At 49.8% G+C, this 56,810-nt stretch carries 62 protein-coding genes and 1 pseudogene (2 of these 63 running past the window's edge); 43 read left to right on the top strand and 20 right to left on the bottom strand.

Annotation, left to right across the window (positions count from 1 at the left end; all coding sequences use genetic code 11):
- The 6 genes from KJS63_RS12050 to KJS63_RS12025 all read left to right on the top strand — a co-directional run.
- On the top strand, positions 1 to 112 hold the final stretch of the coding sequence (locus tag KJS63_RS12050) for an SIS domain-containing protein (protein ID WP_213619349.1). It extends 902 nt beyond the left edge of the window; only the last 112 of its 1,014 coding nucleotides appear in the window; the start codon falls outside the window, past its left edge; its stop codon occupies positions 110 to 112.
- A gap of 60 nt (positions 113 to 172) precedes the next feature.
- The gene (frlD, locus tag KJS63_RS12045; protein WP_213619348.1) at positions 173 to 955 is read left to right on the top strand and encodes a fructoselysine 6-kinase; all 783 of its coding nucleotides are present in this window, start codon (positions 173 to 175) and stop codon (positions 953 to 955) included.
- A 65-nt stretch (positions 956 to 1,020) separates the two neighbouring features.
- Positions 1,021 to 1,749, top strand: coding sequence for a GntR family transcriptional regulator (locus tag KJS63_RS12040; protein WP_068621228.1), 729 nt, complete (start codon positions 1,021 to 1,023; stop codon positions 1,747 to 1,749).
- 273 nt (positions 1,750 to 2,022) lie between these two features.
- The gene (locus KJS63_RS12035; protein WP_213619347.1) at positions 2,023 to 2,481 is read left to right on the top strand and encodes an EVE domain-containing protein; all 459 of its coding nucleotides are present in this window, start codon (positions 2,023 to 2,025) and stop codon (positions 2,479 to 2,481) included.
- Positions 2,482 to 2,675: 194 nt separating this feature from the next.
- Positions 2,676 to 3,506, top strand: a complete 831-nt coding sequence (locus KJS63_RS12030) for a helix-turn-helix domain-containing protein (RefSeq protein ID WP_213619346.1) — start codon at positions 2,676 to 2,678, stop codon at positions 3,504 to 3,506.
- Between the two features lie 29 nt (positions 3,507 to 3,535).
- Positions 3,536 to 3,916 (top strand): VOC family protein, encoded by a 381-nt coding sequence (locus KJS63_RS12025; protein ID WP_213619345.1) that lies wholly within the window; start codon positions 3,536 to 3,538, stop codon positions 3,914 to 3,916.
- A gap of 76 nt (positions 3,917 to 3,992) precedes the next feature.
- Here the strand turns inward: KJS63_RS12025 and KJS63_RS12020 are convergent, their stop codons facing one another.
- Together KJS63_RS12020 and mle are read right to left on the bottom strand one after the other, a co-directional pair.
- The gene (locus KJS63_RS12020; protein WP_213619344.1) at positions 3,993 to 4,838 is read right to left on the bottom strand and encodes a M23 family metallopeptidase; all 846 of its coding nucleotides are present in this window, start codon (positions 4,836 to 4,838) and stop codon (positions 3,993 to 3,995) included.
- A 455-nt stretch (positions 4,839 to 5,293) separates the two neighbouring features.
- Positions 5,294 to 6,139: an alpha/beta fold macrolide esterase gene (gene mle, locus KJS63_RS12015; protein WP_213619343.1), complete on the bottom strand. Its 846-nt coding sequence runs from the start codon at positions 6,137 to 6,139 to the stop codon at positions 5,294 to 5,296.
- 597 nt (positions 6,140 to 6,736) lie between these two features.
- Here mle and KJS63_RS12010 point away from each other — a divergent pair.
- Entirely contained in the window at positions 6,737 to 7,057 is a 321-nt protein-coding gene (locus KJS63_RS12010; protein WP_213619589.1) for an ArsR/SmtB family transcription factor, read from the top strand.
- A gap of 24 nt (positions 7,058 to 7,081) precedes the next feature.
- The gene (locus KJS63_RS12005) at positions 7,082 to 7,591 is read left to right on the top strand and encodes an SRPBCC domain-containing protein (protein WP_213619342.1); all 510 of its coding nucleotides are present in this window, start codon (positions 7,082 to 7,084) and stop codon (positions 7,589 to 7,591) included.
- Between the two features lie 126 nt (positions 7,592 to 7,717).
- Here the strand turns inward: KJS63_RS12005 and KJS63_RS12000 are convergent, their stop codons facing one another.
- The 3 genes from KJS63_RS12000 to KJS63_RS11990 form a co-directional block, all read right to left on the bottom strand.
- A complete protein-coding gene (locus KJS63_RS12000; protein WP_213619341.1) occupies positions 7,718 to 8,977 on the bottom strand; it encodes an MFS transporter in 1,260 nt (419 codons plus the stop codon).
- Between the two features lie 105 nt (positions 8,978 to 9,082).
- The gene (locus KJS63_RS11995; protein ID WP_213619340.1) at positions 9,083 to 9,793 is read right to left on the bottom strand and encodes a glycerophosphodiester phosphodiesterase; all 711 of its coding nucleotides are present in this window, start codon (positions 9,791 to 9,793) and stop codon (positions 9,083 to 9,085) included.
- A gap of 288 nt (positions 9,794 to 10,081) precedes the next feature.
- Positions 10,082 to 10,975: a putative RNA methyltransferase gene (locus tag KJS63_RS11990; protein WP_213619339.1), complete on the bottom strand. Its 894-nt coding sequence runs from the start codon at positions 10,973 to 10,975 to the stop codon at positions 10,082 to 10,084.
- A 318-nt stretch (positions 10,976 to 11,293) separates the two neighbouring features.
- Between KJS63_RS11990 and KJS63_RS11985 the strand changes: the two genes are divergently transcribed.
- The 9 genes from KJS63_RS11985 (at position 11,294) to KJS63_RS11945 (ending at position 20,884) form a co-directional block, all read left to right on the top strand.
- Positions 11,294 to 12,475: an acyl-CoA dehydrogenase family protein gene (locus KJS63_RS11985; protein WP_374706286.1), complete on the top strand. Its 1,182-nt coding sequence runs from the start codon at positions 11,294 to 11,296 to the stop codon at positions 12,473 to 12,475.
- Between the two features lie 294 nt (positions 12,476 to 12,769).
- Positions 12,770 to 13,246 carry a GyrI-like domain-containing protein gene (locus KJS63_RS11980; protein WP_306432902.1) on the top strand — a complete coding sequence of 159 codons (477 nt, stop codon included), beginning with the start codon at positions 12,770 to 12,772 and terminating at the stop codon, positions 13,244 to 13,246.
- 185 nt (positions 13,247 to 13,431) lie between these two features.
- Positions 13,432 to 14,631, top strand: a complete 1,200-nt coding sequence (locus KJS63_RS11975; RefSeq protein ID WP_213619337.1) for a helix-turn-helix domain-containing protein — start codon at positions 13,432 to 13,434, stop codon at positions 14,629 to 14,631.
- 80 nt (positions 14,632 to 14,711) lie between these two features.
- A complete protein-coding gene (locus KJS63_RS11970; RefSeq protein ID WP_213619587.1) occupies positions 14,712 to 15,713 on the top strand; it encodes an ABC transporter substrate-binding protein in 1,002 nt (333 codons plus the stop codon).
- Positions 15,710 to 16,525, top strand: coding sequence for an alpha/beta hydrolase (locus tag KJS63_RS11965; RefSeq protein ID WP_213619336.1), 816 nt, complete (start codon positions 15,710 to 15,712; stop codon positions 16,523 to 16,525). Before KJS63_RS11970 ends, KJS63_RS11965 begins: the two co-directional genes overlap by 4 nt.
- A 68-nt stretch (positions 16,526 to 16,593) precedes the next feature.
- Complete coding sequence (locus tag KJS63_RS11960; RefSeq protein ID WP_213619335.1) at positions 16,594 to 17,334, top strand: GntR family transcriptional regulator; 741 nt, start codon at positions 16,594 to 16,596, stop codon at positions 17,332 to 17,334.
- A gap of 223 nt (positions 17,335 to 17,557) precedes the next feature.
- Complete coding sequence (gene deoD, locus KJS63_RS11955) at positions 17,558 to 18,265, top strand: purine-nucleoside phosphorylase (protein WP_213619586.1); 708 nt, start codon at positions 17,558 to 17,560, stop codon at positions 18,263 to 18,265.
- A 38-nt stretch (positions 18,266 to 18,303) separates the two neighbouring features.
- Positions 18,304 to 19,653, top strand: a complete 1,350-nt coding sequence (locus KJS63_RS11950) for an MFS transporter (RefSeq protein ID WP_213619334.1) — start codon at positions 18,304 to 18,306, stop codon at positions 19,651 to 19,653.
- A 169-nt stretch (positions 19,654 to 19,822) separates the two neighbouring features.
- Positions 19,823 to 20,884: an LLM class flavin-dependent oxidoreductase gene (locus KJS63_RS11945; RefSeq protein ID WP_213619333.1), complete on the top strand. Its 1,062-nt coding sequence runs from the start codon at positions 19,823 to 19,825 to the stop codon at positions 20,882 to 20,884.
- Positions 20,885 to 20,983: 99 nt separating this feature from the next.
- On the opposite strand, the gene KJS63_RS11940 is transcribed toward KJS63_RS11945, so the two are convergent.
- Both KJS63_RS11940 and KJS63_RS11935 read right to left on the bottom strand, forming a co-directional pair.
- Positions 20,984 to 21,481, bottom strand: a complete 498-nt coding sequence (locus KJS63_RS11940; protein ID WP_213619332.1) for a DinB family protein — start codon at positions 21,479 to 21,481, stop codon at positions 20,984 to 20,986.
- 115 nt (positions 21,482 to 21,596) lie between these two features.
- The gene (locus tag KJS63_RS11935; RefSeq protein WP_213619331.1) at positions 21,597 to 22,334 is read right to left on the bottom strand and encodes an SDR family NAD(P)-dependent oxidoreductase; all 738 of its coding nucleotides are present in this window, start codon (positions 22,332 to 22,334) and stop codon (positions 21,597 to 21,599) included.
- A gap of 131 nt (positions 22,335 to 22,465) precedes the next feature.
- On the opposite strand from KJS63_RS11935, the gene KJS63_RS11930 reads away from it, so the two are divergent.
- The gene (locus KJS63_RS11930; RefSeq protein WP_213619330.1) at positions 22,466 to 23,374 is read left to right on the top strand and encodes a LysR family transcriptional regulator; all 909 of its coding nucleotides are present in this window, start codon (positions 22,466 to 22,468) and stop codon (positions 23,372 to 23,374) included.
- 89 nt (positions 23,375 to 23,463) lie between these two features.
- Here KJS63_RS11930 and KJS63_RS11925 read toward each other — a convergent pair whose 3' ends face one another.
- From KJS63_RS11925 to KJS63_RS11910, 4 genes are all read right to left on the bottom strand, one after another.
- Positions 23,464 to 24,234: an ANT(4')-I family aminoglycoside nucleotidyltransferase gene (locus KJS63_RS11925; protein WP_213619329.1), complete on the bottom strand. Its 771-nt coding sequence runs from the start codon at positions 24,232 to 24,234 to the stop codon at positions 23,464 to 23,466.
- A 378-nt stretch (positions 24,235 to 24,612) separates the two neighbouring features.
- Complete coding sequence (locus tag KJS63_RS11920) at positions 24,613 to 26,259, bottom strand: DHA2 family efflux MFS transporter permease subunit (protein ID WP_213619328.1); 1,647 nt, start codon at positions 26,257 to 26,259, stop codon at positions 24,613 to 24,615.
- 23 nt (positions 26,260 to 26,282) lie between these two features.
- The gene (locus KJS63_RS11915; RefSeq protein WP_244862581.1) at positions 26,283 to 26,711 is read right to left on the bottom strand and encodes a MarR family winged helix-turn-helix transcriptional regulator; all 429 of its coding nucleotides are present in this window, start codon (positions 26,709 to 26,711) and stop codon (positions 26,283 to 26,285) included.
- 230 nt (positions 26,712 to 26,941) lie between these two features.
- Positions 26,942 to 28,135: an MFS transporter gene (locus KJS63_RS11910; RefSeq protein WP_213619327.1), complete on the bottom strand. Its 1,194-nt coding sequence runs from the start codon at positions 28,133 to 28,135 to the stop codon at positions 26,942 to 26,944.
- 175 nt (positions 28,136 to 28,310) lie between these two features.
- Between KJS63_RS11910 and KJS63_RS11905 the strand changes: the two genes are divergently transcribed.
- Both KJS63_RS11905 and KJS63_RS11900 read left to right on the top strand, forming a co-directional pair.
- Positions 28,311 to 28,937, top strand: coding sequence for a TetR/AcrR family transcriptional regulator (locus KJS63_RS11905; protein ID WP_213619326.1), 627 nt, complete (start codon positions 28,311 to 28,313; stop codon positions 28,935 to 28,937).
- A 101-nt stretch (positions 28,938 to 29,038) separates the two neighbouring features.
- Complete coding sequence (locus KJS63_RS11900) at positions 29,039 to 29,320, top strand: hypothetical protein (protein ID WP_213619325.1); 282 nt, start codon at positions 29,039 to 29,041, stop codon at positions 29,318 to 29,320.
- A gap of 182 nt (positions 29,321 to 29,502) precedes the next feature.
- Here the strand turns inward: KJS63_RS11900 and KJS63_RS11895 are convergent, their stop codons facing one another.
- The 3 genes from KJS63_RS11895 to KJS63_RS11885 form a co-directional block, all read right to left on the bottom strand.
- Positions 29,503 to 30,699, bottom strand: a complete 1,197-nt coding sequence (locus tag KJS63_RS11895; protein ID WP_244862580.1) for an NAD(P)/FAD-dependent oxidoreductase — start codon at positions 30,697 to 30,699, stop codon at positions 29,503 to 29,505.
- Between the two features lie 168 nt (positions 30,700 to 30,867).
- Entirely contained in the window at positions 30,868 to 31,581 is a 714-nt protein-coding gene (locus KJS63_RS11890) for an SDR family oxidoreductase (RefSeq protein WP_213619324.1), read from the bottom strand.
- Positions 31,582 to 31,796: 215 nt separating this feature from the next.
- Complete coding sequence (locus KJS63_RS11885) at positions 31,797 to 32,144, bottom strand: winged helix-turn-helix transcriptional regulator (RefSeq protein WP_213619323.1); 348 nt, start codon at positions 32,142 to 32,144, stop codon at positions 31,797 to 31,799.
- A 235-nt stretch (positions 32,145 to 32,379) separates the two neighbouring features.
- Here KJS63_RS11885 and KJS63_RS11880 point away from each other — a divergent pair, with 235 nt between their 5' ends.
- From KJS63_RS11880 to KJS63_RS11825, 12 genes are all read left to right on the top strand, one after another.
- Positions 32,380 to 33,051, top strand: a complete 672-nt coding sequence (locus KJS63_RS11880) for a hypothetical protein (protein ID WP_213619322.1) — start codon at positions 32,380 to 32,382, stop codon at positions 33,049 to 33,051.
- 98 nt (positions 33,052 to 33,149) lie between these two features.
- The gene (locus tag KJS63_RS11875; protein ID WP_213619321.1) at positions 33,150 to 34,055 is read left to right on the top strand and encodes an HD domain-containing phosphohydrolase; all 906 of its coding nucleotides are present in this window, start codon (positions 33,150 to 33,152) and stop codon (positions 34,053 to 34,055) included.
- A gap of 127 nt (positions 34,056 to 34,182) precedes the next feature.
- A complete protein-coding gene (locus KJS63_RS11870) occupies positions 34,183 to 35,280 on the top strand; it encodes an NADH:flavin oxidoreductase (RefSeq protein ID WP_244862579.1) in 1,098 nt (365 codons plus the stop codon).
- Positions 35,281 to 35,455: 175 nt separating this feature from the next.
- Entirely contained in the window at positions 35,456 to 35,683 is a 228-nt protein-coding gene (locus KJS63_RS11865; RefSeq protein WP_068621168.1) for a FeoA family protein, read from the top strand.
- Entirely contained in the window at positions 35,680 to 37,689 is a 2,010-nt protein-coding gene (feoB, locus tag KJS63_RS11860; RefSeq protein ID WP_213619319.1) for a ferrous iron transport protein B, read from the top strand. Before KJS63_RS11865 ends, feoB begins: the two co-directional genes overlap by 4 nt.
- A gap of 21 nt (positions 37,690 to 37,710) precedes the next feature.
- The gene (locus KJS63_RS11855) at positions 37,711 to 37,869 is read left to right on the top strand and encodes a FeoB-associated Cys-rich membrane protein (RefSeq protein ID WP_068621164.1); all 159 of its coding nucleotides are present in this window, start codon (positions 37,711 to 37,713) and stop codon (positions 37,867 to 37,869) included.
- 232 nt (positions 37,870 to 38,101) lie between these two features.
- Positions 38,102 to 38,836, top strand: coding sequence for a Bax inhibitor-1/YccA family protein (locus KJS63_RS11850; protein WP_068621162.1), 735 nt, complete (start codon positions 38,102 to 38,104; stop codon positions 38,834 to 38,836).
- A 117-nt stretch (positions 38,837 to 38,953) separates the two neighbouring features.
- Entirely contained in the window at positions 38,954 to 39,301 is a 348-nt protein-coding gene (locus KJS63_RS11845) for an ASCH domain-containing protein (RefSeq protein WP_213619318.1), read from the top strand.
- Positions 39,302 to 39,307: 6 nt separating this feature from the next.
- The gene (locus KJS63_RS11840; protein ID WP_213619317.1) at positions 39,308 to 39,748 is read left to right on the top strand and encodes a DUF2269 family protein; all 441 of its coding nucleotides are present in this window, start codon (positions 39,308 to 39,310) and stop codon (positions 39,746 to 39,748) included.
- 309 nt (positions 39,749 to 40,057) lie between these two features.
- Entirely contained in the window at positions 40,058 to 40,933 is an 876-nt protein-coding gene (locus KJS63_RS11835) for a hypothetical protein (RefSeq protein ID WP_213619316.1), read from the top strand.
- An 82-nt stretch (positions 40,934 to 41,015) separates the two neighbouring features.
- Positions 41,016 to 42,122 (top strand): YncE family protein, encoded by a 1,107-nt coding sequence (locus tag KJS63_RS11830; protein WP_213619315.1) that lies wholly within the window; start codon positions 41,016 to 41,018, stop codon positions 42,120 to 42,122.
- 297 nt (positions 42,123 to 42,419) lie between these two features.
- Positions 42,420 to 43,526, top strand: a complete 1,107-nt coding sequence (locus KJS63_RS11825) for a YncE family protein (protein ID WP_213619314.1) — start codon at positions 42,420 to 42,422, stop codon at positions 43,524 to 43,526.
- A gap of 193 nt (positions 43,527 to 43,719) precedes the next feature.
- Here KJS63_RS11825 and KJS63_RS11820 read toward each other — a convergent pair whose 3' ends face one another.
- Complete coding sequence (locus tag KJS63_RS11820) at positions 43,720 to 44,610, bottom strand: TIGR01777 family oxidoreductase (RefSeq protein ID WP_213619313.1); 891 nt, start codon at positions 44,608 to 44,610, stop codon at positions 43,720 to 43,722.
- A gap of 364 nt (positions 44,611 to 44,974) precedes the next feature.
- On the opposite strand from KJS63_RS11820, the gene KJS63_RS11815 reads away from it, so the two are divergent.
- Positions 44,975 to 45,343, top strand: coding sequence for a DUF423 domain-containing protein (locus KJS63_RS11815; RefSeq protein ID WP_068622598.1), 369 nt, complete (start codon positions 44,975 to 44,977; stop codon positions 45,341 to 45,343).
- Between the two features lie 92 nt (positions 45,344 to 45,435).
- Here KJS63_RS11815 and KJS63_RS11810 read toward each other — a convergent pair whose 3' ends face one another.
- Positions 45,436 to 45,882, bottom strand: coding sequence for a DUF4362 domain-containing protein (locus KJS63_RS11810; protein ID WP_213619312.1), 447 nt, complete (start codon positions 45,880 to 45,882; stop codon positions 45,436 to 45,438).
- Between the two features lie 275 nt (positions 45,883 to 46,157).
- Between KJS63_RS11810 and KJS63_RS11805 the strand changes: the two genes are divergently transcribed.
- The 6 genes and pseudogenes from KJS63_RS11805 (at position 46,158) to KJS63_RS11785 (ending at position 51,060) form a co-directional block, all read left to right on the top strand.
- A complete protein-coding gene (locus KJS63_RS11805; protein WP_213619311.1) occupies positions 46,158 to 47,096 on the top strand; it encodes a ketopantoate reductase family protein in 939 nt (312 codons plus the stop codon).
- Between the two features lie 454 nt (positions 47,097 to 47,550).
- Positions 47,551 to 48,630, top strand: a complete 1,080-nt coding sequence (gene rlmN, locus KJS63_RS11800; RefSeq protein WP_213619310.1) for a dual-specificity RNA methyltransferase RlmN — start codon at positions 47,551 to 47,553, stop codon at positions 48,628 to 48,630.
- 184 nt (positions 48,631 to 48,814) lie between these two features.
- Positions 48,815 to 49,819: a helix-turn-helix transcriptional regulator gene (locus KJS63_RS11795; protein ID WP_244862578.1), complete on the top strand. Its 1,005-nt coding sequence runs from the start codon at positions 48,815 to 48,817 to the stop codon at positions 49,817 to 49,819.
- A 29-nt stretch (positions 49,820 to 49,848) separates the two neighbouring features.
- Entirely contained in the window at positions 49,849 to 50,340 is a 492-nt protein-coding gene (locus tag KJS63_RS11790) for a GyrI-like domain-containing protein (RefSeq protein WP_213619309.1), read from the top strand.
- A 151-nt stretch (positions 50,341 to 50,491) separates the two neighbouring features.
- Positions 50,492 to 50,584, top strand: a pseudogene (locus KJS63_RS26205) (oxidoreductase); the annotation flags it as partial.
- A 44-nt stretch (positions 50,585 to 50,628) separates the two neighbouring features.
- Entirely contained in the window at positions 50,629 to 51,060 is a 432-nt protein-coding gene (locus KJS63_RS11785) for a MarR family winged helix-turn-helix transcriptional regulator (protein ID WP_068621145.1), read from the top strand.
- Between the two features lie 203 nt (positions 51,061 to 51,263).
- Here KJS63_RS11785 and KJS63_RS11780 read toward each other — a convergent pair whose 3' ends face one another.
- On the bottom strand, positions 51,264 to 52,490 hold the full coding sequence (locus KJS63_RS11780; RefSeq protein ID WP_213619308.1) for an MFS transporter: 1,227 nt from the start codon (positions 52,488 to 52,490) through the stop codon (positions 51,264 to 51,266).
- 126 nt (positions 52,491 to 52,616) lie between these two features.
- On the opposite strand from KJS63_RS11780, the gene KJS63_RS11775 reads away from it, so the two are divergent.
- A complete protein-coding gene (locus KJS63_RS11775) occupies positions 52,617 to 52,982 on the top strand; it encodes a winged helix-turn-helix transcriptional regulator (protein ID WP_068621140.1) in 366 nt (121 codons plus the stop codon).
- Positions 52,983 to 53,060: 78 nt separating this feature from the next.
- On the opposite strand, the gene KJS63_RS11770 is transcribed toward KJS63_RS11775, so the two are convergent.
- From KJS63_RS11770 to KJS63_RS11760, 3 genes are all read right to left on the bottom strand, one after another.
- Positions 53,061 to 53,552, bottom strand: a complete 492-nt coding sequence (locus KJS63_RS11770; RefSeq protein WP_213619307.1) for a ferritin-like domain-containing protein — start codon at positions 53,550 to 53,552, stop codon at positions 53,061 to 53,063.
- A 215-nt stretch (positions 53,553 to 53,767) separates the two neighbouring features.
- Positions 53,768 to 53,950 carry a DUF2524 domain-containing protein gene (locus KJS63_RS11765; protein WP_068621136.1) on the bottom strand — a complete coding sequence of 61 codons (183 nt, stop codon included), beginning with the start codon at positions 53,948 to 53,950 and terminating at the stop codon, positions 53,768 to 53,770.
- Between the two features lie 72 nt (positions 53,951 to 54,022).
- Positions 54,023 to 54,463, bottom strand: a complete 441-nt coding sequence (locus tag KJS63_RS11760) for a hypothetical protein (protein ID WP_213619306.1) — start codon at positions 54,461 to 54,463, stop codon at positions 54,023 to 54,025.
- A 294-nt stretch (positions 54,464 to 54,757) separates the two neighbouring features.
- Here KJS63_RS11760 and KJS63_RS11755 point away from each other — a divergent pair, with 294 nt between their 5' ends.
- The 3 genes from KJS63_RS11755 to KJS63_RS11745 all read left to right on the top strand — a co-directional run.
- Positions 54,758 to 55,480 (top strand): response regulator transcription factor, encoded by a 723-nt coding sequence (locus KJS63_RS11755; RefSeq protein WP_213619305.1) that lies wholly within the window; start codon positions 54,758 to 54,760, stop codon positions 55,478 to 55,480.
- Positions 55,477 to 56,511: a sensor histidine kinase gene (locus KJS63_RS11750; RefSeq protein WP_213619304.1), complete on the top strand. Its 1,035-nt coding sequence runs from the start codon at positions 55,477 to 55,479 to the stop codon at positions 56,509 to 56,511. The genes KJS63_RS11755 and KJS63_RS11750 overlap by 4 nt, the downstream gene beginning before the upstream one ends.
- 111 nt (positions 56,512 to 56,622) lie before the next feature.
- Positions 56,623 to 56,810, top strand: the 5' end (the start) of a protein-coding gene (locus KJS63_RS11745) for an ABC transporter ATP-binding protein (protein ID WP_213619303.1). It continues 733 nt past the right edge of the window; the window shows 188 of its 921 coding nt (coding positions 1-188); its start codon is at positions 56,623 to 56,625; its stop codon lies off the right edge, out of view.

Genomic DNA, 56,810 nt, shown 5'->3' with positions numbered 1-56,810 from the left:
TTTCTCCGTAAATATCAACTGGTCCGTGCTCAGCCGCATCAGCGCCTACCTGGAGCGCGAGAGAAACCATCCGTTAACGCTTAGAAGATACTATCGTCAAATGGAATATTAAGATGTCGTGAGCACTACTTCGTAGTGCTCCTCTTTTAACCGCAAGGAAGGTGGGAGCAAGATGAGAATTGTTACAGTCGGAGATAATTGCATGGATGTCTATCAGGCCAGCGGCAAGGCTTATCCGGGAGGCAACCCGGTGAATGTGGCCGTTTATTTGACTGAACTAGGTGCAGAGGCCGCTTATATAGGTTGGGTAGGTACTGACATATATGGGGATATCATGATCCAGGCAATTCAGGAAAAAGGCGTGAATACTTCCCGAGTATCCAAAAAAACGGGAAAAACAGCGGTCACCCAAGTCGAGATGGTGGATAATGACCGCAAGTTTGGCGATTATGATGAAGGGGTTATGGCGCACTTCTCCCTTACCCCGGAGGAAATCAACTTTGCGGGAAACTATCAGCTTGTACATTCGGGCATATGGGGGCATGCCGATAAGTATTTTCCTGAATTTAAGCAAAAGGGTCTCATCACCTCCTTTGATTTCTCGGACCAGTTAAATGATGATTTGGTGCAGACCTTACCGCCTCATGTGGATTATCCATTCTTCTCGTATACCCAGGACGATGACTATATCCGGGGACTTCTGATGGAGGTGAAGCAGAGAGGAGCTCAAATTGCTGTTGCCACCTTGGGTGAGAACGGTTCACTTGCCTATGACGGGGAGCGGTTCTATACGTACGGCGTGGGTGAGGTTGATGTTGTGGATACGATGGGCGCTGGGGATTCATTTATTGCTGGATTCATCTATGGCAGATTAAAAGGGCTTTCCATTGAGGCGTGCCTGGAGCTTGGTGCGGCCACAGCTGCCAAGACCATTGGATATTTCGGGGCATGGTGACTGATGTAAGCCATCAATGTATAATACGTAGTATATAATCATTGATGGATAAGGATGAATTAACGATGAATTTAAATCCTTCAACCCCCCAGCCGCTGTATATGCAGATTCGGCAAATGTTGAAGAATGATATCCAGCACGGAAGATATAAACCCGATGAACAGATCCCGACCGAGGCGGAGCTCTGTGATACTTATAATGTAAGCCGGATCACGATCAGAAAGGCGATCGAGGAATTGGTGCGGGACGGCACGCTGACACGGATTCCCCGCAGAGGCACCTTTGTGGCCTCGAACAAATTCCACAATGAGCTGTTATCTGTAAGCGGATTCTCGGAGTTCAGCCATCAGCTCGGCATGATCCCGAACTCCCGGATTCTCCGGAGTGAGGTTATTCAGGCCTCGGAGGAGGTGGCTGGACATCTTCAGATTGAAGAAGGCAGCCCTGTGCTTGAGTTAGAGCGGCTGATGTATGTGGATGACCGCCCTCTCTTCTACGATATTGCCCATTATTCGCTCACCCGGTTCCCTGATCTGGAGAAGAAGATAGCGATGAACGAATCGACCTACAAGATCCTATCGGAGGAATATCATACGGAGATTGTAAGCAACGACAAGATCATCGACGTCATTGGGGCGACCAAGGATTATGCCAAGCTGCTCGAATGTGATATCGGGGCTAATTTGTTCCGGATTTTAAAAATAGCTTTTGACGCGAACGACGAGCCGGTTCATCTCTCCACCTTTATGTGTGAGACCAACCGGGTTAACTTGACGGTCCACCGGGCCAAATAAGGTCATGCCTAGCGGCATGGCCTGTTTTTTTGTATATCCTTGTTTGGATGCACTTTATTCCAATCCCAGCTTCATGAATCCAACTTTTTGAAAGCCTAAGCACTTTGGTGCCGTCGATCAAACGGCAGGGCTTAAATGTTCACCCAGACGCAAAACACTACTGACACAAGGTTGTCAGTAGTGTTTTGTTATATTCAGAGCAAATCGGGAAGCCTCGTGGATGGTTCTAATTCAGTGAGCTGCCCTATTCTATAAGAATGAGGGGGATTTAATATGATAACAGAAACAAATGAACAGACCCGTTATTGGATTGGGGTCGTATCTGCGAGCCACGTGGAACGGGGAGTACAGGGCGGATTCGCCCAGCTTTGTCACGGCAAGCAGGGGCCGCTGCGCCGAATGCGTCCCGGTGATTGGTTAATCTACTACTCCCCACGGACCGATATGGCGAAAGGCGAAGCACTTCAGGCGTTCACTGCAATTGGGCAGGTTGTGGATGACAGAGTGTACGAATTTCAAATGTCGGAGACCTTTATTCCTTTCCGCCGGGATATCCACTATGTTCCATGCAGCCCGGTTAAGATTTCCAGTCTGCTGCATGAATTAAGCTTTACACGCGGGAACCGCAATTGGGGTTATAAGTTCCGTTTCGGACATTTCGAGATCGGGCGGGAAGACTTCTTAACGATAGCAGCCGCTATGACAGGGGATGCTATTATAGTGAACTTTTGAGGAATATAACTCCGGGGTAGGACCAAGAAGAATAGAGGGCTTTTCACGTAGGATGGAGAAATTACTTGAAAGGGACTGCAATCGTTTCTGGTTACTGTGAGGTTAGCTTGGACCGACTAGCTGTCATTTGTGTTTGACATATACATGGTTATGGAGGCAGAGCCCAATATGTTTACCCGATGGAGATGAATGCAATGTATGTTCCTATCCAGTTTATTGATTCCCGGTTGCTCCATCCCCAGCTCTCCTATAGAGAGATCACTCCTTCTGTCCCGCTGCAGGCTTTTGTGGCATGTTATTGGTTCCTGGATTCGGTCTCTCCCTTACAGGAGACAGTTCCTCACAGGGTCCTGCCAGATGGATGCGTGGATATTCTGCTTGACTTATCAGCAGGAGAAACCCACTTTGTTGGTGTGATGAGTGAAGCGGATATGGTGCCGATGATCGGCGAGGTTCACCTCATGGGAATCCGGTTTCTACCCCATAGTCTTCCTGTTCTGCTGAAAGGGGAGGCAGGATTTGTGGCTAACGGTATGGTGCAGCTAGGAGAAATATGGGGCCAGAGAGCTGCATTTCTGGGGGAGGTATCTATCCCGGGATTGTCTGCCGAACAAAAGGTTAAAGCCACAGAGAGGGCATTGCTCACCTGGTTCACACAGGACACGGCTGATTCGAGGTGGAGCGCCCTGCTGAACTTGATCACGGAGAAAAAGGGCATCGTGTCGATCGCTGAGCTTGCGGATTACTATACCGTATCCGAGAGGCATATCTCCAGGACGTTTAAGTCTCTAATGGGCATTACCGCCAAAGAGTATACGAACATTATCCGGTTTCAAAGTGTGCTTCGCTATCTGAAGATCAGCCGAGGCCATATCAATTGGTCTGATTTATCGGTGGATACCGGATATTATGATCAGTCGCATCTCATTAATGAGTTCAAGAAGCGCTACGGGATAACCCCGGGCCGATTGATTGCAGGGGAATGTCCTCTTTTTCCAATACAATCGCCCCCGGCTCCTTTATGATAAGTACAATTATGAAGGAGGTAGGGTTTATGCAAAGTATAACTGCAAATTTAAAAGTAAATAATGTCAAAGAGACGTTAGCATTTTACAGGGACGTGCTTGGGTTTGAAGTGGTTGTAACAGTGCCTGAGTATGACCAGCCCGTACTGAATTGGGGTATGGTGAAGAACGGCGGAGCAGAGCTAATGTTCCAGGAGAAAACCAATCTTGAAGAGGAATATCCTGTATTACGGGATCAAGGCGGTACGGGCGGCTTGTCCCTGTTCATCAAAGTGGATGACGTGGAACGTATCTTCGAGAATATCCAGGATCAAGTTCGGGTGATCACACCGATACATAAAACGTTCTATGACACGAAGGAATTTGCCATCTTGGACAACAACGGGTTTGTGTTGACGATAGCGGAGTAGGTTGGTTTAACGGTACAATAAAAATTAAAGAGGTTGCCCCAAAATCGAAATGACCGGGGACAGCCTCTTTTATCATTTATTCAGTAGCCTCGCCAAAGTATTTTAATTCGGCTTCTCTAACCTTGTCTACAGTTAGCTCATTGATTTTGCTGTCTGTAAGATTGAATTCCTTTTTCAAATTTTCGAGAGTACGGTCTTCTACTTTGGTGGCATTGAACCACTTGTAGAACTTGTCCTTGCCGATGGCATGGATGACATTATTATCAAAGAAGTCGCCTAAGTTATCATGAGAATGAGCCTCTTGCTTTTGGGCAGACTCATTCGACTTAGCTGTGAAGTGGGGGACTGTAGGGTAGAACGGCATAGGATCAATCGTTTGGTTGTCCGCAGGATAAGTAAGATCTAGATTATTCACATCAAAATGCAGATGGTATCCCACATTTCCGGTGTTGCCCGAAGTGGCAATTTGAACATACTGGCCAATGTGGGTACCGGTAGCGTAAACCTGGCTGCTTGCCTTCAGGTGAAGGTATCGGGTAACGAGCTTCTTATTTGTTGCCGGATCAGTGGTGTTATGACGAATGGTTACCGCCTGGGTTCCGTCAGAGTAGGCACCTGATTGAATAATGACACCGGCAGCGGCAGAACGGACAGGGACCAGCTTCACCCCGATGTCCACGCCTTTATGGAAGCGCGAGCCTGTGTATCCGAATCCATCGGTAATTGTTGTGCTGTCCGTCGGCCACGACCAGTTCAAGCCGGCATAGAAGCTATTGGGGGAGACTGCCTGGGCAGTCACAGACGCTGCGGTGAATTCCCCAGCCTGGCTGGAATTATCGACCGCTAGGGCGGTACCGCTTCCAACAATGCAAAGACTAAGGGACAGCGAAGCTAGCAGCATTTTACCTTTTGAGAGTTTCATAATCTATCAACCTCCTTATTTGGGATATATCCATAGATTACCATGCGCCCAACATATAATACAATATATGTAAGATATACTTAATGATTGTAATATTTTGTTAATGTTTGGGATGTGGTTTTAACTCCACTGCGTTCAGGCGGTTTGGTTGCCTAGCCCTATGAGAGAATGGCAGCATTCAAATAGAGTCTACTATTAGAGGCAGAGGGGACATTGAGAGAAAAGGGTGCTCGGCTACCGCAGTGGACCCCATGCGGATCGCCTGAAGAAGGCTCTTTAAATGGAAATGTCTACAGATCAGTTTCCCCCCGCCATCTCAGACCGCAGATCTCACGCCCGAGTATAGTCCGGCTAAGTAGATGTTCGCAAACAAGCTAAAGACCACTCCATGGTGGCGGAGTGGTCTTGGTCGTTGTATGGTCTTATGTCGTATTGAAGTACATTGAACAATCTACTTAGGAAGACCGGCTTGATGTGTGGGCGGCGATGGCCTCTATAATCACAGGCCAGTCATCGGCATGAAGTTCATGTCCTGCACCTTCCAGTGTCAGCAGGGCAGCGCCAGGAATAGTACTGGCAAGGGCCTTTCCATGCTCGTAGGGAATAATCGGATCTTCTGTACCATGGATCACGAGGGTAGGTATGGCGATCTCCGCTGTCCTGGTGAGATAGGTTTCTCCGCCGGTCACAAGACCGTGATTATGAATGCTGGCCATATTGCGGCTTCGTCTAATTTCTCTTTTGGCGAGATTGTATATTTTGGCCTCATCCGTCTTGCGCTTAGTGCCCGTAAGGATACTCCACTTCTCAACCGCAAAGCGTGCGGCCTCCTCCTCATTCGTCAAATCAACTTCTCCCGATCTAGAGAAGAAGTCTATCACCTTCTGTTCCATTGGAGGAAGATCTGGAGCAAAATTGGAGGTGGAGACTAAGGTGATACTGAGCAGGCGTTCGGGATGACGAAGAGCCGAAATTTGGGTCAGCAGCCCACCCATGGACATGCCCACGATATGGGCCTTATCAATATTGTAGGCATCCATCACCGCAATGGTGTCGTCGGCCATATCCTCAAATGTATATCCGGGGCTCCCGGGTTCATACGTGGTGGACTGTCCGACATCCCGGTTATCATACCGGATCACATACCGCCCCACGTCGGCCAGACGCTGGCAAAACTCATCCTCCCACCAGACCATGGAGGCTTGAGCCCCCATAATGAGGATCACAGCCGGATTCAAAGGGTCTCCGAAGGTCTCCGTACACAGTTCAATGCCATTCACTTGGATTTGTTGTTCTCTCATAGTTAAACTCTCCCCTTATTAGAAAAAATAAAAAAACACAGGCTGCTGCCTGTGCTTCCGTAATCGAGGAAAGAAGAAGGGAATGAGAATAGACTGATCTCCGGGATGTTCATCACGGACCATCTATTCCTTTAAATCCTTCTTTACAGAACATAAGTGTCCCCACATTAAAGCCGCCCAACGGGGCTTAGGATCACCTATGACTGACTGGTTACCATATGGCAAACCATTCTTCGATTACGATGCACACCACATAGCCTACAAGTGCTACTATTCTCCATGGCTGCAAATGAAATCGAAAAATTAATTTACCACACGTAACCCTCCGTTCGTTATAAATGTAGGATCAGCCTAACATTACAGGCTAGGTTATGTCAAGTTATGGAAAGTAATTTAAGCCTATAGTTAGAGTGCGAAACGATTACTGACCTTAAACAAAAATATTTATAATATTCACTTGAAGGAATATTCCTATTATGGTATATTGAAGTTGTTAGAGCACAACCTGTCATGAATAGCAAGGTGGCATGCATGATTGCGAAGACTGCTGGCGGCCACGTATGCAGCATGATCAGGACAAAGAAGGAATTAAGGCCTATGGATATTACAACGTTTAGTGCGCTTGCGGAGCCGAACCGGTTCCGAATTGTGGAGCTGCTGCTCACCGGGCCCCTAACGGTAGGCGAAATTGCCAGCCGGCTTGAATTGCGGCAGCCCCAGGCCTCGAAGCATCTTAAGGTCCTGCTTGAAGCAGGACTGGTAGAGGCTGAAGTGGATGCTAACCGGCGGAATTACAGGCTGCGTATGGAGCCTCTCCAAGCTATCGACGCTTGGCTGGACAGCTATCGTGCCGTATGGACCGAACGATTCGACAACCTAGAGAATTATTTGCAGAAGCTTCAATCTGAGGATAACTAATAAAATCAATCAGGAGGAATTTTCATGTCGAACACGTCGATGACCCGGGTAGAAGAAACGGAATTTATTATCGAGCGCATCTTTAATGCACCGCGGGAGCTGGTATTTAAGGCTTTTTCCGAGGCTGAGCATTTGAAGAACTGGTGGGGGCCGCGAGGCTGGACAGTGCCGGTATGTCATGTTGATTTTCGCCCGGGTGGTGTGTGGCACTACTGTATGAAATGTGAAGATAAGAACCAGGGCGATTTCTATGGAATGGAATCCTGGGGCAAGGGAGTCTATCACGAAATCGTGAACGGGGAGAAAATTGTCTACACGGATTACTTCTCGGATGCGGATGGCAATGAGGCTCCGGGTGCGCCCTCCTCAACGACTACTGTGATCTTCGAAGATGCTGATGGAAAGACCAAGGTAACCAGCCGTTCCAAATACGATTCTATTGAAGCTGTGAAAGCAGTTATGGATATGGGTATGGAAGAAGGAATTACTCAGACTTGGGACCGTCTCGAAGAGCATCTGCAAGAGATCCGCTAAGCGGTCATCTTATCCTCTTGAATTACAACATAAATCCCCTTCCTGATCAAAGCCGTGCTTTGCACGCTTGCCTCGGGAAGGGGGTTTATATTATGGGGAAAGGAACTACTTTAATGAGCTGCTTGATTAGCTGGCTAAAGAATCAATCCGAGCTGGAGCTTGAGTCTTCTGCTTCTTAAGCCGCTTGTACAGTAGGAATGAGGCTAAGAAGCCGATTACCGCAAGAACGATCAGGGACAAAAAGATGTATTTATAGCCCGGCGTTCCAGGGTTCTTATCGAGCAGATTGCCGAAATAAGTGTAGATGAACGTATCCGGCAGATAACCTACCAGGCTTATGGCCCCATATGCGGCTCCCGCCAGTGAGTTAGGAACTTTAATTTCATCCAACGGGGCGAAGTATACCCCTTTAATTGTGAATACCAGAAGGGAGACCACCAGCATATTCACCAGCATGATGACCAGGTAGCTTGGATTCCCAGGGATGATGGTGAACAAGGCCATTAATAGGATGACCGCCACAAAGCCTATACGGATATACCGCGTTGCTGAGCCCATCCGGTCTGCAATAATTCCTCCAAGCGGGCCACCGCCAAGCCGCAAGCCGTACGTTCTGATAATCCCGATAAAAGCACCCACCGATACGGACATGTGGAACACATCGGTCAAGTAAGGAGTTACATAGGTCAGCCCAGCGTTAATGCTGTAGCCTGTAAAGATGATAATGGCTGCCAGCCAGATGGATGGCATCTTCAGGACATCCACAATGCCTTCGAACAATTTGCCGCTGGATTCTTCCTCGGATTTCTTGTTGTCCAGCAGGAAGTAGGCGGCGATTCCAAGCACAATCAGAGCTACGGAGTAGAATAGAATAGCCCCGCGCAGCCCCAGACTGGTTGCCCCGAAGGCTTTAAATATCCATAAAGCCGCAAAGGCGCTTAAGGTTGCGGACAAGCCTCGTCCTCCATCCAGGAAGCCGAACAGCCTGCCTTGCTCCGAGCTTTCCCCGAGCATTTTGACTGCCTTCAGCATCGTTGGCCAGAACGTGAATACGGTGGTGAATGCCCAGATAACATGAACGGTCAAAGCCATATGGTAAGCTGGGAAGGTGGAGTAATAGAATCCAGTAATCCCTGTAAGGATCAAGGAGAACGGAACCAGCAGCTTATAGGAGAATTTGTCCGCGAGCAGGCCGCCCGGCAGGTACAGGAAGAAGTTAATAATCCCGTAAATGGTCATCAGATTCCCAAGCTGCGTGTTGTTAATATGGAACGCATTTTGCATTGGAATATAGAACTGCTCTCTTAAATAAGGTAGCTGATAGATTAATCCGCCGGAGAAAGCCAGCACGAAGAGCGTTACCCATTTGCGTGTGCTAGATGTCATAGTGTCCCTCTTTCGTCATGAAGTAAAGTGATATAAATAACAGGTAACGAACTGGTTTTTTAGCAAATCAAGATGTAGTTGACTTCATAGAAGAAGCGGATTTATTTACTCAAAGAAGCGGTCCGGATAATCGGTGATGATTCCGTCAACGCCGAAGTCCTCCAGAGTCTGTCCGGTCACGGCATCGTTAACCGTATAGCAGTATATTTTATAACCGTGCTGATGAATTTCAGTTACATACTCCCGGGTGAGAAATTCATAGGCGGGATGAATGCTGTACACATTCAGACCGTTATCCTGAATATACTTCCAGGGATTCAGCATATGGGTGTAGGTGAGCAGTCCAGTTTGGAGAGTTGGATCAATCTCATGAATGCGCTTAAGACTGTAATGATCGAAGGATGAGATAATCGTATGATCGGCCAGGTTGTACTTGGCAATGGCTTCGGCTACCTTCTCTTCCAGATTTCTGCGTTCATAAGCAATCTGCTTCAGTTCCACATTTAAGAGCACATCACTTGGAATCAGTTCAAGGATTTCCTCCAGCGTGGGAACAAGCTCGCCCCCAAATTCCGGACGGAACGCACTTCCGGCATCCAGACTTCGAATTTCCTCAAGGGTCAGTTCATGAATCTTCCCTCTCCCATTGGTCGTTCTGTCTACAGTGAAGTCATGGATGATGACCACGTGATTGTCTTTGGTTAGTTGAGCATCAATTTCAATGCCCTGTACGCCTTGATTTAAAGCGGTTACAATTGATTTCAGTGTGTTTTCGGGAGCATGTCCCGCTGCGCCTCTATGACCTATGATCTTCAAGACTTTACCCCCAATCTATTATGTTTACGGAATCTTGTTACTGCAGTCTTTGAACGAACCCCTCCCATTTCTTCAGGAACCTGTCTGCTATGAGCAAGTCTAACTCCTGAAATTCAATTCCTTGACGAAAGTGGCTGCACAAAAAAAGAGACCCGACAAATTGTCCCCGTACTGCAGGATAAATTTGTGAGTCTCCATGATCTCCGCCACCAAGTATTAACTTGAGGTTATATTAATTTAAAATAAAAGCGCTGTCAACAGAAACATATTATTCTCCGCAGAGGGAATTTATTCCTTTTCTTTGCCGATAAGAACGTCTAGATCGACCGTAATCTCCAAGGAATCGACTTGAAGTGCGTCATGAAGACGCTCGGCATCTGCCCCCCAGGATAGTGGAGTCATGTGTACCAAATGCCGGGTAAGCTCACGGTCCAGCCTTCTCTTATAGTACAGACGCTCGGAGTCTACCAGTTGAAAGTGCTCAAGGAAGCGGTCCTGGATATCCTGGCTGGAATGGGGAGATTCGTTCGGCTCCCCGTAGAGAAGGGTGCGCAGCTCTCTCAGATAATCCGGTCCTGGAACCACTTTAATGATTCTTCCATCCTCTTTCAGCAGTCTGCCGAATTCAGCATAGTTGCTGGGCGAGAGAAAGTTCAGAATATAATCAAACTGGTCATCGGATAGGGGGCTGCGGGCGAGATCGGCAACGAGCCATACGAGGCTGGAACCCCTCTTCGAGGCCATCTGCACCCCTTCCTTAGCAATATCCAGGCCTACTCCAACTATGCCGGTATGTTCGTAAATACTGGTCAGACTCTCATGAATGTACGATAAATGAGAGCCTTCACCACAGCCCGCATCGAGCAGGGCCACAGGTCGGCAGCAGGATTGGCTGGACCCCTGGATATACTGGGAAATCCAATGGTCCACCGGTTCGAATAGACCATGCTCGCTGATCACGCGGCGTGATTCAAACAATGGCTTGCCGTACTTGGTACTGGCAGGTCGGGATAGCAGGTTCACATAGCCGTATTTGGATATATCATAGCTGTGCTTGTTGGCACAGGTTAAATTGGTGTTGTTAACTACACTCATAGGCCGGGTACATACCGGACATCTGAGCAGGTCTGTACAGGCAGTCAGCAGATTCGCGGCAGCCGTTCTTCTATGGATATGAGACAATGTATAGCACCCCATTCATTCGTATTGGTTGAATGAAAAAAGGCGCAGATAAATAAACCTAGCCCTGTTGGTTCAAAAAAAGGCAGGTCAGTTATCCGCACCTCTCATTAACGCAAACGAATGAATTTGATGATCATAACAGAGGATCACTCCGAATCTGATAAGGTAACAAGGGGGAATCCCCTTTCTATCATAACATAAAGTTGGGTTAGGGCGTGTCTCAGCAGGATCTGATTTGTATCCAGGCAATCGGAGAACTTATAATTAGAGGCATATCTTTATATGTTATAAAATATGGACCCGGGGGTGAGCACGGTGCTGGATTTATTTATACATACACCATTGCAGCAGGAATGGCTCGGGCGGCTCAGCGGGAAGGGAGACTCCTTCAGAAACCGGGCAGATGGGATCGACAAGAGCGGTACCTTCCCTAGCGAGAATGTGACCGAGCTGATTGACATGGGATACACCAAGATAACGCTGCCTTCTTCTTATGGAGGCGAAGGGCTTCGCATATATGATATGGTGCTGCTCCAAGAGATGCTGGCCTCATATGATGCGTCTACCGCATTATCCATCGGCTGGCATTTGTCTGTGGTAGGTGAGCTGTTTGAGAAGAGCCTGTGGGAGCAGGGAAGCATGAGCTTCATTGCAGAAGAAATCGCTAAAGGTGCACTGATCAACCGGGCAGCCAGTGAGGCTCAGACCGGAAGCCCGACACGTGGGGGGCGCCCGGGAACGACCGCGGTGAAGCAGGGCAACAAGTGGGTGATCACGGGACGCAAGATCTATACCACGCTGTCTCCAATGCTTACTTATTTTGTAGTATCAGCGTGGATTGAAGAGAAGATGACCATCGGGCAGTTCCTACTCCACCGCAATTTGGAAGGCCTTCGTATCGAGGAAACCTGGGATACGATGTCGCTGCGCGGAACGGGCAGCCATGATCTTGTTCTTGATCATGTGGAGGTGGACGAAGACCAGCTGGTGGAGCTCGGCACCCACCCCCGCAAAGTGGAGTCTCCGCTAAATGCATGGCTGCTTCATATTCCGGCATGTTATCTCGGCATCGCCCAGGCAGCCCGTGACTATGCCCTGCGGTTTGCATGTGAGTATACGCCGAACAGCATCAGCGGTCCGATCAGCCAATTGGCGAACATCCGGCAGTTGATCGGAGAGATGGATCTTGAGTTAATGCAGGCCCGGCATTTCCTGTACAGTGTGGCTGGAGCCTATGACGACGAGCTGCGCCGGGGCCGGCTGGAGACAGAGCTTGGCGCCGCGAAACATGCGGTGACTAATTCGGCTATTTCAATTGTAGACAAGGCCATGAGGATTGCCGGAATCCGCAGTCTGCAGCTGGATAACCCTCTGCAGCGCTACTATCGGGATGTAAGAGCAGGCCTTCATAATCCGCCTATGGATGATGCCGTGCTGAACAAAATCGCGTTGTCTGCGATCGAGCGTACAACCGGTCCAGTTCAAGGTCATATAAAATGAACTTTAGACTTAACCGATCTTAGCTTCGATCCCGAGTGATTCTGAAGAAGCGGAGCGTCCGCTTTTGTCTCCGAAATGCCCCTACTTGGATATCCAGTTCGAGGATTCCGGAGACAACAGGGTCATACGAACACTCGGCATCGCAGCGCCTGAATAGGGTAACTTTCATAAGTTCAATTTATAAAGTAGAGAGTTTGAACATCATTGCGGCTGTAGTACAGTTATTTCACTTTGGGGCAGCTGATATGGTAAATTATAGGATATACCATATTGTAAAATCTGGGGGGGATTTCATTGGAACTGAAAAATGCGTATTCCATCATCATTAAAGAAGGTTTTCAGGTGGTGGGATTAAAGTGGACAGGGACATTCGCTGAGGCAGCAGCAGGAGAAATCCGGAAGGTACATAACGAGATGCACCAGCGGCTGGGCGAGATCGAACATGTTCTCGATCCGGATAAGCTGCTGGGACTCTCCTATCAGAACATCCCGGGTGGATTCACCCATTATGCAGCTGTCCTGGTGGACCGGGCTGAAGAGATTCCAGAGGGAATGGAAGCAGTCACCGTTCCGGCTTCGGCTTACGCCAGGTATGAACACGCCAAGGGACAGGACATTTCCGAATCGTATTCCCGGATATACGCATGGATAGAAGGCCAAGGTTATAAGCCGAATGTAGGGGAGTATACCCACCTTGAGGAGTATCCGATGCAGCAGGACCCTTTTACCCCAGACCCTGAATTCGTCATCATGATCCCTATTGAGAAATAAGATCAGCAAGCCACCCGCTGGGTGGCTTTTGTCATGCCTGCGCTCATAAGGGACAGACCCTATCAACCTTGGATGCTCTTCCTTCTTGTTATTGCGGTCAGCCTGGTTATCCTCTATTATCAATATTAATGAGAATGATAATTAATATCAATTGAAATAAATCTTTGGCTGCAGGAGGGTACAATATGCTTGAGCATAAGGGAAACGGCGGTGGAGCAAGTACAGATATTAAGGGAATGTCGCTGGCTGAGATCCGTGATTACATGGCCGCTCATTTTCACGAGCCATTAACGATTCATCATCTCGCCAAGCTGACTGGGCTGAGTCCGAATTATTTCGGGGAAGCGTTCAAGAAGGCCTACGGCCAGAGTGTTTTGGACTATATAACGGGACTTCGGATTGGCCAGGCCAAGCAAATGCTGCGTGACACCGATCTGTATCTGCGCGATATTGCGCGGAGGGTGGGATATAGCGATGAGTTTTATTTTAGCAGGAAGTTTAAGAAAGAAGTCGGCGTTTCACCGTCGGTGTACAGCCGGGATTGCCGCCGCAGGGTAGCCGCCGTCTCTGCGGAGGCCACAGGGAATCTGCTTGCGCTTGGAATTGTGCCTGTAGCCGCTCCGTTAGATCCCAAGTGGAGCCCATACTATTATTATTTCTATGAATCGAGAATCAAGGTGCATTTGAATTCTTCAAATTTAGAGCATGAAGATAACCTCCGGAAGCTGTTGTCCGCGAAGCCGGATTATCTGGTTGTCCATAACGCGCTCCCGGAGCCTGTGATTAGCAGGATTATGAACAGCGGTATACAGCTCATCAGCGTTAAAGCGGAGCATTGGAGGGGGCAGATGAGAGAAACAGCTGCCGGGCTTGGACAGTCAGCAAGCTGTGAAGACTGGATCCGGTCTTATGATATAAGAGCTTTAGAGGCCAGAAAGAGCTTGAACCGGGCGGTGGGAGACGATATCTTCGTTACTTTAAGAGTATCCGGGGACGAAATTTACCTGTATAGCAATAGAGGCACCCGGGATGTGCTCTACCAGGATCTTGGACTTCATGTGCATTCTAAAATGCGAGGGCGGTGTAATGAACCAATTACGTTAGAGCAGCTGTCAGGGGTCAATCCGGACCGATTGTTGATGCTGATCTGCCCGGATGCGGTCACCCGGATGTTTTGGCTGTCACTTCAGAACTGTGAGGAGTGGAAAAGGCTTGAGGCTGTGAAGCGCGGGCATGTCTATCTGATTCCGTCTAATCCATGGTTCGAATACTCGGCTACAGCCGTCAACCGGATACTGGAGGAAATGCTGCTTATGCTGACAGGGAAAAGTCCAAATCCATCTCCTGTTCCTGTCCATGGCGTCCCGTCAGCCATTCACTTATAATCCCTTCATATGAGAATGATTATCAATGGAAGGGGTTAGAGATTAAAGTGAATTCAGTTTATAATTGGCGCCAAGGTAAGATGCGGCAAGTAGGGGTCCTGCTGGCAGCTCTTCTGCTGGCAATGGGACTACTGGCCGGATGCGGCTCCAGCTCCAGCAAAGCTGGTGAGTTGGGTGTGCCGAAAGAGGGGGCCGAAGGAACAACGGCAGCGTCTACAGCTGCCAAGGCAGACGATCAAGCGGGGGATCAAGCTTATCCGCTGACTGTACAAGACGAGATGGGCCATGAGGTGACGATCCCGGCCAATCCTGACAAGGTGTTCGCTCCGATGATGGAGGACTCCTTGCTAGCCTTGGGGGTTAAGCCGGTGATGCAGTGGTCTAATGGGGTTCAGCCGCAGCTGTACCTGAAGGATCAGCTTGAAGGGGTGCCGGAAATCGGCTTTGCCAGCGGGCAGCCGTCATTTGAAGTGCTTTTGGCAAATAAGCCGGATCTAATCATCCTGCACAATTCGTTCTATGCCGAGAATGGGGCCTATGAGCAGTATTCCAAGATTGCCCCGACCTATGTGTTTAAGAGTGCGTCTAATGATTTGGATAGCTCGATCCGGGTTGTAGGACAATTGCTGAACAAGAAAGATCAAGCCGAGAGGGTGCTGAAGGAGTATGAAGCCAAGGTCGGGGCGGCCAAGACGAAGCTGGCTGACCTAACGAAGGGCAGCAAAGCCGCGATCATCCGGTTCAACGCCAAAGGCATGTTCTTTATGAACTATGATTATTACAGCGGTTACGTGCTTGCCAAGAACCTGGGATTTGGCCAGAGCGGCATGGTCAAGTCGGGTGCCTATGAGGTCTCCTTGGAGAAGCTGCCCGAGCTTGATGCCGATTATATCTTCTTGATCAATGACGGCAATCTGGGAGATGCCGCACTGAAGACTTTGAAGGAGAGCAAAATCTGGCAGAGTGTGCCTGCCGTCAAGAAAGGGCAGGTCTACGAGACAGCCAGTGATTATTGGCTTAGCGGCGGGTTCATCGCTCAGGGTAAAGTCATTGATGATATTGTGAGGTTTCTGGCGCCATGAGCAGAATGACGGCCAATCCATATGTTCCGGACCGGTGCTTTGAATACCGGATGACCTCAGGCAAGCAGCTTGAATACCGGATCATGATCTCCATTCCGGCAGATGAACCCCCACCAGATGGATATGCAGTCATCTATGCGTTGGATGGAGATGCGGTATTCCAGACGCTGGTGGAAACCGTAAGGCTGCAGACGCGGAAGCCGAAGGGCTTCGGCCCGATATTGGTGGTCGGCATCGGGTATCCGTCCAAAGAGCCGTTCGATGCGGACCGGCGCTGCCGCGATTTCACCATGCAGACCGGCAACGCCTCTCTTCCGGTTCGGCCCGACGGTAGTCCATGGCCCCCGCATGGCGAAGCGGAGGACTTTCTTGATTTTCTGGAGCATGAGCTGAAGCCGGCCATCTCCCAAGAGTGGCCTGTTGACCCGAGCAGACAGGCAATTGTGGGTCACTCCCTTGGAGGGCTGTTTACCCTGCACGCTTTATTTACAAGAACACATCTTTTTACACACTATGTCGCGGGGAGCCCCTCCACCTGGTGGGCAGAGAACCTGTTGTTTAAGGAACTCGACAGCTTTACAGAGGTCTGGAAGGGAGAGTGCCCAGTCCATCTTCTCCTTACCATCGGGGCCGACGAGCTTCCCGATATGCTGGAGGGGGCGGAGCAGGTTGCCCAAAGGTTGAGGCCTTTTTCTGGTAAGGGAGTACGCATGGAATGGGTGAAGTTTGCGGATGAAAATCATGTAAGTGTGCTTCCGTCCGCACTCGGCCGCATTCCCCGGTTTCTATGGACGAACTCTACGGATATCTAAGAAATTCCCGGCACCTCATGGTATACTATTCTTATCTATCGATTAAGAGAATATAGGTGCGTGAACAAATGGAAGTTAAGCCGGAACAGATAGCCAAAGGGAAGAAGCCGCTGTACTTGGCGGTGTATGATGAGCTTTTCAAACAAATTACGAACGGAACTTTTCCTGCGGACAGTCAGCTGCCGACAGAGCCCGAGCTTGCGAAGATGTTCAAGGTCAGCAGGATGACGCTGAGACAGGCCTTGGCACTGCTTCAAGATGACGGGCTGGTGAGGAGCATCCACGGGAAAGGCAACTTTATTACCAGATCCCAGAGGAAGAACCGGACGGTAGGTCTGGAGCGAATCGGAAATCCTATGTACAAGTGTCATACTGAGGTCATTGACGAGGTGGACATGCAGTTCAGACTGGACCTCGAGAGCGATTATACGCAGGAGGTCCTGAACCGCAAGGCCGCCGCGGTGGTTGCGATTGAGCGTTGGTACAGAAGCCAGGGGGAAGTGGTGGGCTTTGCGTTCACTTTTATGGCGATTGAAGCTGTATCCGAAATGAACTTGGATCTGCAAAATAAAGACGGGCTGTTGGACTTTCTGGAGAACAGGGCGTATGATCTCGCCACTTCCGCAGCTATTGAGATTAAGCGTTCTACGGCAGTAAGCACCTCAAGCCAGAAATTGAACATGGCGGGCGGCGAGGAATGTGATCTTATACTGGAGAGCTTGTATGTCAGTGAGCAGCACCCGGTTGTATACAACAAGTATTATATTCCCAAGCAGTACAGCTTGATTAAGATCAACGCCATCAAATAATACGATAAGAACATTAGAAGCAGTGAGCCCACGGGGGCCGCTGCTTTTTTTGCGTACGCTTCCAACCCGGGCGGGTATTCGCCTGCTTCCCTCTTTTTGCTATAAAAGATGTGGTTGATAAACAAGTTGTAGTTGTGGTATTTTGTTCATATATCAATTAGACAACTTAACATACAACTATACTTAGTTGTAAAAAAGAGGAGAGATGGAAGTGAGTACATCCATGCACAAAGAAACTCCGCATATCAAGCCAGGGGGCGCTGAGATCGCCGAAACCATTCTGCTGCCGGGTGATCCGCTGCGGGCAAAATTTATTGCCGAGACTTATCTGGACAATGTCGTTCAATTTAACGAGGTACGCGGCATGCTGGGTTACACAGGCACCTTCAAGGGCAGAAAAATCTCCGTGATGGGCACCGGAATGGGAACACCAAGCATGAGCCTCTATTCATGGGAGCTGATTCATGTATTTGGCGTGAAGAACCTGATTCGTATTGGTTCGGCTGGGGCGATCCAAGATCACTTGAACCTGTATGACATTGTTTTTGCAATGGGTTCTGCAACCGATTCCAATTATGCGCACCAGTTCAATTTACCGGGTCATTACTCGATCACGGCTTCCTTCGAGCTGTTGGAGAAGGCCAAAAAAGCCGCCGACCGCCAGGGACAAAAGGTTCATGTGGGCAACGTTCTCTCAAGCGATATTTTCTATAACGCCGATCCTACGGCTCTGAAGAGATGGAGCGAGATGGGCATTCTGTGCGCCGAGATGGAATCCGCTGGATTGTATTTGAATGCGGCGCATGCCGGGGTTAACGCGCTGTGCATCCTGACGATCAGCGATCACATTTTCAGACAGGAAGCCACCACGCCGGAAGAGAGACAGACCGCATTTACTAAAATGATGGAGATTGCTCTCGAGCTGGCTTAAGTTAAGACATTTTATATATAGGGAAAGGATTGAAGCTAATGGCAATGGTAAGTGAACACCTGTCTCAGACTCCCGCCAAGGCTTATGATGCCAAGAAGGCTGTGCCTGTCATCCTGTTGTTTTTCGTGTTTGCTCTAATTATTGACAACTCTTTCAAGCTGGTCTCGGTAGCGATTGCGGATGACCTGGGTATTTCGGCAACTGCGGTGAGCTGGCAGGCTACCCTTGCCGGACTTGTGATCGGAATCGGTGCGGTGGTCTATGCGTCTCTGGCCGACTCGATCAGCATCAGGAAGCTGCTTAGTGCAGGAATTATTCTGATCTGTATCGGCTCCGTGCTCGGATATATTTTTCAGCATTCCTTCATGCTTGTCATTATTGCCCGTCTGATCCAGACTGCTGGTCTCGCTTCCGCCGAGACACTGTACGTAATATATGTAACCAAGCATCTGCCCAAAGAGGAGCAGAAGAAGTTCCTTGGACTCAGCACAAGCAGCTACTCGCTGTCCCTTGTAATCGGTTCCATCACGGGCGGTTACGTCTCTACGTATCTGAATTGGGCGGCGCTGTTCCTGATCCCGCTGTTGTCGCTGGTTCTGCTTCCTTTCATTCTAAAATATTTGCCGAAGGAGGAGTCGCAGAAGAGCCATGTGGACTTCATCGGCCTGCTGCTGATTGCGGCGATCGCTACTTCCGTGATGCTGTATATCACCGACTTCAACTGGATGTTTATCATACTGTTTGTTGTGGCGGCCGCTTTGTTCCTGATGTATATCAGCAAGAGCAAGAGCTCGTTCATCGGGATCTCCTTTTTCCAGAATAAAAGGTTCATCTCCGTGCTTGCCATCGCCTTTGTGATCTATTCCGTTCAGTTGGGATACATCTTCATGTTCCCGTTCCTGCTTCAGAAGCTTTACGGGCTTCAGCTGGATACGATCTCGCTGCTGCTGATTCCCGGGTATGTTACAGCCGTTCTGGTCGGAGCACTGTCCGGGAAAATTGCCAAAGTCCTGTCTAATAAACAGGCCGTGTCGATTGCTATGGTTATCATCGCCTGCAGTCTGGCCCTGCCGGGTCTCTTCAACACCAGCCCGGTGATCATCTACGTGCTCTCCATGCTGCTGTTCTCAGGGTCTTTCGCATTCATGTATGCGCCCTTGCTGGATTCTTGTGTAGGTGCTATCCCTGCCGAGAAATCCGGGACTGCTGTAGGATTCTACAACTTGGTGCTTAACGTGGCTATCTCCATCGGGATTACTTATACGGCGGCATTGATGGAAGCGGTGTCGTTCGGAACGGTACTGTTCATTCTTAGTGCGATTACCGTGCTTGCGCTGGCTTTGTTCTGGCTGCTTGTGGGAAGGTTCTCAAGATCGGAACAGATATAATATAGAATAGTAGAGGGGCTGCGGATGCAGCCCCTTTTCTCGTATGGTTCCCCTCCAGACTTGAAAAACCGAAGGGAATGAGGGCACAATATAGACACCGATACTTGACGTCATTTTACGAAAGAAAGAGCTGGCGGGAGACGGAACTTAGAAGCAGGAGGGACTTCAGGTGGAGATAGGGATAAGCACGTTTGTGGAAACAACGCCGGATGTGGTGACCGGGGAGGTCATGAGCCATGCCCAGCGGATTCGCGAGGTGGTTGAGGAAATTGTGCTCGCTGACAAGGTGGGCCTTGATGTATATGGTGTAGGGGAGCATCACCGGAAAGATTATGCGGCGTCTTCGCCCGCGGTCATTCTGGCTGCCGCGGCCGCACAGACCAGCCGGATCAGGCTTACAAGTGCGGTTACTGTGCTGTCCTCGGCAGATCCGGTGCGTGTATTCCAGGACTTTGCCACGCTGGACGGGATCTCCAATGGACGTGCGGAAATTATGGCCGGCCGCGGCTCGTTTATTGAATCGTTCCCGCTCTTTGGGTATGATCTGGACGATTATGACCAACTGTTCGATGAGAAGCTGGAGCTGCTGCTCAAGCTTAGGGAATCCGAGAAGGTCACCTGGCGGGGCGGGCACCGGCCTGCCTTTAATGACCTCGGTATTTATCCGCGTCCAGTTCAAGATCCGCTGCCGGTATGGATTGGCAGCGGAGGGAACCAGGAGTCGGTGGTCCGCGCCGGACTTCTTGGCCTTCCGCTCGTGCTGGCCATTATTGGCGGCAGCCCGCTGCAGTTCGCACCGCTCGTACAGCTCTATAAGAAAGCGGCGGCCCATGCCGGTCACGATGCGTCCAAGCTGCCGGTTGCCTCGCACTCGCACGGGTTCATTGCGGAAGACAACCAGCTTGCGGCGGACAAGTTCTTCCCATCCACCCAATACAGCATGAATGTGATTGGTCGTGAGCGGGGATGGGGCCATTACAGCCGTGCAAGCTACGATGCGGCCCGCAGACCCGAAGGCGCGCTGTATGTTGGCGATCCGCAGACCGTTGCGGAGAAAATTATCAACCTGCGCAAGCATGTCGGTATTACCCGCTTCATGCTGCATGTGCCGCTTGGATCGATGCCTCACGAAGATGTTATGAGGGCCATCGAGCTCCTTGGAACCGAGGTTGCCCCACGGGTCCGGGAGGAAATTGCAAGATGGGAAGCTCAGCACGGGGAGAATGTGTGAGAGTGAGATAGCTTGATAGCCAAGAGCGCTTTTGGCAGATGAAGAGGAGGCTTCAGTGAATGAAGCCTCCTCTTGCTATAGGTGGATGATGTGAGCAATCTATAAGATTGGCTCACCATCTTTTTCATAAATAAAGGCAATGTAATCCGTTAGTACGCCTTTGTAACCTAAGTATCTAAGCATCGTGGAAATATTGCCTCTGTGATAGGTTCCATGGTTCACGACCTGCTGGATAATCTCTGAGACCGAGTTCTGACGCTCCTGCCCATTTTTGTTTCTGTAGGCCACTTTCTTCTCGAAATCATCAATTGTTATTAAATGCTCACGAAATTGTGATTGCAAAATGTTAATGTGCTTGCCAGCCTCCTCAATGTCAGAAAATATGGTGGGTGCAGTAATGGAGGGGCTCCCTTCTGTTATACGGGTAAGCCATAACTGATCAGCTGAAATCAGGTGGGTTATGACTTCAGCAATGGATTTGAACCCTAGATTGACCTCTTTCGAAAAAATCTCCTCTGGCAATGACCCAAGGTGGCTGATCAATCGGTTATTCGCCCAAATATTATAATCATATAAAAGCAGATATGGATTGTTCATCGCACTCTCCCTCTCTTCAACAGCTTTTAATGCAATCTAACAAGACTATATAAGTTGAACTATTGATTTACAAGCAAGATACATAAACTCATAAACGGGTTCCCTTGATGGCCACTTACAGCGTCTGTCCGCTGTCCACCGTGATGATCTGTCCAGTGAGGACCTCCTGCTCCAGCACAGAACAGATGAAGTGGGCGATATCCTCAGGGGCCGCAATGCGCTCAAGCAAAACCTGCGGGGCGAGTTTATTCATCTGCTCCTCTCTTCCCGCCCACCATCTTGTTGTAACAGCGCCGGGCACCACACAGTTGACCCGGACTTCCGGAGCCAGCGCGCGGGCAAGCGACTTCGTCAAGCCGTGTACGGCGGCTTTGGACACAGCGTAGGGCAGAGAGGAGCCGGAACCCGTCTGCCCCGCGATGCTGCCCAAATTCACAATGGCGCCCCGGCTCTTTTTCAGATAAGGGGCAGCCGCCCTGGCACAGAAGAACATCCCCTGCACATTCACTTTGTACAGTTCATCCCAGATTTCTTCTGTAGCTGCTTCCAGATCGTCCAGCGGGATATGGTAGGTCATTCCCGCATTGTTAACGATGGCATCCAGGCTGCCGAATTGCTGAACAGCCGTCTGTACCATCTGGCGTACCTCTCGATCCTTGGACACATCCGCTTGGATGGCAGCCGCTCTTCCGCCAGCGGACTGAATCTCGCGCGCCACTTCTTCCGCTTCTTCCTTGGAGCGGGAATAGTTTATAATCACGGCTGCACCCTTGTCGGCCAGTGCCAGGCTGACCGCTTTCCCGATTCCTGTTCCCCCGCCGGTTACCAAGACGACTTTGCTATGCATATTCATTTAAATTCCTCCTGAGTGTTCGCTATCTGTTCTAACTGTAACTTTAATTTATCTCATTAGATTTGTATAATTGAATGATGTGAAGTTTGAGTTCAATTTTTTTGAATATAGGGAGAGGGGAGGACTGCGTTTTGGATCTACGGGCTTTAAAGACCTTCCAGCTGATCGTACAGCATGGCAGTTTTATTCGGGCTGCGGAGGAGATGAATTATGCCCAATCTACAGTGACGATGCAGATGCAGAAGCTGGAGTCCGAGCTCGGCGTTCAGCTGATGGAACGAGGCAGGACGATCAAGCTGACTGAAGCAGGCAGACTGCTGTATGGACAAAGCCTATCCATTATGCGGGACATGGAGCAATTGGAGGAGGATATTGCCGGGCTTCAGAAGGGGAGCGCGGGGCATGTCCGTATTGGTGTAACCGAGCCTACGGCAAGTTTCCGGCTGCCAGAATTAATCAAATGGTTCCTGGACCTGTACCCGAGAGTACGTGTGTCTATTGAATTCGGGAATACGCCGCATCTCAGCGGGCGGCTGCTTGCAGGTGAGCTTGATTTTGCCCTGTGCTCGGCACCGGAGGTAGGATCAGGGCTTTATTTTGAGCCCCTGTTTAGGGAAGAGTTCGTTGCGCTTATCCCGGCTGGTCATCTTCTGTCCGCCAAACCCCTGCTGACTCCTGTAGACTTTAAGGATCATCGCCTGCTTATTACAGCGGCCTCATGTCCTTACCGACAGAAGCTGGAGGCGGCTATTCAGGAAAGCGGAGGTACCCGGCCGGATACAATGGAGATTGGAAGTATGACTGCCTTAAAATATTATGTGCTCAGTGGTCTCGGGATTGCTCTGGTGCCGCGGATAACAGTAGAGCCTGCACCGGAAGGCACGGTGATCCGTGAACTGGGTGGGACCCTGGTCGACATGGTCTTTGGCCTTCTCACCCGCTCTTCCGGGCATTTCGCCGGATCGGCAGCAGGCAGGCTGATCCATTATCTGCGTGATGAGCTAGGTGAAGGCCTACCAGGAAGTCTGCCGGGAGACTAGCAGTTCCTCTGTACATCATAAGTAAGCCCCCCTTGCAAACAAGGGGAGCTTACTTGGTTCATTGTTTAGTTGCCATCATGGCCGATCCATCAGAATGGGATGCGTTCGGAGGCGATGGTGTATCCGTGCTTGTCAGCCCATTGCACCAGGCCGCTCCACAGCTCTTCACACGCCTCAATCAGTCTTGGGGCATCTGTCAGTTCTCCGCTCATGACAAGCCGGGCGACCTGGTCATAACCCGCCGGCTGGCCAGGCAGCTGCACCGCCTCAGGCAGAACCCTTGCACCGGTGGTATACAGCTTCCGGTTGTGCAGTCCGATCAGCATCGCCCCATAGTGGGCGAACTGCATGGTTAAGTAGGGCAGGTAAGTATAAGAGCCCTCGGCTGTAGTATTTCTGAGCTTACCGATAAACTCGCACATCTCTCCAACCAGAACCTCATTAATGGCTTGGGTGAACTCGGCATCCGTAGGCGACTCTGCCGCTTTCTTCAAGAGGGGAAAGAAGTTCTCTGGATCATACAGAGACAGAGGGGCGAAGTAAGGGCCATGAGTCAACGGCCATTCGCCCTCCACGGTTGAAGCTTCTTGAAGCAGCGTGTCCGCACAGAGGATATTCACCTCTGCCTTCCAGGGACCGGCCGACCATTCGTGGCTGAAATCGGCTGGACCGCTGGCATCCCGCATCACACACAGCATCTCGACGTCGGAGTAAGGTCCGTCGGTTCCTCGTGCCACAGAGCCGTAGACTCCGACGGCAAGCACACGCTCCTGATATATCTTGTGCAGTCTTTCTAAAATCTCATCACAAAGCTGCAGTCTTTCATTTCTGGACATGGCAATTGGGCCATTTGTATACATGGTATGCATCTCCCTTATGGACTAAATTTAGGTGGGATGGTGCACCCAGTATGGCGGGCCACGGGCTTAACGGGGGATTTTATCTCTTGGCATAAATAGTCCTCCTAAGTTCTCGTTTATGGAAATTATAACCATTCCCAAGTGGATAAGCAAGATTAGCAAACCCCGAGGAATGTAAGGAGCGGGTAGACATTGAGGATAAGAGCGGATTCTCTGGAGAGGCAGCGGGGCTTATTCGAGTGAAGTGTCCGGGAGTTCCGCCTGCAGTTCAAGAGATAGACCCTGAGGTTAAATCCACAGCTCATCATGCTGCTGATCGCAACACAAAAAGACACCGTTCAAACGAACGGTGTCTTTTTGTGTTTCAAACCGAAAGTATTACGCCTGTTCTGCCGACAGGGCGTGAGGCTTAGACTCCGCACTACCGGCATTGCCGTCTTTCTGCGGACCAGCTGCACCAGCACCTTGGTTCGTGGTGCGCAGCGGCAGCTCCTTCAGGAAGAACACCAGAATGAACGCCAGCACAAGGACCAGTGTACCAGTCAGGAACACGGTCGACAGCGTGGTTCCCAGCGCATCGCGGATGCCGTCGATCATCTGAAGGAATACCGGCTTAGCGTTCGCTGGCATTGCAGCTATCGCTTTATCCAACTCAGGCTTGTTCATTAGCTCCTGCGGATTAGCGAACTTAAGCATCTGCTTCGCTATAGCAGGGTCCACCTTAGTGAAGTCCGGTGCATCCCCCGATGTCAGGGCGGACTTCAGGTTCTTGGTCAGATTGTTGGACATTACCGTTCCCATAACTGCGATCCCGATGGTACCGCCGAGGTTACGGAACAGCTGGGTGGAGGCCGTCACCACACCAAGCTCTTTGTGAGGGACGGCGTTCTGGGTAGCCAGAGAGAATACCGGCATCCCGAGGCCCAGCCCCATTCCGAACACGCCCATACTGAGAACGGCGGTCCACACGTTGTCCATGAACACCATGATTGTCATCCCAATGATCATGATTGGAACTCCGATCAAGGCATACCGCTTGTATTTGCCTTTCTTGGCAATCAGCTGACCGGCGATAGCACTTGTCACAACCATTACGATGGACATCGGCATGGTCACATAACCCGCAAGCGTTGGAGTAATACCCAGCACGCCTTGAACGAAGAAGGAAATATAGATCATCGCGCCCATGAGACCGAAGTTCATGATAAAACCGATGATGTTGGAGATCGTCACTACACTGTTTTTGAAAAGATGCAGCGGGAGAATTGGGTTCTTGACTTTTGCTTCCGTGAAAATAAATATGGCAGCCGACACCACGGAGGCGCCGAGCAGTCCGAGAATCTCCTGCGAGCCCCAGGCATATTTAGTACCAGCCCAGGTGAACGCGAGCAGCAAAGGTACAATTGTTGTTGTGATAAACAGTGAGCCGAGATAGTCGATTCCCTCGGAAGGTCTGCGTTCGACCTTAGGGAACAGCATGATAATCATAATGAATGCTACAATGCCAAGCGGCAGGAAGATCCAGAACAGCCAGTGCCAGTCGAGGTTATCGACCAGATAACCGCCGAGTGTTGGCCCAAGCACACTGGAGAAGCCGAAGATCGCTGTCATGAAGCCCATCCATTTCCCGCGCTCACGCGGAGGGAAGAGGTCCCCTACCGCTGTAAAGGCGGTTGATTGGATAATCCCGGCGCCGATCCCTTGAATCCCGCGGTAGATGATGAATTGAAATACATCCGAGGAGGTCCCCGTCATAAACGCGCCAACCATAAATAATAAAATACCAATTAACAAGAACGGCTTACGTCCGAAAATATCGGACAGCTTGCCGACAAGAACAGCAGCAATGGTGGACGTCAGCAGGTAAATGTTGATCGTCCAAGTATAATAGTCCATCCCTTGCAGGATGGCGATGATCCGTGGCATGGCCGTACTCGTGATCGTCTGGTTGATTGCGGCAAAGAACATGGCGGCCATAATCGCAATCATAATCGATATTTTTCGTTTGTTAGATAAATGCTCCATACGGTTTTCTTTCCACCTCTAATTTATTTTTCTAATTGGGCAAGCATGGTCCCGAAGATCCGGCGGAGATGTTGAACATCTTCCTCGGGCAGCATCTTGAAGACGGACGTAATAGCTTCGCTTTGGTCCTTCTGAATTTCCTGAACAGCTTCGGCTCCCTTCGCTGTGTTGGAAATATAGACAACCCGCCGGTCCTTCTCCGCGCGTTCCTTCCTGACATAACCCTCCGCCAGAAGCTTGTCGGTCAGACCGATCACGGCGGCTGACGTAATGGACAAAGCGTGTGCTACTTGTGATACCATCTGCGGCCCGTCTTTGCTCAGCACATACAGGACCTTGAACTGTGGCAGGCTAAGGGCGCTGCCGCGCTTGTTCCATTCCTGTGAGATGCTCTTGAGCAGACTCCGGAACATGGATGTGACTTCAAATAGGACTGTATTATCATTCTGCAAAATATTAACCCTCCGATTGCGCTTTGCTTTCTCCTCTCTGGTCAGCGTATTGCTTCACAACATAATAATTTAGTTATAAATTAATAAACTGTTTAAAAATTTACCACTCTGATTTCAATTCGTCAAGCATTTTGGAGAGATTTTATTCCAAATTATGCATTTTCGTGAGCTTGAATCCAAACAGGACCAAACCTTCAACGAGTCGCTGAGGGCTTGGTCCCGGGGTAAATTTAAGCTCTCTTCAGTTTGGCATGACCCGTGGCGGCTGATCTGAGCAGCCTATGTGCGGACAAAGTAGTGAGTCCCATAAGCAGAGCGGTACATCCGAACATCAGGACTGTTCCTCCAGTCTCATACAGCAGGCTCCCCACGAGAGGGGCCGCTGCCATCCCCAGATACCGGATGAAGTTATAGAGGCCAATAGCCGTAGCCCGGCCCTCCACGAATTCCTCGGTTAGCAGTGTAGGAGGGACCGACATGGTCAGACCTGCCGTGAAGCCCACTGCCGCCAGAGCTGCCAGCAGTCCGAACAGGGAATTTTCGGCGAGAAGAATAAATGAGGCAAGGCTGGCCAGAGCGAGCAGACAGGTGAGAATCAGGCTGGGTACAGTCCCCATGCGAGCCTGCAATTTCCCGCTAAACTTGCTGCCGACGAAGCTGAACGACATCAGCATCAGGAAGACCCACCCGATCTCACGGGCATCCAGGTGGTATCGGTGTGTGAGCAGGTCAGGAAGAAAGACAATAAAGTTATAAAACATATAATACAAGACAAATCCTACAAGCAGTACGGCTGCTCCAGTCTTGTTGGAGAAAATGGAGGTCATGCTCTTCAGGGTGAAGTTTTTTCTGGAAGCTCCAGACTGGCTGATCTTCGTCTCAGGGAGGACTGTGGCTGCCAGGATGAACATTAGACTCGCGCTGACAGACAGGAACAGGAAGGCACCAGGGTAACCGGCCTGACTGCCGATGAATCCGCCAATAAGCGGACCGACGGCAGGGGCAATGCCCAGAATCATTTGGTAGGTTGCCATGTTCTTGGCCCGTTCCTTGCCTTCATACATGTCTCCAATCATCGTGGCGGCTACGAGCGGAACTGCAGCAGCCCCAATGCCCTGTAGTATGCGGAAAATCAGCAGGACGGTTACGGAGGTGGCGAATACGCAGCCGATGGAAGCCACAGCGTATAAAGCCATGCCGGGCAGGAGGATCGGTTTGCGGCCCTTAAGATCGATTAGAGGTCCCAGAACGACCTGCATAACAGCAAGTGCAATCGTGAACAGGGAGACGGTCAGATTCACCAGGTAGAACGTGGTGTGCAGATCTTCTTGCAGCTGGGGAAGAAGAGGCACGTAAAGATTCTGGGCCAGTGAAACCACGGCTGCACAAAAGCCTAGTAAAATCAGGGAGAAACGGGGATTCATCCAGAAACACACTCCATTCTTTTGCATTTTTAAACTGACTGACTGTCAGTCAGTTTTGAAGTTATCTTAATACTTTGACTGACTATCAGTCAACTATTATATTTAAGATTAACTAAGAAATCACATGAATGAGTGTCGGCTGTTGGCTGAGCTTTTTTAAGAAGGAGGATTGGGGATGCCAAGGATTGCAAAGGACCCTCAAGAGCGGCGAAACGAGATTCTTGATGCGGCAATGGAGCTGTTCAGTACCAAAGGATACGAGAATACCGCAGTAAGTGATATTGTGAAGAAGGTTGGGGTGGCGCAGGGCACCTTTTACTATTATTTCAGATCCAAAGATGAGATTGCGGCTGCCGCGCACGAGCGGTCTCTTGCCGGGCGGCTGGAATTTGTCCGGAATGTGGCCGGGGATTCAGAACTGAGTGCTGTATCTAAACTCAGAAAAGTATTGCTTGAGGGGTTCCCGGCCCCGAAGTCAGATCAGGCCATATTGGACTATCTGCATGATGAGAGCAACACGGTGCTGCACCAGAAATGGCTGGTGGCCAAGATTACCTCGTTTACCCCTTTTATTACGGAGATTGTGCGGCAGGGGGTAGAGGAAGGGGTCTTTCAGCTGGAGGACCCGAAAGAAGCGGCCGAGTTCCTGCTGGTGGGTCTGTCCTTCTGGTTCGACCGGAGTATCTTTGGATGGACCGAAGAAGAGTTAGGGAGGAAGCTTAACGCACTTGAGGGGATTATAGACCGGCTGCTGGGGGGAAAAGGCATTATCTCAGCGGCGGAATATGTCAATAAACCGTAGATGCTTCCACGCTTGCACGGCTCTCCATGCATAAGATGCTTACACCTTAGGCCATGCTAAATGTGCACAAGAGCATCTGATGAAGGGGAGGATCTGTAATCATGAAACATTACGATTCCAGTCTGCAGTCGGCCAGCAATGTGGCACAGGCTCAAAATTCGGTGAACAAGCTGCATTTTGCCGTATCGTCCGCTCTTAGCCATCCGACAGAGCAGCTGATTGAGCAGGCGGAGAACAGCCTTGAGCATACTGAGAAGGCTGTGAAGCAGGCTGTTCGTCCGGCGGAAGGTCAAGGGGTGGAACTGGCTGAGGAACTGCTTGCCGAAGAGAGAAACAGGCTTGCCAAGCTTCGCAAGCTGCCGGGTGTTCCAGGGAAGGACTAATTATTTTTTGTTGATAAAATAGCGCCAAAACCAGCCTGCGCAGAACCTATCTTTCGCGGGCTGGTCGGTGCTGCTTAGCGAATACCGTTACAAAAGCATCCCAGAGTAACGGTGAAGCTAACCTCAACAGGACCGGCCTGCATAGCCGGTCCTGTTTGTTTTTAGAACAACCATAATCTTGTTCATCTATCCAACCTCACAATTTCCGCAAGGGGATTTGGACGCTGAACAATTAAATCCCTTAACACCTGAGCCCCAACCATGCTGTATACTGTGCCGTTTCCCCCGTAGCCCAGCAGGTAATACAGCCTTTCTCTGGAAGGGTGTCTCCCGATAAAAGGCAGGTGGTCAGTCGACTGGCCAAACACTGCCCCCCACGCGAAGGCAATACGGGTATCCAGCTGAGGGAACAGCTTCTGGACCTCCTTCAGCAAATGCCTGGCCCGGTTAGCAATTAGGGCCGGGCTGTCAGGGGTGTCCGGCTTGTCTTCATCCTGTCCCCCGGCGAGAATGCGCCCCTCCGGTGTGGTCCTCATGTACAGATAGGGCCGCCGGGTCTCCCAGATCAGAACCCGATCCTTCCAGGCCGACAGATCGGCGACAGGTTCGGTCGCTATGGCATAAGACCGGGTGCGCTGCAGCCGGGGTTCGTCCAAATAGGGTGCGCTGGCGTAGCCTGTGGCCAGAATTACATGGCTAGTGCGAAACTCCCCTGCTGAGGTCTGCACCTCAAGGCCATCAGGAATGTCCCGAAGCCCGGTCATGTTAACATGTTCGAATACGTCTACCTTGCGGCTAAGTTTGTTCAGGATTCCCAAGGTGAGCCGCAGCGGGTTGACCTCAGCATCATGATGGGTCATGAGAGCGGCGGGTCTGAAGAAGGGATAATGCGCTTTGAGCCGGCCTTCGGTCCACCATTCAGCCTGGAAGCCATGGGTGTTCAGGGCCTCAAGTTCTTTCTTCAACCGGTCTGTATGAGCCTGTTCACTCGCGTAGTAAAGGCTGTTCCTCCGGGTGAAATCACAGGAAAACTCCAGGCTGTCCGCGATATGACCCAGCTCGTCAATAGCATTCCGGCATGACTTGTAGAAGCTTACTGCCCTATCCTGCCCGATCTGGGCAATCAGCTCATGCAGCATAATGTCGCTTGAGTACTGAAGCTGCCCTATACTGGCCAGAGTACTACCACTTCCTACAGTTCCCTTGTCAATAACGGCAGCCCGCAGCCCCTCTCCGGCCAAGGCGTGGGCACATAAAGCCCCGGACACCCCGCCGCCCACGATGACCACATCGTAGTGATCGGCTATTACACCCGGGGTAAGCGGGATTTCTCTATTCCCGGCTGCTTGCCAGAGCAGCCTGCCATGATGTAAATCCACATGAATGCCTCCAAACGTTCAGCCTATTTGTAGAGTGTGCCCGGATCGGGGACCTGGGAAACATTCAAGCTGATGAAAGGAGCATTTACTTGTGGGATCTAGAGTCAGATCACAGACAGACTAGGGTCAGTCAGAGACCGGCCAGGTCAAATCCGGGTCAGATCCGGGTCAGATCAGAATATGTCCGCCTTCGGTGTGCAGCACCGTGCCGGTGACAAAGCTGTTCTGGATCAGATACAGCACACTCTTGGCGACATCTTCTGCTGTGCCTACACGGCCAACCGGAAGCTTCTGGGCAAGGGAAGCATAGAACTGGGAGCGGGCTTCGTCGGACATTTTGCTCCGCGAAGGGGTGTCGATAATCCCGGGGGATACGACATTGACACGGATCGGAGCGAGTTCGAGTGCCAGAGTCTGGGCCAGATTGGAGACGGCGGCATTGACGGCTCCGAGCATGGAGGAGCCTGCCATGGTTTTGTAGGCCACGACACCGGAGAATAAGGTAAGAGAGCCGTTCGGGGATATTCGCGGTGCGCCATATTTAGCCGCATAGTATTGGCCCCAGAATTTATTTTCGAACAATTGACGGGCCTGGGTGGTATCCGTGCTGAGAAAAGGTCCCCCTGAGGTCTCTGCTGCCGTTACGACAAGATGATCCAGAGCTCCTATTTTCTCGAAGAAGGCTTGAACCTGGGTCTCCTGGGTCGTATCAAGTGGGTACGCGGATGCTCCTTCCCCGATTTGCTGAACAGCTTGCCGAAGCTTGTCTTCGGACCGGCTGGCGATGACCACCTCTGCCCCCAGGGCAGCAGCCTCCTTGGCTGTGGCAAGCCCGATGCCTGAGCTTCCCCCAATAATGACAATTTTCTGATTTTGCAGCATAAGTGAATCCTCCTTGAAGATAAATGTATTTGATGAGGGATAGCTTACCGCCATTAATTCCATTTGGGAAGTAGTGATATTTTATTCATATAGTTACCTTAAAGTTATTAATGTGCCCGTTAAGAGAAGCCGGCTTTCGGGCCCTGCCCATAGAAAAAGACCGCTTAGCCCTTTGTGGGCTGCAGCGGCCTTTCTAATGTGGATGACTTCCTCCGTTAATCTAAGCTTAAACCAAACCTTTTCAATTCAATAAAGATCCCTTCAAGCCGCCGTCCCTTCTCTGTAAGTGAATACTCGACACGCGGGGGGACCTCCGGGTAGACCTTTCTGGCTACAATATCCTGGTTCTCCAGCTCTCTGAGACGCAGGGCAAGCGTCTTCGGGCTAATCCCTTCCAGGGATCTCAGCAGCTGGCTGAAGCGTAAGGTGTCATCTAGCAGCAGATCACGGATGATCAGAAAGGTCCACTTGGTTCCTATCACGTCGAGTGTCTTGGCTATCGGACACAGTTCGCCAAGGGTTCCTTTGGTCAGCTTGAGGCTTTCCGGCTCTATGGTATTCATAAGTGTCCTCCTGGCTTCACTAATTTCCTTCAAACTTAACATAACTTGAGCCCCTCAGACTAGGGGGAGGCAAATCAAGAAGACGGGAGACTCATCTGGTAGTTTAGACAAAAAACGTCAGGATTTGCTGTATCCATCACTGGGTGAAACTGGTATTATAGAGTGGACAACCAGTTATCCAATGATTCGGACGGAAATGGTCTCATACTACATATTGAAATGGAGGAATTAGAATATGAAAAAGGCTTTGTCGGTGCTGTTCTCATTGACGCTGATCTTTTCTTTTGGCACAAGTGCTTTCGCAGATAGCCAGGATAAGAAGCTGGACAAGATATATGAGCTGATCGAGAAGACCAATAACAAGATTGAGAAGAAGATTGAAGACGGGGTGGCTGCAGCGGACAAGCTGAAGGCCAAGTATTTGGAGGATGTCCGCAAACTGAAGCTGAAGAGCAAGGTGGCTGGTCTGGAGAGCCAGAAGCAGGCGTCCTTCGCAGCTACAGGCGTGAATGATACGGCGCGTACAGCACAAATTGATGTGCAGATTCAGGAAGCGACAGCCAAGGTGGATCAGGAGATCCATGGTCTTGAGCAGGAGATTGATCAGGCGACGGCACAGTTGATCACGCCGGACGACAAGGATGGCAGCGCAGTGAGCCAGCGCATCGGAGCTCTGGAGAGCAAGCTCAATCAGGGGTCTGACCGTTATGAGGAATTAACGAGAAGATATACGGAGAAGTTGAACAAGATCATTACCGATGTCTACGATGAGACCTACAAGCTGGCTTCTTACGCGATCGATAAGGCCGCAGAGCAGGGGATTGTAGTCGAACGATATTGGAAGCTGGTCAAGTTCGCGGACCGCGAGGTATGGATTGACCCGGTATGGGTCGTTGGAATAAATTAAGGTCCAGCTCTTTCCTGTGACCCGTAATATCGTTATAATCTAGAGAAAAAACGAGTTCTGTTGATGAGCTCGTTTTTTCTTATATAAGGGGGATCGTGATGGACGGGTTCAGAATCGGAAAGAGAGGATCTTTTCTGGAGGAAGTGCATTTTGATAAAAATGAAATAAAGCTGCTTTCCCGGGGAGATGGGGTTGAGGTTCTTCTCCAGACGATAGAAAAAGACAGGCTGTTCTACGTGTACCCCAGTGACAACCCGAATGTTATGGAATTCTTTTATATACTGTCAGGACACCTCGTTTGTGAGCTGGATGACCAGAAGATCGAGCTAGGACCGCAGGATTATTATACGGCCAAAGGTCTAAAGGAACCGGTTCATTTCACCGCGCTCACAGACATCACTTATTTATGGGTCATCACAGAACCGACCTTCAGACATTTGAGCAAGGATATCTCCAAGTTAATGAACATAGTCAAAGAGGTGGAGAAAAAGGACCGCTACACTTATATGCACAGTGACCGGGTGGCGGAGTATGCAGTGAAGATTGCCAAGAAGCTCAAGCTGAACAAGGAGCAGCTGGAGAATCTTTCGATCGCTTCAGTGCTGCATGACATCGGCAAGATTCATATTCCCGAGGAGATCTTGAACAAGCCCGGCAGGTTAACCTCCGAGGAGTTCGAGCTGATCAAGAAACATCCGGCCGACGGGGCGGAGATGATCAAGGAGACGTACTATGGGGAAATTGCGCCTATTATTGAGCAGCACCACGAGAGGCTGGATGGAAGCGGGTATCCTCATGGGCTGCATGGCAGCGAGATTTTGCTGGAGGCGCGTATTATCGCGGTGAGCGACACGTTCGATGCGATGACCGAGGACCGGGCGTATCGCAAAGCTTCAGACGTACAGACGGCTATGAGTGAAATCCGGCGTCTGTCGGGAACCCATTATGATGAAGCGGTTGTAGATGCTTTTGAGGAAGTCTTAAGAGAAGAAGGCCGTATTTAAGTTTAAGTGGGGAGAATTCCGTATTTACATTTCGGAAAACACCGATATAATATATGGTGCAGAAACAGCTAATACTCTACGTGTAGAAAATATAAGCCTATCACTTTCTTGAATGGAGGGAATCAAAATGTCTAACCCATTATTCACCCCTTTCCGCGGGGAAAACTTGGATCTGGATAACCGGATCGTTATGGCCCCGATGACCCGCTCATTCTCCCCCGGAGGCGTACCTGGCGAAGATGTGGCGGAATATTACCGGCGCCGTGCTGAGAACAGCGTGGGACTTATCATTACGGAAGGAACGGTAATTAATCATCCTGCCGCAACCGGCGACCCTAATGTGCCAAGGTTCCACGGCGAGGATGCCCTGAACGGATGGAAGAAGGTTGTAGAGGCTGTACATACAGCAGGGGGCAAAATTATTCCGCAGATCTGGCATGTGGGAACCGACCGCAAGATTGGTGACTCCCCTAACCCGGAGGCCCTGCCGATTGGACCTTCCGGCATTAATATCTTCGGGGAGAAGGTTGTGGAGCCGATGACGGAGGAGGAGATCTCCCAGGTCATCGACGCTTACGCTCAGGCAGCAGCCGATGCCAAGAGAATTGGCTTTGACGGGGTGGAAATTCACGGCGCCCATGGCTACCTGATTGACCAGTTCTTTTGGGAGAGAACGAACAAGCGGACAGACAAGTACGGCGGTGAGATGATTGGCCGTACGCGGTTTGCAGTAGAGGTCATTGAGGCCTGCCGCCGTGCGGTTGGACCTGACTTCCCTATCGTATTCCGGTACTCTCAATGGAAATCCTCCGTGTATACGGCCAAGTTGGCTGAGACACCTGAGCTGCTGGGTCAATTCCTGGCCCCGCTGGTGGAAGCCGGTGTGGATGTGTTCCACTGCTCCACTAGACGGTTCTGGGAGCCTGAGTTCGAAGGCTCCGACTTGAATCTGGCTGGTTGGACGAAAAAACTGACAGGCAAACCAACGATCACGGTTGGCTCTGTAGGGCTCGACAGCGACTTCATGAGCTCCTTCACGGAAGGCAAAGGAGCAGAGAATACTAACCTTGAGAGCCTTCTGAAGCGGCTTGAGCAAGGAGAGTTTGATCTTGTGGCCGTCGGCCGGGCCCTGCTTGTGGATCCTGCCTGGGCTCAGAAGGTGCGCGATGACCGGGTTCAGGACCTGGTGCCTTTTAACGTGGAAGCTCTGCGTACCTTGGCTTAACGGCAAAATTGCATGTTGGCATTACAATGATCTCAGCGATAACCAGAGAAGGCTCTGCCCATTAGGGCAGGGCCTTTTTGTAACAATAACTCCATATATAATGCATTGTATTATGAGAATGATTATCATATAATTTATGCATTGATAATAGTTATCATTACCTGAGGTGAATCCAATGAAGTTAACAGAAATTGAATTGAGCTTGCCTGTACGTATCGTGGATATGGCCTGCAACAATCAGCTTGTGTGCAGACGCCTGAACGATCTGGGCATTATGGAGGGTACCTTGGTATCTATAAAAAAACGGCTGCCTTTTGGTGGGCCGATTACGCTGGAAGCGGGCAATCAGTGGATTTCGATCCGCCGCTGTGAGGCCCTGCAGATTTTAGTGGAAGCAGTATGACGGTTACGGTTCTCGCTGGTAATCCAAATACCGGCAAAAGCTCTTTATTTAACACGCTAACCGGCTCCTACGAGTATGTCGGCAACTGGGCGGGTGTGACCGTAGAGAAGAAGGTGGGCACCCTTAAGGCTGGCAAGGGCAGTCTGATAGATCTGCCGGGTCTCTATTCGCTGAACCCTCTGTCTCACGATGAAGAGGTGGCTTCCAGGTTTCTGATGAGCGAGCCCTTCGACTCTATTCTGAATGTGGTTGATGCTTCCCAGCTTGAGCGGAATTTGAATCTGACCGTGCAGCTTCTGGAATACGGTAAGCCGCTACTGCTTGCCCTGAATATGATGGATGTGGCGAAGCAGAACGGACTGGTCATCGACACGCAGCGTCTGTCGGAGCTGCTGGGTGTTCAGGTCGTTCCCGTTGTCGCCCGGAGCGGCAAAGGCTCTGACCAAGTGCTGGAGGCGATTACGGATCATGTGCCGGGTACCGCTCTAGAGCCTTATTCCATTTGGTATGGAGACACCCTAGAGAAGGCGGTGGCCGAGCTGGTCGGACAGTTGCCGCAAGGAACGGCTTCCCCAAGGTGGATGGCCGTTCAGTTTTTTGAAGGCAATTCTGTGGTCCGAACCTCACTGGAATCCAAGATGGACTCAGCTTGGCTCCGGCGGTTGTATGAGACGGCGGAAGAAGCTGTGCGCAGCGAGTTCGGGGTCAGAACCCTGTCCCAGTACATGCGCAAGCAGCGGGCTGAGCATATTCAAGGTTTGCTTGCCCATTGTGTACGTCATACGAAGGAGGGTCACCTGACCTTCTCGGAACGCATCGACCGGATTGTGACGGATAAGTATCTGGGCATACCGATCTTCCTGCTCTTTATGTACCTTACATTCAAGCTGACGTTTGAGTGGATTGGCAGCCCGCTGTCCGACCTCCTGGATGCCTTCATTAACGGCCCGCTGCGGGATGGGACAACCTGGCTGCTGGACAGCATTGGGGCACAGGACTTCATCAAGGCGCTTATTTTCGACGGAATCTTCGCAGGTGTGGGCGGTGTGTTGGTTTTTGTTCCACAAATCTTCATTTTGTTCATGATCATCTCGTTTATTGAGGATTCGGGGTATATGGCACGAATTGCTTCTGTAATGGACCGCCTGATGGAGTTGGTTGGCCTGAACGGGAAGACCTTTATTCCCATGATTATTGGCTTCGGCTGCAATGTGCCCGGGATCATGGCGGCCAGAACGATTGAACAGCCGAAGGAGAGGCTGCTTACGATCATCCTGACTCCGCTTATGTCGTGCTCTGCAAGACTGTCGGTATACAGCCTGTTTGTGGGAATCTTCTTTAAGTCCAACCAGGCTCTGGTTGTACTGTCTCTGTATGTGCTGGGTGTTGTGCTTGCTCTGGTTCTGGCGAAGCTGTTCTCATCAACCATCTTGAAGCAGCAGGAGTCGATGTTTGTTGTCGAGCTCCCGCCCTACCGGATTCCGCAGTGGAAGACCCTGTCCCGAAGTACCTGGGAGAAAGGCAAAGGGTTCGTGCGCAAGGCGGGAACCTTTATCTTCGGCGGCTCGGTGCTGATCTGGCTGCTCAGCTATATGGGACCGCACGGCTGGAATGTGCCGATGGACCAGAGCTTTCTGGCCAAGATTGGCGGGCTGATCGGCCAGGTGCTGACTCCGCTCGGCTTCGGCACCTGGCAGGCAGGCGCGGCCCTGATCACGGGGTTTCTTGCCAAGGAAGTTGTTGTCTCGACCATGAATATTATTTATGCGGCTCCGGATACAGCCGCACTGCAGGGGCTTCTGGCCGGTCATTTTACTCCCCTGCAGGCCTATTCCTTCATGGCTTTCATTCTGCTCTATGTTCCTTGTCTGGCTACGGTGGGGGTTATACGCAAAGAGACGATGTCCGCCCGCTGGACGTGGTTCTCCGTTCTGTACGCACTTGTCGTCGCTTATGTTATATCTTATGCCATCGTGTTGATAGGAAGAGCCCTCGGTTATCATTAAACCGTGTTAAGGAGTGGTAATATGATCGCCAGTATTGTTATTGGTGTCGCGATCTTCGGATATGCGGGCTGGACACTGACCTCATATATCCGTAAGACCAAGAAGGGGAAGTGTGCGAGCTGCTCATTGGCCAAGTCTTGTGAGTCGGCCTGCAGCGATGTGGCTTCTATGTCTAAATAAGAAGCGGTTCGGGTGATTGGAACCGTGATACGGATTAATAAAGATAAACCGGCTGCGGAGTGCAGCCGGCTTTCATTTTGCTAAGAAGCTGGGGCTCCTTCTACGAGATCGCCTTCATATCCCCGCAAAAGCTGAAGCATATGAAGCATGTCTGACGAGGTTTAGGAATATCCTGGGATTAGGGCTTGGGTTATGGTAGAATTGAGACAAATTAACTAAGAGGTGATCTTTGTTGGTAGGACGCAGCGGTAATCCCACATTAAATGACAAAGTATTTGAAAGGCATTATTCCGATCAGCATCAGATGACGATTGACGGCACGGTGAACAAGACGTTCATCACCCTGGTCATTCTGCTCGGAGCTGCCTTTGCAACCTGGTCCATGTATTTTAAAGGGCAGGAAGTTATTCCTTACGCGGTTGGCGGAGCACTTGTTGCCGTAGTATTAGGGCTGGTTGTCAGCTTTGTGCCTAAAGCGGCTCCTTATCTCGTGCCGATTTATGCTCTGGCTGAAGGCATGTTCCTAGGCGCGTTGTCTGCTATGTATGAGACGAGATTCAATGGCATTACGATGCAGGCCGCACTGCTTACCATGGGTGTGTTCGTAGCGCTGCTGGTGGCCTATAAGACCAAGTTGATTAAGGCAACTGAGAACTTCAAGTTGGGTGTCGTAGCTGCAACGGGCGGAGTATTCCTGGTATATCTGATCAGCTTCATCCTAGGCATGTTTGGCATAACCGTACCGTATCTGCATGATAATTCACTGGTGGGAATCGGGATTTCCATTGTCATTGTAATTATTGCGGCCCTGAATCTTGTGCTGGATTTCGATTTTATTGAGACAGGCGCGGAGCAGGGTGCTCCCAAGTACATGGAGTGGTACGGCGCTTTTGGTCTGATGGTGACACTCGTATGGCTGTATGTGGAAATGCTTCGTCTTCTTTCGAAAATCTTCAGCCGCGACTAAAGCATAATTACACTAAATTTAAGGTCATCCTTCACGGGATGGCCTTATTCTTGTATGCGGGAGCTTCCATTATGTGTTACATTGGGGTATGAATTAATTTTCAAGGAGGTTATGTAGATGGAGGATAAGAATCATAACGAACTTCCCGCTAAAACCTGCACCATTGAACGCTTGATCACCAACCTGTCTGATATTGACAAGGTGCTTGCCGGACGGAAAACCGCGACCCGCCGCAACGGCCGTTATGCCGATGTGGGTGAGATTATGACACTTCAAGGACAGAGGTTTGTTGTGAATAAGGTATATTCTCAAACACTGGGCGAGCTGACGGACGAGCATGCTGTTCAAGAAGGATTCCCCAATGTGGAGGAATATAAAAATTCAATTCTGTCTTATCATCCGGGGATGCCTTGGCTCCCGCAGATGCGGGTATGGGTGCATGAGTTCAGTCCGGTTCAGGAGTAGCCCAGTGTGATTCTTTTATATAAATTCCTGTTATATATTCATATTCTAAGCGCGATAGCATCTATCGGGCCGTTCTTTGTTCTCATCTTCCTGGTCCGGCGGATAAGGACCGCACAACCCGTAGAGCTTAATGCTTATCTGATAACCTTCAAGTCGGCCATCCGTCTGGTTAAGCATATGGGCCATGTGCTGGTGGTGTCCGGGATTTTTGTGGCCTATGCGGCAGGTTACTCCTGGAATACCTCGTGGATTGTGGCCACGGTGCTGATTATGGCCAGCTCCATTGTGTTCCTGGCCCGCGCATTCTCGCCGAAGCTGCGGAAGTTCGCCGATCCTGCTTCAGATAAAGCGGACCTGGTGCGCAGGCTGACCCGTTCGGTATGGATCTATCTCGCCTTGTTGTTGATCATGCTGTGGTTAATGGTGGCTAAACCCCATTTGTGGTAGGGGTTAGCCGCTTTTTTTGTGCGCTCGGCCAACTAGTGGGGTTGAATTTTTGTTCTAGTGTTATAGGGAAAGGCTTTGAAGAGTCCAAGTTGGCATCTTTATAGCTTCGTATCCTAACGCATTCAAATCATTAGTATTTTTCAAATTAGTCATGTAGTTTCTGCCAAAAATACAGGTGAATTATGCGTTACTACAACAATATAGTTCCAATTAATCGAAATAGTATATTTGTGATATATTTTACTTATTTTCCTAAAATTACATTTATGATTTAGTAGTGTTGAAAATATGATAATAAGGAGAATGTTAATGAAAAAGTATGTAGTAGCCGTAGCTAGTCTAATTTCAATGTGTCTTCTATCTACGTCCCTAGCAGTTGCGGCCCCTGTCGAAAACAGATTGAACAAATCTAATAAACTGCAGAGTATCCTGAAATCCCGAAATGAGACTGGTCAGGATAAATTTTTATCGTTTGCAGCTTCTCTTGATCCAACAATAGTCTCTCACTTTAATATCCAAGAAGACGGAAGTGTAACGGTTAATGAGACTGGTCTTGATGCAGCGCAAAAAGAAGCTGCATTCAAAGCGTCTAAACAGTTTGAAAAAGAACTCAAAGCTTATCAAAATCGTATCAACGCATACAATAAAAAATTAGGTTTAAATTCAAATGAAGGCGTGAAAACGGATGGAAACGGCGGATTGAGTTTTGGTAGCGGTGGATCTGGTGATGGTACGAATAGTTTTACAACTAATGGATTAATTAAGGGAGACATTGTGCTCCAAAACGATCCGGGAACAAGCATCCAAGGAGACATCAATCATGGAGGAATGTACGACGGTTCTTCTGTGGATGTTTCTATTTACACTGCACAACCCAATCAGGGTGTTAAATGGGAGGCTGTTAGTGAATGGCGTCGACATGATGAGGTGTGGGGGTTGAAAACAGACGCCTCCAGTTCGACAGAAGCGGCAGCATTTAACAAAGTTAGGGCAGATGCTTCATTAGGTGAGACTTATTATTGGTATGCCGGTAAGGGGGATCCTGATTCTTGGTATTGCTCAAAGATACCTTGGTATGGATATAGTGCAATGGGAATTGAGTTGGATGAGAATGGGGGTTATTGGGTAACGCCGGATGATCTTTTTGCTTCTTCAAAAACTCACCTGTACAATTATTCTACCTAATATACCCATAGAAAATATTTATGTACACAGCATAGAGGAACACATGTCCGCATGTGTTCCTCGCTTTTGAAGGAGGAGCCCAGTGAAGAATCCTGCTAAAGTAATCGCAATTGTACTGCTTATTACTCTCATCGTTACTGCCTGTGATTCGAAAGACCCAGACCCTGGCTTCGTGCTAAATCCCCATCCTGTTTACGATATTTACATGAATATCAATGGCCGACTGGGTCTCGTTCAAGTTACTCAAATTCAGAAAAACAATGTAGAAACGTCACCTGTACAAATGTGGAGTAAAGAAGGTAAGGGGAATCTTAATACGGTGGCTTTAACATCGGGAAATAAAATATATGGTTCTTTGTATGATAAAGTAGGTGGAGATTCCGACCATCGTCTTGTCGTATATAAAGAAGGAAAGAAATTAAAGGAGATCAGCCTTGATAAAAAGGGCCCTCGATTGATCATACCTGATACTGTACATAACAAAGCATATGTTCTGTTGATGTTCGGAAGAGGTAATGGGATTGTAAACGGAGGCTTGCCGGTTAAAATTATTGATACGAACGAGGATAAGGAAATCGGTGAATTAGGGATCAAGGGGGCATTGCTCAATTTCGCATTCACGGATCAATCGATCTACGCGACTGTTGTAAAGGCTCGCGACTTAGGGTTTACGGATGTTCCCGACGAATATATTTTGCAAATTGATCGTGTGTCCGGTGCCCAGAAGATCTTAACCTCATTTGATTATAGTCCAAAGGGAATGGCAACCGATAGATCTTATATTTATATTGTTAATATGCCTGTAGATGTTATACCTTTCAAAAAAAGCAAGTTATCCATTTATGATTTAAAAGGAAAACTAGTCAAGGATGTATCTGTTGATCCTGGTGTCCGGGATATCGTGCTGGACAAAAAAGGGTACGCTTATATTGCTCATAGCGATAAGGATGCTTATGATGACAGGGCGGGTGACCATATCACGGTGTATGATACAAAACAGGGGAAGATTATAGACAAAATCAGCACCCTTGCTCCTACGGAATTAGCTATTGTAGATCATTATCTTTTTGCTATTAACAATTGGGGCATTTCGTTATCTATGTTTGATCTTTCGACTCGCAAATTAATCAAGACTATCCCATTTGACGAGGGCTCGTTCGTATCGTCTTTTGAGATTATAAAACGGTAACCTGTACCACTTGAATCTTGACAACAGCCACCCTGCGAAATTTAAGATAGGAAGTTGAAACTTGAACTTGATACATTAATAAACAAATTTTTTGTTTCTCTAGATAAGTCAATTGTTGATCATGCTGTGGTTAATGGTGGCTAAACCCCATTTGTGGTAGGGGTTAGCCGCTTTTTTGTGCGCTCGGCAAACTAGTGGGGTTGAATTTTTGTTCTAGTTTATAAGTTAGTTTGAATCTGGTAAATCCAGAGGAAATGCATATCCATATGTGTCCCTAGCCTTTTAAGGAGGAGTTCTGTGAAGAATTTTGCCAAAGTAATCACAATTTTATTGCTCAGTGTGCTCACCACTACTGCCTGTGCTTCGAAAGACCCAGACCAAGGCCCTGTACTAGACCCCGACCCTGTTTACGATATTTACATGAGTATCAACGGCCGACTGGGGCTCGTTCAAGTTACACAAATTCAGAAAAACAATGTAGAAACGTCACCTGTACAAATGTGGAGCAAAGAAGGTAAGGGGAATCTCGATACGGTAGCTTTAACATCGGGAAATAAAATATATGGTTCTTTATATGATAAAGTAGGTGGAGCTTCTGACCGTCGTCTTGTCGTATATAAAGAAGGGAAGAAATTAAAGGAAATCAGCCTTGATAAAAAGGGCCCTCAATTGATCATACCTGATACTGTGCATAACAAAGCATATGTTCTGTTAATGTTCGGGAGAGGTAATGGGATTGTAGATGGAGGCTTGCCGGTTAAAGTTTTTGATACGAACGAAGATAAGGAAATCGGTGAAATAGGGATCAAGGGGGCATTGGATAAATACACATTAACAGATCAATCGATCTATGCGGCTGTTGTAAAGGCTCGTGACTTAGGGTTTACGGATGTTCCAGATAATTATATTTTGCAAATTGATCGTACTTCCGGCGTTCAAAAGATCCTAACCTCATTTGACTATGCCCCCAAGGGAATGGCAACCGATGGATCTTATATATATATTGTTAATATGCCTTTATATGCTGAAAATTTCAAAGAAAGCACGTTATCCATCTATGATTTAAAAGGAAAACTAGTCAAGGATGTATCTGTTGACCCTGGTGTTCGGGATATCGTACTGGATGAAAAAGGATACGCATATATTGCTCATAGTGATAAGGATGCTTATGATGACAGAGCAGGTGACCATATTACGGTGTATGATACAAAACAGAGGAAGATTATGGGTAAAATCGACACCCTTGCTCCTACGGAATTAGCTATTGTAGATCATTATCTCTTTGCGATTAACAATTGGGGCATTTCGTTATCTATGTTTGATCTTTCTACTCGCAAATTAATCAAGACTATTCCATTTGACGAGGGCTCGTTCGTATCGTCTTTACAGATTATAAAGCGGTAACCTGTATCATTTGAATCCGGACAACAGCCACTCTGTGAAATTTATAAATAGGAAGTTGAATTGGGAGCTTGATGCATTGGTGAACATGTAACTTTGTTTCTCTAGATAAGTCAATCGTTGATCATGCTGTGGTTGATGGTGGCTAAACCCCATTTGTGGTAGGGGTTAGCCGCTTTTTTGCTTTGTTGGTTGACTACCTTTGCAAAATATCTCCAAGAGCGCTCTCCAAGCTGCTGAACTTAAATGTGAAGCCCTCACGGATAAGCCGTTCTGGGATTACCCATCGGCTCTTTAGAATGAGTTCTGTCTCGGTGCCTAGAGCCAGAGCGCCGATCTCCAGCATCCACTTGGCTGCTGGAAGCCCAAAGCTGCGGTTCATGGCTGTGCGAAGTTCGGCCATGAGCTCCCGGTTGGTTACCGGACCCGGGGATGAGCAGTTGAAGACCCCCGAAAGATCCTCTCTTTCTTTTAGAAAAACAATGATTCGGAACAAATCCTCTACATGAATCCAGCTGAATTTCTGGCTGCCGGGGCCCTGCACACCGCCGAGTCCAAAGCGGACCAGGTTCTGGTAAGGCGTCATTACGCCCCCGTGTTTGCCAAGGACGATTGCGATTCGTAGTGCGGCTTGTCTGGTCTTCGGAATCTTGAAAGAGAAAAAGGCAGTCTCCCAGGCTTTTGCGACCTCAACGGAGAAGCCTGTGCCGATCTCTCCACTCTCCTCCGTCATGGGACGGTCCTCCGCATGTCTATAGATGGTTGCTGTACTGGAGTTGATCCACAGCGGAGGTGGATTGGAACAGGACGATAGAGCTCTGCCCAGAATTTCAGTCGTTTCTGTCCTGGAATTCAGGATAGCTTCCCTGTTCTTACGGGTGTAGCGGCAGTTGACGGATTTGCCGGCCAGGTTAATCAGCAGCTCCGAGTCTTCCAAGGCAGCAAGAATTCCCGCTCTATCTTCCCAAGGGATGTGTCCCGGTTGTCTGGAGATCATTTGTATCTCATATCCAAGCTCGTGGAACCTTTGGTTGAGGTATTGGCCGATGAAGCCGGTCCCGCCTGCAATGACCATCTTTCTGCTCATACACCCACTCCGTCCTAGTGATGTAATGGATTGATTTCTAAGCACATTCTACCATAATGTTACAAACTGATTTCGCTTAAAAGGAAAAGAAGGGCCGCCTAATGGCACGTTTCTAGTTCTATTAACTATTAAATCCAGGTATCAGCCATTCCTTGACTTTAAGTTCCGGTTCATCAATTGTTCTATACAGCATTAATGGGGTCCAGTCCCAGAAGCTGTTGCCATTGACCGTTATAGGAGCGCTTAGCCACTTCGTAAAGTTCATGGAAGGAAGTTGAACTCCGGAGGGCCACCCGAGCTGGTCCATCCAAATTGACGGCTGCCCCTGCACCGGGTAATATCTGTCTTGGAGGTGGTGATGGACATGAATACGCTGCTGATGCTTGGTGGAATTATGATGTTTCTAGGCGTTGCCCTGGGGGCTTTCGGAGCCCATGCACTGAAGGAGAAGCTGGCTGAAGACCAAATGAAGGTATATCAGACCGGGATTCAGTACCATTTGATTCATGGGATAGGATTAGTGCTGCTTGGACTGCTTGCGGGCCAGACCGGGGATTCGTCCAAGGTGCTTCTGGCCGGATGGTTCCTGTTCGCGGGAATTATTCTGTTCTCGGGCAGCTTATATGCATTAAGTTTGTCAGGTATCCGGAAGCTGGGCGCGATTACGCCGCTTGGTGGGCTTGCTTTCCTGGCGGGATGGGCGATTCTAGTCGCCACGGCAATCCAGGGATAGCCGATGTACAATTGCACTATAAAGACCATCCAATTGCGGTAATTTCGGATGGTCTTTTTTCATTCGGAGGGATTTGAAGTAACGACGCCCACTCATTCTTTGTACATACGTAAAAGAAAGTAGCTCATTTCCGAATCATTTTTTGTACACCCACTAATTTTATAGTCTATTTCACCGTTAGTGTTCTCCTCACTCGACACATTAGAGCATGTATCCATCCGGATGCCTTTGTCGGTCCCACCAAATTTATCATTTGAATTATCATAGGTGTAGTTAATGGTCTTGCCGTCAAACCTCAAATCCTTATATATCGGGTCACCTTCATCGGTATAACCCGTTATTCGGATCGTATCTGCTTTCTTGCTCCTAAGATTAGTTATAAAACGCTCAAATTTATCAAGGTTATAGATTTTGTTTAGATAAACAACATCGCCTTTATCAATTGCTTCCTGGAAAGAATATGATTGACTGTTATTAGAGCAGCCGAATACCCCTGCGAGCAAGGATAGTGAGACTAACAGAATAATGATTTTGTTCATCGCTCTCCCCCCTCACAACATACAAAATTATCCTTATTCTTCACGGACGTTCCTTAAACAAAAAGGTTTCAGCGATTAGGGGAACTTTCTATTGCGCGTGCAGACTTTTTATCAATCTTTTGTCAGAAGGGGTATAGCGTGGCCCTGTCAGTCTTAGAACCCTGGGATGCTCCGTCTGAGGAAGTGTTTGGAAATCCGGCCGCGGGGCAATAGAAAGACCGACTCCAGCAAGTTAAGATACATACATAAGAAACTTTAGTATGGAGGCGGCTTAAGTGCGGATATTGATTGTGGGCGCCGGGGTGATCGGCACACTGTACGGATGGGCGTTGAAGGAAGCAGGGCATGAGGTAATCCACTGGGTGCGGGAAGGCAAGAGCAGCAGATACAAGGACGGTGTGAGGCTGGATGTGCTTGACGAGCGGAAGCATTACCCCAAAAATAATATTACGTCTTACGTGATCAACTGTGTGGAGCAGGTAAATAAGGGAGAGCCATTCGACCTGATTATGGTGCCTACGAACTCTTACCAGACTGGGGAGGCGCATAGAAAAATATTGACCTTATCAACCAACGCGCCAGTACTCATCCTGTCTGCGAATTGGAGAGGGGAGCAGGAGATCCAGAAGTATCTGCCTAAAGACCGGTATATTCTCGGTTATCCGGATGGGGGCGGCACATTCAAGGGAGATCTGTTGTGGGTGAACTTGGGCGGGGAGATGCATGTGGGTGAAATGGATGCTGTCCGGTTGAAGGTCCTGAGCAAGCTCTTTGGAGATGCGGGAATCCGGTTGGACATCCAGCCCCGGATGCTGCATTGGCTGTGGCTGCATAACGCCATGAGCGTAGCGATCTGGGCAGGGTTTGCGAAATATAAGGATGTGAACTTATTCCTGAAGGACCGCAAGCTGTTGAAGCAAAGCTTTCTGGCCACCCAGGAGTGCCTGGATTTATGCCGCCTGCGGGGAGTTGATGTCAAAGAATTTCCCGAAACCAAGACGTTCACGTTCCCCTTCTGGCTGTTCGTAATCATGATTCGAATCCTATACAAGTATAACAAAAGCATGCAGCGCTTCACCGCCCATGCGGCCGAAAGCCTGGAGGAGCTGCGTGATAACTTCCGCGCCGTTATAGAAACGGCGGATCAACTAGGCGCGGCGGTTCCGAACCTGCGGTCGCTTACTCCTTATATCGAGGGAGGCTCCCATCGGTAAGAGAGCCTGTTTTTGTGATCCAGAATTGGCACAACTTTCGATTCCGTTCGCGCTCCCGTTTCCCGTTGGATATACGAGAATCCTTTCAGTACGCTGATAGGGTTCTTTTGGCTTGCCTATATAAAACGAACTTTAAAAATCAACCGATCTCAGCTTCGATCCCGAGTGATTCTGAAGAAGCATAGCGTCCGCCTTTGTCTCCGAAATGCCCCTATTTGGATATCTAGTTCAAGCATCTCGGAGGCAACAGCGGTCATAAGAACACTCGGCATCGCAGCGCCCCCTAAGGGTAACTTTCATAAGTTCATTTTATATAAGAGAACTTTTGCCGGAAATAATGCCCTAACCCTTGTGTTCGCAAAAAAAGTCTGGGACAATAATAGCAGGCTGCTTGCAGCCGCTTGTCACTACGCAGGAAACAACTTTTAACGTTTGCAGAAAGAGGATAACAATAATGAATAAAGTAACGATATATGGTTTGACGTTCGAACAGCTGACCGCTTGGCTGGAAGAGCGCGGACACCGTAAGTTCCGGGCTTCCCAGATCTGGGATTGGCTCTATGTGAAGCGGGTGACCGACTTCGCCGAGATGACCGATGTGAACCCGGATTGTATTAAGCTGCTGGCGGAGCACTTCGTGATTCAGACGCTGACGGAGCACGTGAAGCAGGAATCCAAGGATGGAACGGTCAAGTTTCTGTTCAGACTTGAGGACGGAAATCTGATTGAAACGGTATTGATGCGTCACAAATTTGGGCTGTCTGTCTGTGTGACAACCCAGGTGGGCTGCAATATTGGCTGCAGCTTTTGCGCGAGCGGCCTTCTGAAGAAGAGCCGGGACTTGTCCGGTGGTGAAATTGTGGAGCAGATCATGAAGGCTCAGCTGTATTTGGATGCGGCCGGCCAGGGTGATCGGGTGAGCCACATTGTGGTCATGGGCATTGGGGAGCCGTTCGATAACTTTACGAATATGGTGAACTTCATCCAGGTGGTTAAGGACCAGAAGGGGCTGGCGATTGCGGCCAGACACATCACGGTGTCTACCAGCGGCCTTGCGGACAAAATTAAAGAATTCGCGGATACCGACCTTCGCGTGAACTTGGCGATCTCACTCCATGCGCCGAATGATGAGATCCGCTCCCGGATCATGAAGATCAACCGGGCGATTCCGATCGCAAAGCTGATGGAAGCCATCGACTACTACCTGGAGCGGACGAACCGGAGAATTACACTTGAGTACATTATGCTGAAGGATGTTAACGACCAGCATGAGCATGCGCTTGAGCTTGCCGAACTGATCGGTGACCGCCGCAGTCTGGCGAACGTGAATCTGATCCCGTATAACCCGGTGGATGAGCACAGCCAGTACCAGCGGCCGGAACGGGAGACGATCCGGGCATTCTACGATTCACTGAAGAAGCAGAACGTAAGTGTGAGCGTCCGTCTGGAGCACGGAACGGATATTGATGCGGCCTGCGGGCAGCTGAGAAGCAAGCAGATCAAGAAAGATCAGGATCCGGTTGCTGCAAGGTAAAAAAGAGCTCGTGATAGGCACATCCTTACATAGGATGTGTCTTTTTTGCATATTGAATGTATTACCATAAATGTGTCAGACATAACCTCATTCATTAGATTAGGAATAGTGAACCCCTTTCTTAATGAGATATAATTACAGGAAAAAGCAGGAGCTCAAACTTCGGCAAAGCCGGAGAGATTTCATGGATAGTGAGGGTGAATTTAAACCGATGAGGATAGACCGATTATTGGCCATGACGGTGCTGCTGCTGAGCCGGGGGCGGGTCAGTGCGGCAGAGCTGGCGGAACGCTTTGAGGTATCGACCAAGACCATCTACCGGGACATGGACACCCTCAATCAGGCGAGTATTCCGATTGTGGCCCATCAAGGCTCCACCGGCGGATTTGAGATTATGCAGCAGTATACGATCCACCGCCAGTTTCTGACGTTGGATGAGATTACCTCGGTTGTAGCCGCTGTCAAAGGAATTGGCACCGTTCTGGACGATCGGGCAATGGGCAACCTGCTTGGCAAAGTACAATCGATGCTGTCCAAGCAGGACATCCGTGAAACCGAGGAGAAGGGGGCACGGTTTGTCTTTGATTTTAACCCTTGGGGCCAAGGGGCCGGAGCGAGAGCGAAATTCGATATGCTTAGACAGGCGGCCGAGGAATCGCGCCTGATTCAATTCCGCTACAGCAGCATCAATGGGACGGAGACTGAGCGGGTGGTTGAGCCCTTAACTCTGATTTTGAAAGGCCCTCTATGGTATTTGTATGGATACTGCAGGCTTCGGGAGGAATTTCGGGTATTCCGGCTGACCCGGATGCAGGATATCCGTGTTATGAGCGAGACGGTTCCCCGCCGCCCGGTACCGGAGCTGAAGGAGCAGTTCCGGTGGGAGCCGCAGTGGTCAGGGGGGAAGGCTCAGCATGTGGTGATCCATTTCTCGCCAAAGGTTCGCTATAGGGTTCTTGATGTATTTGATCCGGCCTCGGTAGAGATCCTGAAGGACGATTCCCTTAAAGTCAGCTGCCCTTATCTGATTGATAATTGGTTCTATGGACTGATGCTCAGCTTCGGAGCTGATGCCCGGATTGAGCAGCCTGCAGAGGCTGCCGCCGAAATCCGCAGAAGGGCAGAGAAAATTGCCGCTCTCTACACGGAATCCGGACATACAGATGTCCTAGTTCACCCTGTACAATGAGACCATATTACGGAAAAGGGGAACATATCATGAACAACAACGCATACATTCAACAACCTGGATTTAAGCTGAGCGGCGTCAGCGTACGGACAACCAATGAACGGGAGATGGGACCCGATGGATATCTTCCAAAGCTGTGGGAAACCTACTTCAGCAGTCCGCTGCCGGGAGAAGCCGCTGCGAGAGGTGACCATAAGCTTTATGCGCTCTATACCGATTATGAGAGCGATGCCTCCGGAGCATACACGGTTCTGATCGGGCATGAAGCATTGGAAGCAGGGGATTCCGTTGGAGAGGCAACGGGCCTGGAGCAGGCCAGTGTTCCAGCAGCCAAGTACAAGGTATTTACCACAGCGAAAGGACCTGTCTACCAAGTGGTTGCCCAAGCCTGGGGGGAGATATGGGCTTACTTCGGGCAATCTGAAGAGCAGCGGACCTACACGGGGGACTTTGAGCTTTATGATTCCCGGAACTTCAATCCAGAGGAGACGGTGGTTCAAATATATATTGCTATTAAATAGAGCGTATTATGCTGAGAACAATCTGATATCAAAGCCTGCTGCATGTGTGCAGCGGGCTTGTTTGCTGTTTATAAAGCGACAACGGAAATAGCTATTAACAATCCATGCTGCTAAAATTCTGCTTGCCGACTGGGCAACTGGAGAGTGATATGGCCGTATAGCTGTATTCCTGGCAAGCGAGGATTCGGATTACATTACGGGACAGACTATTATAGTTGACGGTGAAGCAGGAAAACTAAGATAATTTAGGTATGCCTATAATATACCCGTATCATGAAGGAGAACGTTTTGGAAAAGACCGATATTTTTAAACTGATACATGCAGCAGAGCTGTTCACGAACGAGGCAATTATAAGGTGGATGAAGTCCTTCCCTCATAATATCGGGATTTCACCGATTATTGTATTGAGCGAGCTCAAACATAAAGGGCCGCAGAAGCAAACGGTTCTGGCGAAAAAGCTGGGGTATACCCCAGGAGCTATGACCAATATTGCAAATCGCCTGATCAAGCTGGGGCTTGCCGAACGTAAGTACAACGAGAATGACCGCCGTAATGTATTGCTGGCTGTTACCGATCAGGGTCTTACTATCCTTAGGGAGGCTCAGCTGAAGGGACAGGAGCTGAGGGCCAAGATGTTCCAGGTATTGAGCGAGGAGGAAATCCAGCAGTACCTGGCTATTCAAGAGAAGTTAATCAAGAATTTCGAGAATCTGGATTAATAGGCCACTAGGGCGGCATATTAGCCACTTGGTGATTGCTGATTTTAATACCGAAGGGGCTAAAGCGGCCTTCAACACATTTATGCCACAGGTTAGCGCCGAGAGCTAAGTCAGATCAACCCTGTCACATCCCGGGGATGGTTCTTTTTCCAAATATAATAACAAACCCTCTGTTCAGTCCGATAAACAGAGGGTTTTTGACGTTATAGTGCTTGTTGTTTGTAGGCAGCAGCTGGGTAATCGGTTTTTAAGTGGTCTTTGCGTTCCAGTGAACGGCTCACCCCAGTCAAAAGGACGGCCGCCAGTACCATCAACGCCCCAAACCAAGTGGTATGAATTAGTCCGAGCTTGTCAGTAACGAGACCGCCCAGATAAGCCCCCAAGGCAATCCCGGCGTTGAAAGCGGCAATATTCATGGCGGAAGCAACATCCACCGCCTTCGGTACGAACCGCTCAGCCAGCGTAAGCACATAAATTTGCAGGCCGGGCACATTCATGAAGGCGAACAGCCCCATCAAGATGATAGTGATCAGTCCTGCTGTTTTAAATGGCGCGGTGAACATCAGGATGAACAGAATCAGGGCCTGGGCGATGAACATATAGAACAGGGCGGTTATTGGATTACGGTTGGCGGCTTTCCCGCCAATGATATTACCGGCCGCTATCGCAATTCCATAGACGAGCAGCAGGAGGGCTACGGTCTCCTCCCCGAATCCGGTAATTTCATGAAGCAGCGGAGACAGGTAGGTAAATACGACAAACGTTCCGCCGTAGCCAAGCGCAGTAATGGCAAAGGCCAGCAGCAGCCTGCCGTTGGTCACCAGCTTGACTTGCTCGCGGGCCGGGGTGCGGACACCTTTGCGAAGCCCGGCTGGTACAAGAAGGACGTTGGCAAGGAAAGCGAGAACCCCAACCACGGCAATGGCCAGGAAGGCGGCGCGCCAGCCAAGCTGCTGTCCAACCCATGTCCCCAGCGGCACACCGGTCACAGTGGCAATCGTCAGGCCGGAGAACATCATGGAGATGGCGCTTGCCCTCCGGTTCTCGGGGACAAGATCGGCGGCCAGTGTGGAGCCAATGGACATGAAGACTCCGTGGGCCAGCGCCGAGACAATCCGCGCAACCAGCAGTACTGTGATAGTTCCGGACCAAGCAGCCAGGCTGTTGCCTGCAATAAACACAATCATGATCCACATGAGCAGGGTTTTGCGCGGCACGCCCGAGGTGAGGGAGGTTAGTACAGGCGCACCGAACGTGACTCCCAAGGCATACAAGGTAACTGTAAGTCCTGCCAGAGTTACAGATATATGAAGATCATTCGCGATCAAAGGGAGCAGTCCGACACTGATGAACTCGGTTGTCCCAATGGCAAAAGCGCTGATTGCCAATGCCAGCAGGGCTAAGGTGCTTCTTTTTTTATCTAAAGACATTTCGTCCACTCCTAACGTATAGTAATTGCCATCAGGCAAATGTTATTATGGGTGAACTGGATCGAATTGAATAGTACGCACTTTTTAGTGCTATAGTTACTAGAAAGTAACCATAAGGAGGAGCCTATGGAAACGAGCAAAAAATATAATATATCGGTTGAAGCGACTCTAGAGGTGATCGGAGGCAAGTGGAAGTGTGTGATTCTATGCCATCTCACTCATGGCAAGAAGCGGACCAGCGAGCTTAAGCACCTTATGCCGGGCATCACGCAGAAGATGCTGACCCAGCAGCTTAGGGAGCTTGAACGTGACGGGATTGTCAACCGGATTAGTTATAACGAGGTTCCACCCAGAGTCGAGTATGAGCTAAGCGAATACGGATGGAGTCTCAAGGGGATTCTCGATTCCTTGTGCGCCTGGGGAGAGAGGCACATTATCAAGGAATACGGGGACAAGTCCGCAGTGCTGGCTGACAGTATCCTGAACCGATAATTTAAAGCCTAAACAGCAGAATCAGCCCCTGTCCACTTTAGGACAGGGGCTGATTCTGCTCCGGGCTATAAGAGCAGTCTACTTATTCTTGGCATACAGCCAGTTATAATAACCGGCATGTTTGATTTCATCCGTCATAATCTCAAAGATCCAATCGCGGTATTCAGGCTGAATATGGAGGTAGATGGTACGGTATTTCTCGAACGCGCGGAGTTCCCCCAGCAGCGCCTTTTCGAGACCTTCCAAATACGTCTCCGGCAGCTGCTCCAGCGGCTCCTCCTTGGGTGTGGGGGCGGTTCCGGTAAGACGGGTATACAGCTCCCTGAACATCCGGTTGTGCTTGCGCTCATCATCGCGGATACCTTTGATGACCTCCTTCTGCTGCTCATCTGGAGCCATCTTGATGAGGAAGTCATAGAACAACTCATCATTGCGCTCACCTTGAATGGACTGAAGAATCAGATTCAGCACTATGTCTTCGTTTCTATACCACGGTGTGAAGGATGGAGCGGCAAATGCCGTATAGGGTGTACAGCCAGGCCTCAAAGCTCCATAGGGAAGGTAATACATGAGTCTACCACCTTTCTGGAATGGGCTCCTTAGTAATGGACCCCTTATCATGGGATAGGATATTCGCCTAAGGGGCAGATGGTGCATTGGGAGAGAAACCCGAGCTCTGGGCTGATCGCAGAAACAAGAAAAACGTCAAAAATAACCCCTCCACCGGAAGTCTCCGCTGATGAGGGGTCATTTGCGCGGCATGTTGGGCCCAAATGCCGGGACGGCTAGTGATTAATACCGCATTTGTTCATAATGAACGAAATCTGATTCTCAAGCCGGTTGATCGTCTCTTCTTGTTCCTTGGTGCCCGCTCCTTGTGCACGCAGGGAGGCAAGCTCCTGCTTCAGCTGGTGGAGGTCATCCCCAGCACTTGCACAGTTATAATCGCTCTCTAGATTCTGGTTCATAAGAAATCCTCCATTTTCAAGCCTGTGTACCTTCCTATTATGGAGAATTTAGCTGGACTTATTCGTGGCAGGTTAGAAGCAGGCAAACGAGGTGATGGCCCTGAGATCCACGCCGAAAAACCTCCAGCCTATCCCAAAGAAGAAGCGAAAGCCGGATACCGAGGTGCGTCCGACAAAGATCGGATAGAACCAGTATTGATCCCCGTTACGCTGCCAGATATACGTGTTGCGGAAGAGGCAGCCGGCGATGGCAAACGGGTCTACCGCGTAGGTCGAAATTTGAGGTGTGAAAGAAGGCGGGGGAGAAGAAGGTGGCTGCACGCCTCCTGGCCCTAGCGCGCCTGGTGGCGGGGGAACTTGCGAGCCTGGAGGCTGGAGCAGACCCTGTCCCGGATTGAACGGGCCAAATGGACCTCCTTGTGAGGGCGTAAAGGGATTTGACGGTGCAAGCGGATTGCTGCTTCCAAAGGGACCTTGTGGATTAAAAGGGCTTTGGGACGGATTAATAGCCATGCGAACTTCACTCCTTCGATTTTAACTGGGCTAATGCAATGTATGTAGGTAGATGCCCGTTTGGCTGGGCGGATGCACATAAAACTTTCATAAGTGGCAATATATTTGCGAAGAGATTAGCCGGGAGAGTAAAGTCTTCTTGGCATCTCCGTATGCTCCCTAAGTGTTGCCCGCCGGTTGATTCAGAAGGTACACTGGAACAAGCCGGATTCCACGTGGATTCCGCAGAATTGGGCCTGCATGGTTGTACCAGGCTGCAGTAATTTAACTTATGGGAGATAAGCAGGTGAAGCCATGGAAGAGATTCGTATCTTGATCGCGGACGATGAGCTAGAAATCCGTAATCTATTGAGAACGTACCTGGAGCGGGAGCAGTACCGGGTCGACACGGCGGCTGGCGGTTCTGAAGCGCTTGAATTATTCGCTATACATACCTATCAGCTAATCGTGCTTGATCTTATGATGCCAGGGGTGGACGGGATCGAGGTCTGCCGGAGGGTCAGAGAGCAATCCAACGTCCCTATTGTCATGCTGACCGCGAAGGATCTTGAACTGGATAAAGTGCTGGGGCTTAGCCTGGGGGCGGATGATTATATTACCAAGCCCTTCAGCACCCAAGAGGTGGTGGCGAGAATCAAGGCCCAGCTCAGGCGTTATGTGGTATTGGGCGGCAGCTCGGGTACGGACGGTTCTCAGCAGCCGGAGAGAAGCAGGCTTTCTTTTGCCAACATCGTTATTGATTTGAAAAAATACACCGTGACCAAAGCGGGAGAGCCCATCTCTCTGACCGCCAAGGAATTCGAGCTGCTTAAGTTCTTCGCCACACACCCTGAACAGGTGTTCACGAAGACCCAGCTCTTCCGTCAGGTCTGGAGTCATGACTACATCGAGGACGATAACACCGTCATGGTTCACATCCGGCGGCTTCGTATGAAAATTGAGGAAGACCCATCCAATCCGAAGTACATCCAGACCGTATGGGGGATCGGTTACAGATTTATGGGGGACGAAGCATGAAGAAGGACTTGATGGTATATCTTCTCCTGCTTCAAGGCGGAGGACTTCTAGCGATCCTGCTGTTCTTTTTTCTTGATCCCTCGATAATGAGCCCGTTTGCCGTCGGAGTGTTATCCGCTGTGCTGCTGGGAATTACCCTTATCCTGCTCGTCAACCGGTGCCGTTTAAGCACCCGGTTGGAGAGGATGCAGGCGGACCTGCGGCGGGCAGCTCAGGGAAGCCTGAATGCCCGGCTGCTCACGAATGGGGAGCCGCTGCTGGATGAACTGGTCTTCGCGATTAATGGGTTGATCACCCAGCTAGCTGATCAGCAGATATACACAGTCCGATCAGAGGCCCAGCGCAAGCGCCTGCTTACGAATATTTCCCATGATATCCGCACTCCGTTAACTTCAATTATCGGATACATCGATGCCCTGAAGGATCAGATTCCGGCATCAGAGGAGGAGCGGCAGGAATATGTTCAGGTGATTTCACGGAAGGCGGGAGCCTTGAAGGAGCTCATTGATGAGATATTTCATATGGCCAAGCTGGATGCGGATGAAGTTCCACTTAAGCCTGAGCTGATTGATCTTGCTGAGCTGGCCCGTGAGGCCGTCATTGAATTCTTGCCGGAGCTCAGGCAGCTGCATGTGGAACTGGAGGCCAGTATCCCAGAGGAGGCCTGCGTCATCTATGCCGACACTCTGAGCATGCAGCGTGTGATCCGGAATCTGATCAAGAATGCCCTGCAGTATGGTATGAGCGGAGGGGTTCTAGGCGTGACGCTGACGGCAGCGCCGCAAGAGATCAGGCTATGCATATGGGATCGGGGACCAGGGATTTCCCCGGAGGATCTGCCTCATTTGTTCGAGCGGCTGTACCGGGTGGACCGCTCAAGAACCCGGGTCTCGGGCGGCAGCGGGCTGGGGCTGTCGATTGCCAAGGCGCTGGTAGAGAAGAACGGCGGGCAGATTGCCCTTGAGAGTGAGCCGGGGCGGATGACGGCGGTACATCTTTCTTTTCCGGTGGGGCTCAGGTCAGGCAGTTAAGAGTTATTTAAGAATTCGTTAAGAGGTATTTAAATAGAGCCGCTTATACTGAGAACACAAACCTAAAGATGATAGAGATATGGTTTGGGAAGCAGGAGGCAGCAGAGAAATATGAATGCGGTTATCAAAACAACAAATCTGACTAAAGCTTACGGGAAACACAAAGCGGTAGATCGTCTACAATTGAACGTATTGGAGGGCCAAATTTATGGCTTCCTCGGGCAGAACGGTGCCGGGAAGACAACAACGATCCGCATGCTTCTGGGTCTGATCCAGCCCACGGAAGGCCAGATTGAGAT

The sequence above is a fragment of the Paenibacillus sp. J22TS3 genome (assembly GCF_018403205.1).
Taxonomy (GTDB): domain Bacteria; phylum Bacillota; class Bacilli; order Paenibacillales; family Paenibacillaceae; genus Fontibacillus; species Fontibacillus tuaregi.
Note: the sequence above shows the minus strand (reverse complement) of the source record. Positions and strands in the feature narration are given on the sequence as shown.

Coding starts and splice junctions, on each gene's coding strand:
- KJS63_RS11875 (WP_213619321.1), top strand. CDS start 33,150: ATGGACGGGTTCAGAATCGGAAAGAGAGGATCTTTTCTGGAGGAAGTG.
- KJS63_RS11890 (WP_213619324.1), bottom strand. CDS start 31,581: ATGCTGCAAAATCAGAAAATTGTCATTATTGGGGGAAGCTCAGGCATC.
- rlmN (WP_213619310.1), top strand. CDS start 47,551: ATGAATAAAGTAACGATATATGGTTTGACGTTCGAACAGCTGACCGCT.
- KJS63_RS11750 (WP_213619304.1), top strand. CDS start 55,477: ATGAAGAAGGACTTGATGGTATATCTTCTCCTGCTTCAAGGCGGAGGA.
- KJS63_RS11760 (WP_213619306.1), bottom strand. CDS start 54,463: ATGGCTATTAATCCGTCCCAAAGCCCTTTTAATCCACAAGGTCCCTTT.
- KJS63_RS12005 (WP_213619342.1), top strand. CDS start 7,082: ATGTCGAACACGTCGATGACCCGGGTAGAAGAAACGGAATTTATTATC.
- KJS63_RS11795 (WP_244862578.1), top strand. CDS start 48,815: ATGGATAGTGAGGGTGAATTTAAACCGATGAGGATAGACCGATTATTG.
- KJS63_RS11880 (WP_213619322.1), top strand. CDS start 32,380: ATGAAAAAGGCTTTGTCGGTGCTGTTCTCATTGACGCTGATCTTTTCT.
- KJS63_RS12035 (WP_213619347.1), top strand. CDS start 2,023: ATGATAACAGAAACAAATGAACAGACCCGTTATTGGATTGGGGTCGTA.
- KJS63_RS11885 (WP_213619323.1), bottom strand. CDS start 32,144: ATGAATACCATAGAGCCGGAAAGCCTCAAGCTGACCAAAGGAACCCTT.
- KJS63_RS11900 (WP_213619325.1), top strand. CDS start 29,039: ATGAAACATTACGATTCCAGTCTGCAGTCGGCCAGCAATGTGGCACAG.
- KJS63_RS11810 (WP_213619312.1), bottom strand. CDS start 45,882: ATGAACAAAATCATTATTCTGTTAGTCTCACTATCCTTGCTCGCAGGG.
- KJS63_RS11925 (WP_213619329.1), bottom strand. CDS start 24,234: ATGTATACAAATGGCCCAATTGCCATGTCCAGAAATGAAAGACTGCAG.
- KJS63_RS11835 (WP_213619316.1), top strand. CDS start 40,058: ATGAAAAAGTATGTAGTAGCCGTAGCTAGTCTAATTTCAATGTGTCTT.
- KJS63_RS11940 (WP_213619332.1), bottom strand. CDS start 21,481: ATGAACAATCCATATCTGCTTTTATATGATTATAATATTTGGGCGAAT.
- KJS63_RS11765 (WP_068621136.1), bottom strand. CDS start 53,950: ATGAACCAGAATCTAGAGAGCGATTATAACTGTGCAAGTGCTGGGGAT.
- KJS63_RS11960 (WP_213619335.1), top strand. CDS start 16,594: ATGGAAGTTAAGCCGGAACAGATAGCCAAAGGGAAGAAGCCGCTGTAC.
- KJS63_RS11905 (WP_213619326.1), top strand. CDS start 28,311: ATGCCAAGGATTGCAAAGGACCCTCAAGAGCGGCGAAACGAGATTCTT.
- KJS63_RS11855 (WP_068621164.1), top strand. CDS start 37,711: ATGATCGCCAGTATTGTTATTGGTGTCGCGATCTTCGGATATGCGGGC.
- KJS63_RS12010 (WP_213619589.1), top strand. CDS start 6,737: ATGGATATTACAACGTTTAGTGCGCTTGCGGAGCCGAACCGGTTCCGA.
- KJS63_RS11970 (WP_213619587.1), top strand. CDS start 14,712: ATGCGGCAAGTAGGGGTCCTGCTGGCAGCTCTTCTGCTGGCAATGGGA.
- KJS63_RS11920 (WP_213619328.1), bottom strand. CDS start 26,259: ATGGAGCATTTATCTAACAAACGAAAAATATCGATTATGATTGCGATT.
- KJS63_RS12030 (WP_213619346.1), top strand. CDS start 2,676: ATGTATGTTCCTATCCAGTTTATTGATTCCCGGTTGCTCCATCCCCAG.
- KJS63_RS11870 (WP_244862579.1), top strand. CDS start 34,183: ATGTCTAACCCATTATTCACCCCTTTCCGCGGGGAAAACTTGGATCTG.
- KJS63_RS12020 (WP_213619344.1), bottom strand. CDS start 4,838: ATGAAACTCTCAAAAGGTAAAATGCTGCTAGCTTCGCTGTCCCTTAGT.
- KJS63_RS11815 (WP_068622598.1), top strand. CDS start 44,975: ATGAATACGCTGCTGATGCTTGGTGGAATTATGATGTTTCTAGGCGTT.
- KJS63_RS11910 (WP_213619327.1), bottom strand. CDS start 28,135: ATGAATCCCCGTTTCTCCCTGATTTTACTAGGCTTTTGTGCAGCCGTG.
- deoD (WP_213619586.1), top strand. CDS start 17,558: ATGCACAAAGAAACTCCGCATATCAAGCCAGGGGGCGCTGAGATCGCC.
- feoB (WP_213619319.1), top strand. CDS start 35,680: ATGACGGTTACGGTTCTCGCTGGTAATCCAAATACCGGCAAAAGCTCT.
- KJS63_RS12040 (WP_068621228.1), top strand. CDS start 1,021: ATGAATTTAAATCCTTCAACCCCCCAGCCGCTGTATATGCAGATTCGG.
- KJS63_RS11965 (WP_213619336.1), top strand. CDS start 15,710: ATGAGCAGAATGACGGCCAATCCATATGTTCCGGACCGGTGCTTTGAA.
- KJS63_RS11790 (WP_213619309.1), top strand. CDS start 49,849: ATGAACAACAACGCATACATTCAACAACCTGGATTTAAGCTGAGCGGC.
- KJS63_RS11950 (WP_213619334.1), top strand. CDS start 18,304: ATGGCAATGGTAAGTGAACACCTGTCTCAGACTCCCGCCAAGGCTTAT.
- KJS63_RS11865 (WP_068621168.1), top strand. CDS start 35,456: ATGAAGTTAACAGAAATTGAATTGAGCTTGCCTGTACGTATCGTGGAT.
- mle (WP_213619343.1), bottom strand. CDS start 6,139: ATGAGAGAACAACAAATCCAAGTGAATGGCATTGAACTGTGTACGGAG.
- KJS63_RS12025 (WP_213619345.1), top strand. CDS start 3,536: ATGCAAAGTATAACTGCAAATTTAAAAGTAAATAATGTCAAAGAGACG.
- KJS63_RS11820 (WP_213619313.1), bottom strand. CDS start 44,610: ATGAGCAGAAAGATGGTCATTGCAGGCGGGACCGGCTTCATCGGCCAA.
- KJS63_RS11935 (WP_213619331.1), bottom strand. CDS start 22,334: ATGAATATGCATAGCAAAGTCGTCTTGGTAACCGGCGGGGGAACAGGA.
- KJS63_RS11755 (WP_213619305.1), top strand. CDS start 54,758: ATGGAAGAGATTCGTATCTTGATCGCGGACGATGAGCTAGAAATCCGT.
- KJS63_RS11975 (WP_213619337.1), top strand. CDS start 13,432: ATGCTTGAGCATAAGGGAAACGGCGGTGGAGCAAGTACAGATATTAAG.
- KJS63_RS11845 (WP_213619318.1), top strand. CDS start 38,954: ATGGAGGATAAGAATCATAACGAACTTCCCGCTAAAACCTGCACCATT.
- frlD (WP_213619348.1), top strand. CDS start 173: ATGAGAATTGTTACAGTCGGAGATAATTGCATGGATGTCTATCAGGCC.
- KJS63_RS11780 (WP_213619308.1), bottom strand. CDS start 52,490: ATGTCTTTAGATAAAAAAAGAAGCACCTTAGCCCTGCTGGCATTGGCA.
- KJS63_RS11775 (WP_068621140.1), top strand. CDS start 52,617: ATGGAAACGAGCAAAAAATATAATATATCGGTTGAAGCGACTCTAGAG.
- KJS63_RS11770 (WP_213619307.1), bottom strand. CDS start 53,552: ATGTATTACCTTCCCTATGGAGCTTTGAGGCCTGGCTGTACACCCTAT.
- KJS63_RS12000 (WP_213619341.1), bottom strand. CDS start 8,977: ATGACATCTAGCACACGCAAATGGGTAACGCTCTTCGTGCTGGCTTTC.